Annotated in this window: 36 protein-coding genes and 2 pseudogenes (1 of these 38 running past the window's edge); 26 read left to right on the plus strand and 12 right to left on the minus strand. The window is 45.3% G+C overall.

The genetic code is table 11. The features are described 5' to 3' along the window. A pseudogene (locus QUA71_RS01335) lies at positions 1 to 254 on the minus strand (IS630-like element ISMae26 family transposase); the annotation flags it as partial. Positions 255 to 549: 295 nt separating this feature from the next. Between QUA71_RS01335 and QUA71_RS01340 the strand changes: the two are divergent. Continuing rightward, entirely contained in the window at positions 550 to 2,205 is a 1,656-nt protein-coding gene (locus QUA71_RS01340; RefSeq protein WP_333281268.1) for a tetratricopeptide repeat protein, read from the plus strand. A gap of 146 nt (positions 2,206 to 2,351) precedes the next feature. Here QUA71_RS01340 and QUA71_RS01345 read toward each other — a convergent pair whose 3' ends face one another. Next, entirely contained in the window at positions 2,352 to 3,719 is a 1,368-nt protein-coding gene (locus QUA71_RS01345) for an aldehyde dehydrogenase (RefSeq protein ID WP_333281270.1), read from the minus strand. A gap of 178 nt (positions 3,720 to 3,897) precedes the next feature. Between QUA71_RS01345 and QUA71_RS01350 the strand changes: the two genes are divergently transcribed. The 3 genes and pseudogenes from QUA71_RS01350 to QUA71_RS01360 all read left to right on the plus strand — a co-directional run. Beyond that, positions 3,898 to 4,818: a glycine betaine ABC transporter substrate-binding protein gene (locus QUA71_RS01350; RefSeq protein ID WP_333281273.1), complete on the plus strand. Its 921-nt coding sequence runs from the start codon at positions 3,898 to 3,900 to the stop codon at positions 4,816 to 4,818. Positions 4,819 to 4,909: 91 nt separating this feature from the next. After that, on the plus strand, positions 4,910 to 5,161 hold the full coding sequence (locus QUA71_RS01355; RefSeq protein ID WP_333281276.1) for a hypothetical protein: 252 nt from the start codon (positions 4,910 to 4,912) through the stop codon (positions 5,159 to 5,161). 101 nt (positions 5,162 to 5,262) lie between these two features. Further along, positions 5,263 to 5,514 (plus strand): annotated as a pseudogene (locus tag QUA71_RS01360) (type II toxin-antitoxin system PemK/MazF family toxin); the annotation flags it as partial. A 98-nt stretch (positions 5,515 to 5,612) separates the two neighbouring features. Here the strand turns inward: QUA71_RS01360 and QUA71_RS01365 are convergent. Further along, entirely contained in the window at positions 5,613 to 7,886 is a 2,274-nt protein-coding gene (locus QUA71_RS01365) for a bifunctional (p)ppGpp synthetase/guanosine-3',5'-bis(diphosphate) 3'-pyrophosphohydrolase (RefSeq protein ID WP_333281278.1), read from the minus strand. A 463-nt stretch (positions 7,887 to 8,349) separates the two neighbouring features. Here QUA71_RS01365 and patD point away from each other — a divergent pair, with 463 nt between their 5' ends. The 9 genes from patD (at position 8,350) to QUA71_RS01410 (ending at position 16,489) form a co-directional block, all read left to right on the plus strand. Further along, the gene (gene patD, locus QUA71_RS01370) at positions 8,350 to 8,748 is read left to right on the plus strand and encodes a heterocyst frequency control protein PatD (protein WP_006634045.1); all 399 of its coding nucleotides are present in this window, start codon (positions 8,350 to 8,352) and stop codon (positions 8,746 to 8,748) included. Between the two features lie 45 nt (positions 8,749 to 8,793). Next, positions 8,794 to 9,378 carry a TFIIB-type zinc ribbon-containing protein gene (locus QUA71_RS01375; RefSeq protein ID WP_006634046.1) on the plus strand — a complete coding sequence of 195 codons (585 nt, stop codon included), beginning with the start codon at positions 8,794 to 8,796 and terminating at the stop codon, positions 9,376 to 9,378. A 267-nt stretch (positions 9,379 to 9,645) separates the two neighbouring features. Further along, complete coding sequence (locus QUA71_RS01380) at positions 9,646 to 11,319, plus strand: ABC transporter ATP-binding protein (protein ID WP_333281285.1); 1,674 nt, start codon at positions 9,646 to 9,648, stop codon at positions 11,317 to 11,319. Between the two features lie 138 nt (positions 11,320 to 11,457). Next, positions 11,458 to 12,531: an RNA polymerase sigma factor, RpoD/SigA family gene (locus QUA71_RS01385; RefSeq protein WP_190657729.1), complete on the plus strand. Its 1,074-nt coding sequence runs from the start codon at positions 11,458 to 11,460 to the stop codon at positions 12,529 to 12,531. A 276-nt stretch (positions 12,532 to 12,807) separates the two neighbouring features. Beyond that, positions 12,808 to 13,293, plus strand: a complete 486-nt coding sequence (locus QUA71_RS01390; RefSeq protein WP_333281290.1) for a GNAT family N-acetyltransferase — start codon at positions 12,808 to 12,810, stop codon at positions 13,291 to 13,293. A gap of 215 nt (positions 13,294 to 13,508) precedes the next feature. After that, entirely contained in the window at positions 13,509 to 13,715 is a 207-nt protein-coding gene (locus tag QUA71_RS01395; RefSeq protein WP_006634050.1) for a hypothetical protein, read from the plus strand. A 374-nt stretch (positions 13,716 to 14,089) separates the two neighbouring features. Then, positions 14,090 to 15,085, plus strand: a complete 996-nt coding sequence (locus QUA71_RS01400) for an AEC family transporter (RefSeq protein ID WP_190657735.1) — start codon at positions 14,090 to 14,092, stop codon at positions 15,083 to 15,085. A gap of 74 nt (positions 15,086 to 15,159) precedes the next feature. After that, a complete protein-coding gene (locus tag QUA71_RS01405) occupies positions 15,160 to 15,999 on the plus strand; it encodes a Uma2 family endonuclease (protein ID WP_333281297.1) in 840 nt (279 codons plus the stop codon). 76 nt (positions 16,000 to 16,075) lie between these two features. Further along, the gene (locus tag QUA71_RS01410) at positions 16,076 to 16,489 is read left to right on the plus strand and encodes a nuclear transport factor 2 family protein (RefSeq protein WP_190657739.1); all 414 of its coding nucleotides are present in this window, start codon (positions 16,076 to 16,078) and stop codon (positions 16,487 to 16,489) included. 286 nt (positions 16,490 to 16,775) lie between these two features. On the opposite strand, the gene QUA71_RS01415 is transcribed toward QUA71_RS01410, so the two are convergent. Next, positions 16,776 to 18,308 (minus strand): ATP-binding protein, encoded by a 1,533-nt coding sequence (locus QUA71_RS01415; RefSeq protein WP_333281301.1) that lies wholly within the window; start codon positions 18,306 to 18,308, stop codon positions 16,776 to 16,778. A 43-nt stretch (positions 18,309 to 18,351) separates the two neighbouring features. Further along, the gene (locus QUA71_RS01420) at positions 18,352 to 23,691 is read right to left on the minus strand and encodes an ATP-binding sensor histidine kinase (RefSeq protein ID WP_333281312.1); all 5,340 of its coding nucleotides are present in this window, start codon (positions 23,689 to 23,691) and stop codon (positions 18,352 to 18,354) included. A 420-nt stretch (positions 23,692 to 24,111) separates the two neighbouring features. On the opposite strand from QUA71_RS01420, the gene QUA71_RS01425 reads away from it, so the two are divergent. Next, on the plus strand, positions 24,112 to 24,600 hold the full coding sequence (locus QUA71_RS01425; RefSeq protein WP_333281313.1) for a hypothetical protein: 489 nt from the start codon (positions 24,112 to 24,114) through the stop codon (positions 24,598 to 24,600). 123 nt (positions 24,601 to 24,723) lie between these two features. Here the strand turns inward: QUA71_RS01425 and QUA71_RS01430 are convergent, their stop codons facing one another. From QUA71_RS01430 to QUA71_RS01440, 3 genes are all read right to left on the minus strand, one after another. After that, on the minus strand, positions 24,724 to 25,392 hold the full coding sequence (locus QUA71_RS01430; RefSeq protein WP_333281314.1) for a 2OG-Fe dioxygenase family protein: 669 nt from the start codon (positions 25,390 to 25,392) through the stop codon (positions 24,724 to 24,726). 188 nt (positions 25,393 to 25,580) lie between these two features. Continuing rightward, positions 25,581 to 26,345, minus strand: coding sequence for an aldolase/citrate lyase family protein (locus tag QUA71_RS01435; protein ID WP_333281315.1), 765 nt, complete (start codon positions 26,343 to 26,345; stop codon positions 25,581 to 25,583). 89 nt (positions 26,346 to 26,434) lie between these two features. Beyond that, entirely contained in the window at positions 26,435 to 26,947 is a 513-nt protein-coding gene (locus QUA71_RS01440; RefSeq protein WP_333281316.1) for a hypothetical protein, read from the minus strand. A gap of 161 nt (positions 26,948 to 27,108) precedes the next feature. Here QUA71_RS01440 and QUA71_RS01445 point away from each other — a divergent pair, with 161 nt between their 5' ends. The 11 genes from QUA71_RS01445 to QUA71_RS01495 all read left to right on the plus strand — a co-directional run bounded on the left by QUA71_RS01445 (position 27,109) and on the right by QUA71_RS01495 (position 50,495). Further along, the gene (locus QUA71_RS01445; protein WP_333281319.1) at positions 27,109 to 29,217 is read left to right on the plus strand and encodes an FAD-dependent oxidoreductase; all 2,109 of its coding nucleotides are present in this window, start codon (positions 27,109 to 27,111) and stop codon (positions 29,215 to 29,217) included. A gap of 291 nt (positions 29,218 to 29,508) precedes the next feature. Beyond that, positions 29,509 to 35,325 carry a HAMP domain-containing protein gene (locus QUA71_RS01450; protein ID WP_333281322.1) on the plus strand — a complete coding sequence of 1,939 codons (5,817 nt, stop codon included), beginning with the start codon at positions 29,509 to 29,511 and terminating at the stop codon, positions 35,323 to 35,325. Then, complete coding sequence (locus QUA71_RS01455) at positions 35,325 to 35,522, plus strand: hypothetical protein (RefSeq protein ID WP_333281325.1); 198 nt, start codon at positions 35,325 to 35,327, stop codon at positions 35,520 to 35,522. The genes QUA71_RS01450 and QUA71_RS01455 overlap by 1 nt, the downstream gene beginning before the upstream one ends. Then, the gene (locus QUA71_RS01460; protein WP_333281327.1) at positions 35,506 to 36,333 is read left to right on the plus strand and encodes a protein-glutamate O-methyltransferase CheR; all 828 of its coding nucleotides are present in this window, start codon (positions 35,506 to 35,508) and stop codon (positions 36,331 to 36,333) included. The genes QUA71_RS01455 and QUA71_RS01460 overlap by 17 nt, the downstream gene beginning before the upstream one ends. After that, positions 36,287 to 37,012 carry a chemotaxis protein CheB gene (locus tag QUA71_RS01465; RefSeq protein WP_333281330.1) on the plus strand — a complete coding sequence of 242 codons (726 nt, stop codon included), beginning with the start codon at positions 36,287 to 36,289 and terminating at the stop codon, positions 37,010 to 37,012. Before QUA71_RS01460 ends, QUA71_RS01465 begins: the two co-directional genes overlap by 47 nt. 7 nt (positions 37,013 to 37,019) lie before the next feature. Then, positions 37,020 to 39,086: a response regulator gene (locus QUA71_RS01470; protein ID WP_333281333.1), complete on the plus strand. Its 2,067-nt coding sequence runs from the start codon at positions 37,020 to 37,022 to the stop codon at positions 39,084 to 39,086. A gap of 141 nt (positions 39,087 to 39,227) precedes the next feature. Then, the gene (map, locus tag QUA71_RS01475) at positions 39,228 to 40,055 is read left to right on the plus strand and encodes a type I methionyl aminopeptidase (protein ID WP_333281336.1); all 828 of its coding nucleotides are present in this window, start codon (positions 39,228 to 39,230) and stop codon (positions 40,053 to 40,055) included. Positions 40,056 to 40,260: 205 nt separating this feature from the next. After that, positions 40,261 to 40,953: a response regulator transcription factor gene (locus tag QUA71_RS01480; protein ID WP_190663224.1), complete on the plus strand. Its 693-nt coding sequence runs from the start codon at positions 40,261 to 40,263 to the stop codon at positions 40,951 to 40,953. A gap of 593 nt (positions 40,954 to 41,546) precedes the next feature. Then, positions 41,547 to 41,906: a hypothetical protein gene (locus QUA71_RS01485; protein ID WP_333281340.1), complete on the plus strand. Its 360-nt coding sequence runs from the start codon at positions 41,547 to 41,549 to the stop codon at positions 41,904 to 41,906. Between the two features lie 704 nt (positions 41,907 to 42,610). Continuing rightward, positions 42,611 to 47,815, plus strand: coding sequence for an nSTAND1 domain-containing NTPase (locus QUA71_RS01490; protein WP_333281343.1), 5,205 nt, complete (start codon positions 42,611 to 42,613; stop codon positions 47,813 to 47,815). A 406-nt stretch (positions 47,816 to 48,221) separates the two neighbouring features. After that, positions 48,222 to 50,495, plus strand: coding sequence for an FdhF/YdeP family oxidoreductase (locus QUA71_RS01495; protein ID WP_333281346.1), 2,274 nt, complete (start codon positions 48,222 to 48,224; stop codon positions 50,493 to 50,495). A gap of 29 nt (positions 50,496 to 50,524) precedes the next feature. On the opposite strand, the gene QUA71_RS01500 is transcribed toward QUA71_RS01495, so the two are convergent. The 3 genes from QUA71_RS01500 to QUA71_RS01510 form a co-directional block, all read right to left on the minus strand. Then, positions 50,525 to 52,123 (minus strand): M10 family metallopeptidase C-terminal domain-containing protein, encoded by a 1,599-nt coding sequence (locus QUA71_RS01500; RefSeq protein ID WP_333281349.1) that lies wholly within the window; start codon positions 52,121 to 52,123, stop codon positions 50,525 to 50,527. A gap of 168 nt (positions 52,124 to 52,291) precedes the next feature. Beyond that, a complete protein-coding gene (locus QUA71_RS01505; protein WP_333281352.1) occupies positions 52,292 to 52,516 on the minus strand; it encodes a hypothetical protein in 225 nt (74 codons plus the stop codon). Beyond that, positions 52,498 to 53,457, minus strand: coding sequence for a glycosyltransferase family 2 protein (locus tag QUA71_RS01510; RefSeq protein WP_333281354.1), 960 nt, complete (start codon positions 53,455 to 53,457; stop codon positions 52,498 to 52,500). The genes QUA71_RS01505 and QUA71_RS01510 overlap by 19 nt, the downstream gene beginning before the upstream one ends. A gap of 625 nt (positions 53,458 to 54,082) precedes the next feature. Between QUA71_RS01510 and QUA71_RS01515 the strand changes: the two genes are divergently transcribed. Continuing rightward, positions 54,083 to 56,626 (plus strand): protein kinase domain-containing protein, encoded by a 2,544-nt coding sequence (locus QUA71_RS01515; RefSeq protein WP_333281357.1) that lies wholly within the window; start codon positions 54,083 to 54,085, stop codon positions 56,624 to 56,626. 233 nt (positions 56,627 to 56,859) lie between these two features. Here QUA71_RS01515 and QUA71_RS01520 read toward each other — a convergent pair whose 3' ends face one another. After that, on the minus strand, positions 56,860 to 57,671 hold the 3' portion of the coding sequence (locus QUA71_RS01520) for a hypothetical protein (protein ID WP_333219608.1). Its footprint extends 601 nt past the window's final position; the window shows 812 of its 1,413 coding nt (coding positions 602–1,413); the start codon falls outside the window, past its right edge — the gene reads right to left on this strand; it ends in the stop codon at positions 56,860 to 56,862.

Consider the following 57,671-nt stretch of genomic DNA (forward strand, 5'->3'; position numbering starts at 1 on the left):
TCGTCGAGAGTTGCATCATTATTTGCTTCAATCAATTCCGCTAAAATCAGCAGTTGTTCTGCATTCAGTTTTAATTTGACTCCGCATCGCTCAGTTCGAGGAGCAATATTTTGGGTTTCACGATACTGTTTAATCAGTTTTTGGACGAAACTAAGGGCTACACCAAAACGGTTGGCTATTGCTCTTTGTGACAGCGGTTCATTATGGTACACATCCATAATTTTTTGTCTAAAATCAATCGAATAAGTTTTCATTTTTACTAATGTGTGATACTTTCTACAACCATTGATAGTTGTCAGTCGAGTGAATGCTGTGGGTCGAGCCAATGCTGTGAGCGCTCATTTAATTAGAGCTGCATGACATTTTCGGGTTCTATATTTTTTACTTCGTTCAAGTCAGTTACATGATACCTCATCTTTCTGATAAAGGCTATATATACAGCAGTTGACAGCCGAGTTTATGCGAAAGAAATACGAGGAATTGCCAAAGTTGTTCAAAAGGGTGTACTTATTCGATATTTCTAGCATAAAATTTGAAGATTTTAAAGATATGATCGATTTACGGGCATTTATTGAACCGATAATGTTTGCATTAAATATAGGTGATGAAAGAGAATACTTAAAAGTGGTAAAGGTGATGGTAACTTATGGTTTTCGATTAGGAGCGGGAACAGTTATGGAAGATGCAATTATGCAGCAAAATAAATTATATTTTGAAGGTCAAAATCCAGCAAGTGTTTTATTAAGTATTGGTGGTGTTCATAAAGATTTGGGTAATTGGGATGAAGCGTCAAGATGTTTCCAGCAGGCTTTAGCCATCGCACAAAAAGAAAATAATCAGAGCGGCATTGCTACTTCATTAGGGAGGTTGGGAGAACTCGAGCGAAATGGCGGCAATTGGGATGAAGCAGAGAAACTCTACCGGCAATCTTTGGAAATGATGACAGAATTGGGCGATCGCTCGGGCATGGCATCTTCTTGGGGAGTGTTGGGAGAACTCGAGCGAAATCGCGGTAATTGGGATGAAGCAGAGAAACTCTTCCGGCAATGTTTGGAAATGATGACAAAATTGGGCGATCGCCAAGGGATGGCATCTTCTTGGGGAGTGTTGGGAGATATCGAGCGAAATCGCGGCAATTGGGATGAAGCTGAGAAACTCTTTCGGCAATGTTTGGAAATGATGACAGAATTGGGCGATCGCTCGGGCATGGCATCTTCTTGGGGAGTGTTGGGAGATATCGAGCGAAATCGCGGCAATTGGGATGAAGCTGAGAAACTCTACCGGCAATGTTTGGAAATGATGACAGAATTGGGCGAGCGCTCGGGCATGGCATATTCTTGGGGAGTGTTGGGAGATATCGAGCGAAATCGCGGCAATTGGGATGAAGCTGAGAAACTCTACCGGCAATCTTTGGAAGTTGAAACAGAATTGGGCGATCGCTCAGGCATGGCATCTTCTTGGGCATCGTTGGGACATATCGAGCGAAATCGCGGCAATTGGGATGAAGCTGAGAAACTCTACCGGCAATGTTTGGAAGTTGAAACAGAATTGGGCGATCGCTCAGGCATGGCATCTTCTTGGGGATTGTTGGGATATATAGAGCTATGTCGCGGCAATTGGGATGAAGCTGAGAAACTCTTCCGGCAATGTTTGGAAGTTGAAACAGAATTGGGCGATCGTTCAGGCATGGCATCTTCTTGGGGTGTGTTGGGAAATATCGAGCGAAAGCGCGGCAATTGGGATGAAGCTGAGAAACTCTTCCGGCAATGTTTGGAAATGATGACAGAATTGGGCGCTCGATCGGGCATGGCATATTCTTGGGCATCGTTGGGAGATATCGAGCGAAATCGCGGCAATTGGGATGAAGCTGAGAAACTCTTCCGGCAATCTTTGGCATTAAAAACAGAATTGGGCGATCGCGAAGGGATGGCCAAGTCGATCGCTTGTCTCGGAGAAAATGAGCTCGGTAGAGGCAATCTAGATACAGCAGAACAACTGTTAACAGAAGCTTTAGGAAAAATGCAAATACTGGGCATGACTTGCTATATTGCCGAAACTAACTACTATTTAGCACACCTTGAGCGAAAGCGCGGCAACACAGAAGTTGCTCAACAACATTACGATACAGCACATCAAATTTTTCAACAATTGGGAGCGGCCAAGGATTTGGAGAGAATCGATCGAGAATGGCACAGCACCGATTAGAACAGGGATATGGGATTGAAGGAGGCGATCTTTGCTAACAACAAACACGTCAAGCATTCAGTCCGGCAGGGGTTGAAACCCCTGCCGGACTTCGGAAGAAAGAAACAGCCCTGGGGGGTGAGGGGGAATCTGGTGCTTAGGCAATCTCAACCGATCAGCTTTTTAATCAAATCCAACTTACCTAGATAGGGAGCGTACCGCCATTTTAAGTCAAGTAAAAATGACTTTTGCAGCACGCTTTTTTGATGCGAAAAGGTGTCAAAAGTTGCTTGGCCGTGATAGGTGCCGATGCCGCTGTCGCCAACTCCGCCAAAAGGTAAATAGCTTAGTCCGCCTTGCATAACCGTGTCGTTTATGCAAACTCCGCCGGAAGAAGTTTCCCGCAAAACTCGCTCTTGTTTCTCTTTATCCTTCGAGAACAAATACAAAGCTAGGGGTTTGGGACGGGCGTTGATTTGGGCGATCGCCTCTCCGAAATCATCATACTCCAAAACTGGCAAAATCGGCCCAAAAATCTCATCCTGCATCACAGGCGAATCCCAGGAAACCTTGTCGAGAACCGTCGGTGCAATATATTTATCTTCGGGGTTTGTTTGACCGCCGGCGACAATTTCTCCGTCTTTCATTAACTCTGCCAAACGTCCTAAATGATGCTGATTGATAATTCGGGAATAGTCGGGACTTTTCTGCGGCTCGTCGCCGTAAAATTCGTGAATTGCTGTTTTAATTGCCTGGATCAAATCTGGTTTAACTTTTTTATGAACTAACAGGTAATCGGGAGCGATACAAGTTTGACCCGCATTGATAAATTTGCCCCAGGCAATGCGTTTAGCAGTGTATTCAAGTTGAATATCTGAGTCTACAATGCAAGGACTTTTGCCGCCTAATTCTAATGTGACAGGTGTCAGGTGTTTGGCGGCGGCTTGCATCACTATTTTACCGACTTTTGTGCCTCCGGTAAAGAAGATGTGGTCGAATTTTTCCGCTAATAATTGTTGACTGGTTTCGACTCCTCCTTCGACGGCGGCTACATAAGCGGGATCGAAGGTTTTGGTAATCAAGTCGGCGACAACTGCCGACGTGTGCGAGGCGACTTCTGAAGGTTTGAGGATGGCGCAGTTGCCTGCGGCGATCGCCCCGATCAAGGGTGATATCATAAGCTGAAATGGGTAATTCCAAGGCCCGATGATTAAAACTACGCCCAAAGGTTCTGGGTAAAGGCAGGCCGATGCTGGAAATTGCTCGATCGAAGTACGCACTTTTTTCGGCTTTGCCCACGATTTAACGTTTTTGATGGCATAATTAATGTCTGCGATCGTAGCAAGTTCAAAATAAGCCTCGTACTCCGGCTTGTTTAAATCAGCGTTGACAGCATCCACAATCCGTGATTGATTGGAAGCGATCGCACTCTTGAGGTTTTTGAGTTGTTCGATCCGAAAATCCACATCCTTAGTTTTCCCAGTCGCAAAAAATTGTCGCTGCTGCTGGATAATATCGCTGACTCTGATTACCATATTTATTCCTCCATGTCTATCAATAAATGTTACAACAGGAAAACGGAACTTGGGTAAAGTGCGATCGGTGTTAGAGCCGCGACTTATTGAAGAAGCCCGGGTTCTTGCCTTTACAAATGATTGAGAAATGCTATAAATTAGAAGCTAATAATTGTGGAACTGACAACGGAGTTCGCTTATGAAAATATCTAAGAACGATTTTTTTTTCTATTCCTGCTGGCTGCTTTGCTTGCTTGCAGTAGCAGGATGTACCTCTAAGCCCCAAAAGCAAGTTGTCATCTGCTCGAAAGACTTTACCGAACAAGTCATCCTCGCAGAAATTTTAGCACGCCATATCGAAGCTAAAACAGATATCAAAGTTGAACGAGAACTGAATCTCGGAGGCTCGCTTTGCCATCAATCTCTAATAACAGGTAAAATCGACTTGTATGTCGAATACACGGGCACTGCTTACGCCAACCTGCTCAAACAAAAACCGATTTCTGACCCCAAAAAAGTCATCAATTACCTCAAACAAGAATATCCCAAACAGTTTAAAGCAGAATGGACGCAACCGCTGGGATTTAATAACAGTTTTGCGATTATTGTGCGGGGAGACGATGCCAAAAAACTCAATTTACAAACTCTCTCGCAACTTGGGAAAGCTGCACCTAACCTCCGGGCTGGTTTCGGCCCAGAATTTAACGAGAGAGAAGATGGATTCCCCGGATTGGCTAAAACTTACGGGATTAAGTTTCGAGAAGAACCGAAGGAGTTGCTGTTAGGATTGCTTTATCAAGCACTGCAACAAAAAGAAGTAGATGTGATTGCTGGTAATACAACGGACGGTTTGATTCAAAGTTTAGGTTTAGTAGTTCTCAAAGATGACAAGAACTATTTCCCCCCCTACGAAGCAGTTCCGGTTGTGCGATCGCAAGTTTTGGAAAAATACCCGGAATTGCGTCAAGTGCTCGCAGAATTGGGCGGCAAAATCTCTGAGGAAGATATGCGACGACTCAATTATCAAGTTGATAAGAAACAGCAGGAAGCTGGAGAAGTAGCCCAGGAGTTTTTGCAGCAAAAGCTGGGCGAGTCAAAGCCAGTAAGTCCGCCCAAATAAAGGGTTTCATTGTTCTGCCTGTTTGCTGAACCCTATTGTGGTTAGCTATACTATGAGTTAGACTCATATAAATAAATGAAGGTATAAAGCTATGACAACTGTCAAAACTGCTATCTCATTGCCAGCATCTTTATTTGAACAAGCCGAAACATTAGCTGGCGAAATGCAAATTTCTCATAGTTTTTTGATCGAAATAGCCCTTGAAGAATTTATCCGCCGCCGCGAAAATCAACAACTGTTAGAAAAAATTAATGCTGCTTGCGAAGCACCTCTCTCTGAAGAAGAACAAGTTTTGCTTCGCAAGATGAGTCGCTCTCATCGCAGGCTGGTGGAAGGCGAATGATAATAAATCAAGGTGATATTTTTTGGGTTGAACTTGATGAGCCTTCTGGTTCAGAACCCGGTTATCTCCATCACCATGTAATCATTTAGAACAATTTATTCAATCGTTCCCGCATTAATACGGTTGTTGTTTGTGTGCTTACTTCAAATCTCAGACGGGCTAATTCACCAGGAAATGTCCTGTTAGAAGCAGGAGAAGCTGATTTACCAGAACAGAGTGTTGTTCACGTCTCGCAGATTTTGACGATCAATAAATCTCAGTTAGGTGAGAAAATTGGCACACTCTCGGCCGAGCGAGTTGGTCAAATTCTTGATGGAATTAGGCTGGTAGTTGAACCTCGCGAAGCTGAGTAAAACTTTCCTTAGCCTTTTAAATTTTATGGGGCTGAACCTCTCCTCAGCTAGTTATTAGGTGCGCGGGGCGCACCCTACAATACAGTTAGGCTATCTTCTTAAGTCCCTTCACTCAGCCTCCGCAAATTCAAAATATCGCTCATCTTTTTAATTTGCATACAAGTGCGCTCGAACTGTTGTTTATCCTGGATATCCATGCACAAGTCAATTAATGCCGGCAATCCGGGATATGTTTTGACTTGAGCGCTGCGGACGTTTACTTGGTTGTCCTTCAAATGCGATAAAACATCATTGAGAACTCCCACTCGATCGAGGGCTTCAATTTGAATGTTAACCGGATAAGTATTGGGTCGAGATTCATTGCGGTTGCTGGAATTCCAACTCACAGGAACCAACCGATCCCCAGGCACGCTCTCAACATTTGAACATCCTTGGCGGTGAATCGAAATTCCGCGAGTGCGAGTCACAACTCCAATAATTGATTCCCCAGGAATCGGACAGCAACAGCCGGATAAATGGTAGAGCAATCCCTCTACACCTGCGATCGGCGATTTGCTCGGAGACGAACTCGGTACTGGTTTCGGTGCCGTCGATGCAGGTATTAGCTGGGGCAATTCCTGTCCTCCTGCAGGAGCAGCTTCAATTTTTTGCTGCACTTTTACTAAATCTCGCAGTCGATTTACTACGAGATTTAGAGTCACTTCGCCATAGCCCAAACCGGCGATTAAATCTTCGACGCTGTGGTAGTTGCAGCGCTGAGCCACAGACTGCATGGGTTCAGATTTCAGCAAAGATTCTAAGCCGTTTTTACCTAATTCTTTTTCCAGCAATTCCCTGCCGCGAGCAAGATTTTCATCTCGGTGCGATCGCTTCAACCACTGGCGAATTCGGTTTTTTGCTCCGTTTGTCTTGACAAAATTCAGCCAGTCGGAACTCGGATGACCATTTTTTTGGGTCAAGATTTCTACAATATCGCCGTTCTTTAAAACCTTGTCTAGTGTTACCATTCGCCCGTTGACTCTCGCACCGGTGCAGCGATTGCCAATTTCTGTGTGAATGCGGTAAGCAAAATCTACGGGAGTTGAGCCGCTATTGAGAGCAATCACGTCTCCGTTAGGAGTAAAAACGTAAATATCTTCGTCGAATAAGTTGTCCTTAATGCTTTGTAAATATTCGCGATCGTCTTTGAGGTCGCTTTGCCATTCTAGGAGTTGTCGCAGCCAAGTAAATTTTTCGTCGTCGCCGGTGACTGTTGTGTTAGAACCGCCAGTTTCTTTGTATTTCCAGTGGGCGGCAATGCCGTATTCTGCAATGTGGTGCATTGCTACGGTGCGAATTTGCACTTCGATGGGGCGGCCGCTGGTTCCGATTACTCCGGTGTGCAAAGATTGATAGCGGTTGGCTTTTGGTAAACCGATATAATCTTTAAAGCGGCCGGGAATCGGGCGGAAAGAATCGTGGACGATCGCCAAAGCCCGATAACAGTCATCATTGCTTTCTACTATGATCCGCACCGCAGCAATATCGTACACTTGGTTAAACCCTTTTTGGCGGCGCTGCATCTTCCCATAAATCCCGTACAAATGTTTGGGACGGCCGCTAACTTCGTAGCATTTAATGCCTAAATTGTCAAGCCTTTCTCGCAAACAATCTGTGACTTCTGCGAGTTGAGTTTCTCGATCGGCCCGCTTCTCGGCCACCAATTCCTGAATTTCGCGGTAAGCTTCCGGTTCCAAGTATTTAAACGCTAAATCTTCCAATTCCCACTTAAAGCGCCCGATACCCAAACGGTTCGCCAGGGGAGCAAAAATATCTCGGGTTTCTAGGGCAATACTGCGCTGCTTTTCCTCGGACAAATGCTCCAAAGTCCTCATGTTGTGCAGCCGGTCTGCCAGTTTGACGACAATCACGCGAATATCTTTAGCCATTGCTAGGAACATTCGGCGGAAATTTTCAGCAAGGCGCTCTGTTTTGCTGGAAAAATTAAACTTAGAAAGCTTGGTGACACCTTCAACCAACTGTCGCACTTCCGCGCCGAACCGCTGTTCTATTTCTTCGAGAGTAATATCTGTATCTTCAACAATGTCGTGGAGGAAGCCGGCGGCAATCATGACGTTGTTGCCGCCCATATACCGGAGTATTCCAGCGACCGCTACCGGATGGCAAATGTAAGGTTCTCCTGATTTGCGGTATTGTCCTTGGTGCAAGTCGCGGGCAAATTCAAAGGCCCGACAAATTAAGCTGTCGTCCGTCGAGCAATTCGGGTTAGCGCCCCCATCAGGCTGCGATCGAGTATTCAGGCATTCTTGCAGCCAATCGGGAACTACAGCAGGATCGATCGAATGAGAGGGAGTCAGAGTGTTCGCGTTCATGGGGTACACCTTTAAAACTTAGAAATACAAATGGTTAAAAGCCGGTTTCCGGTTGAATTGCCGAAATTATGTGTTTAGCTATACTAAACTAATTGAATGCCACAATTTGCAATTCAAAAAAATAGTCGATTTTTTTGTTAACTATACCTATGTAATCCCGAGTCGCCCCCCCTCGGAGGTAGGAAAATATAGTGACACCACTGCCGCCGCCGCAGTCTGTCAATCGGGGAAAATCGGGTAAAATAAGCATATTTTGGCGGTAGCAGTTGAGGTTGCGGGGGATCGGCATTTACCGGCAACGCTAAACTAAAAGCAGCAGCCACAAGGGTAGAGTCAGGGCAGAAAATCAAAAAAAGTTCTCACAAAACAGGGAATTGCTCCAAAAACGCACGGCTTCCCTCCATATGAGCAAACTTAAGTAAGTATCTACTTTGATTATAAATACAAATTTGTTTACAAAATCATGATATTGTCCGAAGACCGCCGCCAGTGCTACCAAGAATTACAGCAAGCACTAGAACAACTACAAAGAACTGCTGCACAGGATAATCTGGATGGGGCCGCCCTGGCGATCGAATACAGAAAAGTGCAACAATTTTTCGGAAACCAAATTATGAGAGCCGAAAGCGATGAGTTAGAGGGCTCAGAAACACCCCCAGAGCAGTCCTATTTGACGGAAATTCACAAGCAACTGCGGTTGTTGGGGACAGATGTCACGTTTTTGCAAGCGTCGCGCCAGCCAGCGACAGCAAAGGCGAGGCAAACTGCGGCGATCGCGCGGCTCAACACGCTAATTGGCTACTGTGGTGCGCTGCTACAAAAAAATTCTGGTTCTTCAGGGCCCGCCAAGATACAGAATTAATAATTGAATTAACAGGGAATTAAGAAGGCAAGGAGAAATAAAGCGGTGGAATGTCCAAAATGTAAACATCCCAACTTAGAAGGCGGTACCTTAGCCGGCCGTATGTCGGTGCAGTGGTGTCCCACCTGTTACGGTATCTGGATTCCAGGCAGAGAATACGAAGCTTGGCAGAAAGAGCAGAGTCAGTGGTACAACAAATCCGAGAACCCAGATGCGACAGGGACTCTCGGCATAGAATTCACCCCGTCTGTCTACGACAGCAAAGCAGCGCTGTGTCCCGAAGACGGTCACTATCTGTCACGGGCGAAAGTTCCTTTCAGCAGAGTGCCCTTTTACATAGAGCGCTGTATGTTGTGCGGGGGCATTTGGTGCGATAACGGCGAGTGGGACATTCTCGAAAGTCTGGGATTCCACACCGAGATTGACAAGATGTTTTCTCCGAATTGGCAAGCTAAGGCCCGCGTGCAAGAACTCGCCTCTCGGGAACGTCAAGTGCTTACTGAGAAGCTGGGGCCGGATATCGCCGGATATGTGTTGGAACTCGCGGAAGTTTTAGCAGACCATCCTCACGCAGATTGTGCGGCTACTTACATACTGCGGAGAGCTGAGTTGAAGCGAAAGGAAATTTAGTCAGTTGACTGTTGATGGTTGTCAGTTGTTAGTCGCTAGTTGTTAGTTGTTAGTAATCGGTTGCGCGACCAATGATGTACTCATAAAAGATGGTTAATAGCCCGTTTTATTTGTATTTACCAACAGCCAATCAGTTTATTGCTAATAACTAATAACTTCGCAATGCTTACTAATAATTAACAACAACTAATAGCTACTATATACTGACCATTAAACAACCATTAAATAACTAATAACAACTGACCACTGACTAAGGACTAATGACTAATGACTAATGACTCTTCTCTATTTTCAGTTGACAATCTGCGAGTAGCTTATCCTCAGCGGCGAGGCCAATCCGGTTGGGCCGTTGACGGGGTTTCCCTGACGCTGAAACCGGGGGAAAAGCTCGGATTAGTTGGGGAGTCGGGCTGCGGTAAATCAACTTTGGGAAGGGCGGCGATGCGGTTGCTGCCGGATTCAACGCTGATTGAGGGGCGAGTTAGTTTTGCCGGAGAGTCGGTGTTTGATATGAATGCTTCGCGGCTGAGACGGTTTCGGGGCGAAGCTGTAGCATTGATTTTTCAAGATCCGATGACTCGTCTCGATCCTTTGATGACTGTAGGAGAACATTGCATCGAGACTTTGCAAGCTCACAGACCGAATTTGGACCGTAAGCAAGCTAAGAAACGGGCGATTGAAACTCTGGAAGCTGTGAAAATTCCTGCGTCTCGCTGGTCGCAATTTCCCCACGAATTTAGCGGCGGAATGCGGCAAAGAGTAGCAATTGCTTTGGCTCTTTTGCTCGATCCCAAATTAATTGTGGCGGACGAACCGACTACAAGTTTGGACGTAACTGTAGCTGCCCAGATTTTGCAGGAATTAACCAGACTTTGTGAGGAACGGGGAACGGCTATTTTGTTGATTTCTCACGATTTGGCGATGGTGGCTGAGTATTGCGATCGCATTGCGGTGATGTACGGCGGTAAAGTCGTAGAAACAGGGCCGGTGCAAAACGTTTTTGAAAAGCCGCAGCACGAATATACTCGATCGCTCCTCAAAGCAGCTTTGCACATTCAAGCCGATTCTGACAAAGGGTTCGCATTCGAGGAAATCAGGACTGAACCCGTTACTGCAAATTTAACAAATTCGCCTCTTTTGACCGTAACGAATTTGCAGCAACACTACAGTTTAGAAAGCAATTTATTAGATCAGTTGTTTTCCAGGAATCGCCAGGTAATTAAAGCAGTAGACGGCGTTAGTTTAGAGCTACAACGGGGAGAAACCCTAGGGCTGGTGGGGGAGTCCGGCTGCGGCAAAAGTACCTTGTCACGCACCATTTTGCAGCTAATTACCGCCACTGGCGGCAAAGTGGAATTTCAAGGAATAGATATAACTGCCTTGAACCGCGATGCTGTGAGGAAGCACCGCCGCGAAATGCAAATGATCTTTCAAGACCCCCACGCTTGCCTGAATCCGATGATGACTGTCGGGCAAAGTATTGGTGACCCTTTGTTTATTCACAAATTAGCTAATGCCAGCGAAGCTAAAAAACAAGTAATCCAAATGTTAGAGCGGGTGGGCTTGACTCCTGGGGAGGATTTCTTCCGCCGCTATCCGGGGGAATTGTCGGGAGGACAACAGCAGCGAGTTTCGATCGCCCGGGCTTTAATTACTCGCCCGCAACTGGTAATTTGCGACGAACCTGTGAGTATGCTGGATGCCAGCGTGCAGACTCAAGTTTTAGAGCTGATGTTGGAGTTGAAGCAGGAATTCAATTTGACTTATCTGTTTATTACGCACGATTTGTGGGTGGCGAGATTTTTTTGCGATCGTATTGCGGTAATGAATGCTGGAAAAATTGTTGAAATCGGTAAGACTAGGGATATTTTTACTAATCCGCAGCACCCTTACACTCAGCAATTATTGCAGGCAGCTCCTTTACTGGCTCGAACTCAATAAAAGGTCTAAAAAAGGGGCGAACAGATATCAGCCACTAAAGTCACTCACCGGCTTCTAGATGGATTTCGGAAATTTCCGGTTAAATTCGTTAAAGTTAAGGGATACTTTTCAAATCCTCCCACCGACACCAAGCACCATATGGCAGAATCTGACCTAGGCAGTTTTGCGGTGGCACCCGAAGCCTCATTCGCAATCGCAGAGGATGAGGACACCGAGATCGATCGTCCCACGGTAACTCGCTCGTCAGCATACAACAACTGGTCTGCCGACGATCCCGTGGGAGCTTTGTTCAAGGAAATGGCTCGCTATCCTCTACTGACTGCCACCGAAGAGGTGGAGTTGGCGCGCCGCGTTCAAGAATTGGTAGCCCTGGATGAACTAGAACAGCGTTTGCAGCAGGAGTTAGGCAGAGTGCCGACAAAAGCTGAACTCGCAGCGGCTTTGGGAGTGAGCGAAACTCAACTGCAACAACTTCGCCACCAGTGTCAGTCGGCGAAACGGAAAATGATCAGCTCGAATTTGCGTTTGGTGGTTTCGATTGCCAAACGCTATCTCAATCGGGGCGTGCCTTTTCTCGATTTAATTCAGGAAGGAGCTTTGGGTTTAAACCGGGCAGCCGAAAAGTTCGATCCGGAGAAGGGTTACAAGTTTTCTACTTATGCCTATTGGTGGATTCGCCAAGGAATTACCCGGACAATTGCCAATCAAGGGCGGACGATTCGCTTGCCGGTTCACATTGTCGAACAGTTAAATAAACTCAAAAAAGTTTATCGAGATTTGAGGCGTTCTCTTAAACGCAATCCAACTGAAACTGAACTTGCTAGAGAAATGCAAGTTTCTTGCGAACAGCTTCGCTACCTCCAGCAAGTACGCCGGCAATCTTTGTCTCTCAACCACCGCATCGGCTCAGAAGAAAGTTCGGAACTTTTGGATGTTCTCGAAGATAACGCGACGCAATCTCCCGAAGCTCAGATGAATGAGATGATGATGCGCCAAGATATTTTGGAGGTGTTGGACAGTATTTTGACTGAGCGCGAAAAAGAGATTGTTGCTATGCGTTACGGTTTGCTGACCGGCGAACCTTACACTTTAGAAGAGGTCAGCAGTTTGTTCAATTTGTCCCGCGAACGAGTCCGTCAAATTCAAAATAAGGCAATGCGAAAGCTGCGCCGCCCTCAAGTGACGGAACGATTGAAGGGCTGGTTGAAATAAACTAAAAAACATTGAGTTGGCATTTTGAAAAATCTTAAAATTATTGTGGGGACACTCCCACCCCGCCGTATATAGCAATCTTTGCATCATTTGTGAATTTATTACTCCCTCCCCGCTGGTTCGGGAGGGTGGGGGTGGGGTAAAAAATTTACGACTCCTGCAAGGATTGCTATATATGCTTATTCAATGGGGAAAAACTTAATTAAAAATTACAAATTAAAAATGTCTTGATGTGGTATTTTTAATTCTTGATTGTCGCGTACTACTTACTTATTTATGTCTTCTGAGGTAATTTTGCGTCCAGCTACGCGCGCCGACGTGCCGGTGCTGTTTGATTTGATTAAAGCTTTAGCTGAGTACGAAAAATTATCTCATGCCGTTACTGGCAATGCGGTTGATTTGGAGCATCATTTGTTTGGCGATCGACCTTTTGCTGAAGCGATTTTAGCCGAGTGCGAAGGTCAAGTGGTGGGCTGGGCGCTGTTTTTTTACAATTATTCTACTTTTTTGACTCAGCCGGGAATTTATTTGGAAGATTTGTTTGTGATCCCTGAGTTTCGAGGGCGGGGAATTGGCAAGTCTTTGATAGTTTATTTAGCGCAGTTGGCGGTTGAAAGGGGCTGCGGGCGTTTGGAATGGAGCGTTTTGGATTGGAATGAATTGGCGATCGGATTTTACAAGGGTATTGGTGCTGATGTGATGCCCGACTGGCGGATTTGCCGGGTTGCGGGCGAGTCTTTGGCAACTTTGGCATCGAAGTAATTCAGGGCGGGCTAGAAGCCCACCCCACAAAAAATTCATCTGTTGTGGAACAGGCATCTTGGCTGTGTGTGGAACAGGCATCTTGCCTGTGTGGAACAGGCATCTTGCCTGTTAAGCTAAAATGCCGCACTCCGGTTAATTAATACCGACCTACTTAATTGGCAAAAATATAGGAAAATTTAAGTAACAGTAGATTTTGATGGAGAGAGTCGATCGTGATTATTTGGGTAAACGAGCAAATCGATCCGTCGGGCATTCTTTATTCTTGCATTGCTTGTTGCGATGAGACTCAAGCGAAGGATTGCCACAAATCTTTTGAGCAAAATTTGACGGCGGAGCAAAAACAGCAGGGCTGGGTTGCTACCTTGCGGACTGTTAGTTCTTGGGATGAGGTGCCTGTTAATGCTTTGAAATTGAATTAATGAGTGCAAGTCATCAGCAGCTTTAGTCTCCCCCTGTTTCCGTTCGCTCGAAGCGGCCGGAAAACGGGGGACATCTGTTTGGAAAAGGCAAGATAGCTCGATCGCACATTGGTCAAATTAACAGAAATTTTGTGAATCTGAAGGCAAAAAGCTGCAAGCATTTGGGGCGGCGAGTCTGAGGATTGTGCCCTGCAAGGTGCGGGAATTTGGGGGGAAATTTTCGGGCCTGCTGTGCTGCGAACAGGCTAGGACGAAAAAGCGTGCAAGTACGATCCTCTTCGAGGGCTCCGCTAACGACAATTCGCATTTATTAAACGGACTTTAGCATTACAATTAATACATAAAGGCATTTCAAATTGTCAAGTTAAATTTTTATGCTTGAAACCTTATTTCACGCTTATACCCCTCTAGTTATTTGCACTGGCTTGGGACTGCTGTTGTTTCAGTACATCCCAGTTAATTTTCCCAAGCTGCTGAGCCACTTTCTTTTCTGGATTGGGATACCGCTGCAAATTCTAGTTTTAGCCCGTCAAAGCGATTTTTCGGGTGCTGTGGGATTCACGCCGGCGATCGCCATATTTGTGTTATTTGTGAGTACGAGTTTAGCTTGGTTGACTTGGGTATTATTGCGGATGCTGAGTGCGGCCCACATCAAAAAGCCATCTTTTCAGGGCAAAAATTCTCTGGTTAACTTATTTTTGTTAAATATAAATTCCCTGAAGCGATCGAGCCAAGGCAGTTTTATCCTAGCTGCGATGCTAGGGAATACCGGCTTTGTCGGATTAGCAATCACCCCCTCTATCATCAGCAGCGATAACAACAACTGGGCCGTCTTATACAGCGTTACTAACAACGTGATCGGAACCTACGGTTTCGGTGTATTTATTGCGAGCTATTTCGGGAATTCCGAGCAACCAAATCACTGGTGGACTCAGATCCGGGACGTGCTGACAGTTCCCGCCCTGTGGGCATTTTTAGTTGGTTTTTTCACGAGAAACATCCCCCTGCCCGAGACAGTGGAATCGGGATTGCAGACGGCAGTTTGGGTGGTAATTGTCAGTGCTTTGCTGCTGGTTGGCATCCGGCTGAGATCTATTAAGAAATGGGAAAGTTTTGAACTAGCGTTAATCCCGTCGCTGTTAAAAGTGGTAATTGTGCCGGTGCTGATCGGATTAGGTGCTAGTTATTTCGGATTGAGCGGCGATCCGAGGTTCGTGTTGGTGTTGATGTCGGGAACGCCCACAGCTCTTTCCGTGCTGATTTTAGCAGAAGTCTACGAGCTCGATCGCGATTTGTTAGCTAGCAGCATCGCCCTCACTTCTGTCGGGTTGCTGTTGATGCTTCCGCTGTGGTTAGCTGGGTTTAGTTAATATTAGCTAAAGTTTCAAATCAGATTGCTCTAAAATTTCGCAGTACAATTAACAATAACTGCACGGAAAAGACGATGACTGAGATAATAACTGCTACAGGTCTGCCTCCTGCATTCCCCGACCATACCCAATTGCCAGACGAAGACGGTACATTTGTGAAAAATTTTCAGGAGCATCCCCAGAGCATCATTCTGACAGATTCGATCGGGCCGGTTGTAGAGCGGCTGCATCCAGACGGACAATATGCGATCGGGCAAGATTGCGGTATTTACTGGCGAGAAACTGACCCGCCAGAGCGAGGTGCAGAAGCACCGGATTGGTTTTACGTGCCGAATGTACCGGCAACACTTGACGGTTTTCGCCGTTCTTATGTACTTTGGCGGGAACACATGGCTCCGTTCATTGCTTTAGAATTTGCTAGCGGTAATGGAGAGGAAGAGCGCGATCGTACTCCCTTGACTGTGGCCGCTGATGGTACCACCACTAAACCGGGTAAGTTTTGGGTGTACGAGAGAATTATCCGCATTCCTTACTACGGGATTTATGAAATGAGAACGGGCAATTTAGAGGTCTATCACCTAATAGATTTTGTGTATCAAAGGATGCAGCCAAACGAACGCGGTCACTATCCCATTCCTGTACTAGATGTAGAATTGGGACTCTGGCAGGGAAGCTATCAAAATCAAGAACTTCTTTGGCTGCGGTGGTGGGATTCGCAGGGGAATTTGCTGTTAACTGGCTCCGAACAAGTTGAAATTGAGCGGGCCCTAGTCGAACAAGAACGGGAAAGAGCCGAACAAGAACGGGAAAGAGCTGAACAAGAACGGGAAAGAGCTGAACAAGCAGAGCGAAAAGTTGCCCAGCTAGCGGAGCGACTGCGAGCAATGGGAATCGATCCCCATGCTGAGGATTGATATCAAAGTCCCAAAACTCTCTCTGTAGCGCTAGCACTGCGTACCTTACCTTTTATAATCACAGAAAACCAAGCTTATGGAAACTAAACCACCTCTACCGCCCTTTACGTTGGAAACGGCTAAAGCCAAAGTTCAAGCTGCTGAAGATGCCTGGAATACCCGCGATCCAGAACGAGTAGCCTTAGCTTATACGGAAGATTCTCAGTGGCGAAACCGTGCCGAATTCTTCAGCGGACGGGAAGAAATCAAGGCTTTTTTAAGACGAAAATGGGCAAAGGAATTAGATTACCGTTTAAAGAAAGAACTGTGGAGTTTTACAGACAATCGGATTTCTGTTCGATTTGAGTATGAGTGGCACGATGATTCTGGCTACTGGTATCGCGCCTATGGTAACGAACAGTGGGAATTTGCAGAAAATGGGTTAATGCGAAGACGTGAAGCTAGTATTAATGATGTTCCCATTCAAGAGTCAGAACGGAAGTTTCGATAGGAGTTATCTGTGAGTTGCTTAATGAAACTTAGACATTTTCTCACCTTTTTAGGGGCTGAAAACCTCTCCCTCGCAAAAGAAAGAGGTCTATGGCCTAAAAATGCCTGAAACCATTGTAAATATTAGATTCCTGCCCCTTTGAGGTCAAAGTCTTTCTCTATCTAGGTTTTAAGCCATTTTGGCTTCAGTTTTTGTCTCAGCCCGTTAGCGCAACTTTCGGAATTACTGCTGATTTCTCCCCTGCAACTGAAAACCGCTATATGATGAATTGGGCCCAATCAGTTTCCTAGACCATAGATACCGCGACATTGGTTGCTGTACAGATAGTCGGCATCTCAATAATAAACTGCGTTCCCTGCTCTGGCGTAGAAAAACACTGTATTTGAGCGCAGTGTTTTTCTAGCAGAATTTTTCGGCTGATTGACAATCCCATGCCTGTACCTTTTCCGATTGGCTTAGTAGTAAAAAAGGGAGTGAAAAGTTTTGAACGAACTTTCTCAGTCATGCCAATACCATTATCAGCAATTGTGACCCGAATGTCTGAAGCAGTGCTACTGTTGTCATAGGAATTGCCCGCTACGACTTCAGTACGAATCAAAATCTGCGGGTGAAAAACTTTACCCTCTTCTCTACTTGCCCGCTCTTCCAAAGCATCTATAGCATTCGCTAAAAGGTTCATAAACACCTGATTAAGCTGACCTGCATAACAGGTCACAAGTGGCAATGGACTATAGTCTTTAATCACGTTAATAGCAGGACGATCTGACTTACCCTTGAGGCGATGCTGCAATATCATCAAGGTGCTATTAATACCTTCGTGAATATCTACTGATTTGATTTCGGTTTCATCCAACCGCGAAAAATTGCGTAGAGACTCCACAATCATACGAATGCGTTCGATGCCTAACTGCAAGGAAGAAAGCAACTTTGGCAAATCGTCCATGATAAATGACAACTCTCCATCTTCTATTGCCTGGAGAATTTCTGCTTCGGGTTGCGGGTAATGCCGTTGGTAGAGATTCAATACATAGATGAGTTCTTTAATATAATCTTTCGCATAGGAGATATTGCCGTAAATAAAGTTAACCGGATTGTTAATTTCATGAGCGACACCTGCAACTAATTGACCGAGACTAGACATTTTTTCACTTTGAACTAGCTGGAGTTGTGTTTCTTGCAGTTCTTTGACAAAATGCTCTAAGGCAAGAGCTTTTTGGTGTTCTTTTTCTTCACTGATACGCAGTGCTTTCTCTACTTGTTCGCGCTGCTCTATTTCTGACTGCAATTTATGACCGAGACAAAAACTTCTCAAAGCTGTTAGCACTGTAGTGTATAGCTTTGATGTCGTTAATTCAGTTTTAGTTTTATAGTCATTAATATCGTAATTGGTAATAACGCTTTTTTCGGGGACTTGGCCGGGTTGACCCGTGCGTAAAATAATTCGTACTAACTGATTGCCTAACACTTGGCGGACATATTTCACAAACTCTAAGCCAGCATCATCCGTTTCCATGATTACATCAAGCAGGATGATAGCCACATCCGGATGTTCTTGAATTAACTGTTTAGCTTCCTTAGCGGAATAAGCACTAATAAATTTTAAAGATTTATTTTCATAAACAAACTTTCTTAAGGCAATATCGGTAGCTGTGTGAACTTGAGCTTCATCATCTACAATCAAAATTTTCCAGCTTTCTGTCGGAGTATCTTCTGATACTTCATCGGCAAAAAATAACTCTTCATCTGAGTTAACTTCATCCGCAAATAACACTTTTTCAGATGATGTTTCATTTGAAAAGCCGTAAATACTTTTGTCCATTGCTGCTTACCTTTCTTTGTTACTGATGTTGGGATTTAGGAAACTACGGTTGTGAATCGATTTGTAGGGGTAGCTTAATAATAAATTGGGTGCCTGTTCCAACCTCACTTTTACATTCTATTTCGCCCAGAAGTTTTTGGGTTACTAAATTGTAGACAATATGCAATCCCAACCCGCTACCACCCTGACCGCGTTTTGTAGTAAAGAATGGCTCGAAAATTTTACTTAAATTTTCAGGGGGAATGCCTTGACCATTATCGGAATATTCAAATCTAAGTCGAGAGCCCTCTTGCTGCCAATCAAAAGCCAGCTTTCCACTAGCGCCCGGTTCGTAAGCGTGAATCAGAGAGTTCATCAGCAAATTTGTGATAACTTGGGATAATGCACCAGGATAAGAATCTAGGGCTATTTTGGTGTCTCTTTTAATTTCGATCGAATGTTTGCTATTTCTCAATTTTGGTTTTAATTGGATTAAAATTTCATCGAGATAATCTCTTACCAAGAAAGTTCGCCGTTCTTCGCTGGAGCGATCGACTGCTACTTCTTTAAAGCTCCGAATTAATGCTGCTGCTTGATTGAGATTGGTTAGAAGGGTGTTGCTGCTAGTGGTGGCTATATCCAAAAATTCTTCGAGTTCAGAGCGTTTCATTTTGCCACTGTTATAAGTAGAAGCAAATTCTGTGGTATGTTCTGCTAAAGCTGACGCAACGGTGACGCCAACGCCGATGGGAGTATTAATTTCATGGGCGACGCCTGCAACTAATCCTCCCAGCGATGCCATTTTTTCAGCTTCCACTAGCTTACTTTGAGTAGCTTTTAAGTTATCTAAGGCGTTGGATAATTCTAGGGTGCGATCGCTGACTAATTGCTCTAAGTTTTGATTGAACTCCTGCAAGTTATTGTAGAGTTGGGCATTTTCAATGGAAATGGCTATTTGGGCCGATAACAATTTTAACAGTTCTAGTCTATCTGTAGTGAAAGCTCCTTCTGTGAGGTTATTTTCTAGGTAAAGAATGCCTGTCAGTTTGCCTTGGTGTATCAGAGGGGTGCAGAGAATGGATTTGGGTTGAGTGGCTGCTATGTAAGGATCGCGGGTAAATTGTCCCTCTTGGGTGGCGTTATTTAAAACTACGTTTTCCTGGGTGCGGATGACGTAGTGGGCGATCGCACTTGCCAGTTTTGGCGTTTCCCCAGAAGCTGCTTCTGCATTGAGGGGAAGCGAGCGCAGCACGCTAATTTCATCCTCCTTGACGGAACCTTCAGCCTCTATCGCCCAGTTTCCCGCTTTTTCTAAAATTAAAAATCCTTTTTGGGCGCCTGCATTTTCGATGGCAATTTTCATCAATCTTTCCAGCAATTTACTCAAAACTATTTCACCTGAAATTGCTTGGGAAGCTTTCATTACTGTGGCTAAATCTAGCGTCTCTCCCAAATTAGTGCTAGTGGTAGTAGGCGCATTCGTTGTTCGGTTAGCTTTTGTTTGAGTTGTTGTCTTGGCTGATGTTCTAGCTAGGAATTGGGGGTATTTTTCTTCTAAATCCTCAACTTTAGCTAGAGCGCCCCAGAGTTGGTAGCTATAATGAGCGTTTTGCATATAAGCTTGGGCGATCGTGTCTTTACCCCATGACAGGTAGAATTTGGCAGCAAGTTCGTGAGCAAGTGCTTCCTCGTTGATATACTCGTTTTCTTTGGCAAGGGCAATAGCCTTGTCGTACATCTCAATCGCTTCTATTTTTTCGTCTAAAACCCGATGCCGTTCTGCCTCTACTAGATAGAATTTGTGCAGATAATTCATTGGAGCATGATGCGCCCAGTTCTGCATTTTTTCTTGATTGGCTTGTACTCTGTCGAGAATTTTCTGTTGTTCAGATTCTTGGCTATTGGCATACACCGCTAGCCGTACTAAAGAATCGTAAAAATGGAAGATAGGAACAACGGGCAATCCTACTAATGCCTCTAAATGCTTCTCTGCTATAGCAATATTCTCAGTTGCTTCAAAGTAATTTTCAAACCAATAACCAAGTAAAGTTTTGTTTAAATATAGGTATGCAACTCCCGCTTTGTCGTTTGCTTGCTGGTACAATGGCAACTTCAGATCCTCATCGCAGGCTTCACCCTTTAGAATGCAAGGATTTTCGGTTCTTCCCAGCAGATTTAATATAGCCTGCCAAAAAATTTCTATATAATTAAGCGCTGTTGCTTGCTTGATTTTCTCAATAGCATCTCTGTTGATTGGTATCTCTCTGTCAAGCACAGTTAGTTCTTTGCCGCTATAGTAAGCGAAACACGAATGCTGTAGTAGACTATAGCCTGCATATTCTAAATCTCCTGTCTCCATTCCGCTAGAGAAACCTGACACCAAAGGCTCTAAGGTTTCTCTCAGATGCTCTTTCCAATGTCGGATGAGTGTATTTACAATGAAGACTGTCTTGGCTTTGATTTCTTGAGCATTTAACTTTGACACTAGAGTTAAAGCCAATTGACCAAACTGATAACCTGAATCAATATCTCCCACAATGGCACAAAGAAGAAGACCATAATTGCCATAAGCAAACGGAGAAACGGAAGCATTACCATATTGGACGGATAAATTTATTTGTTTGCACACCGTCAAGGGTACCAGTGTAGGAGCAGCAAGGTATGCAGGAGAAAAGATACTTGATAAAACTCTCATGGCTGCTAGTTTATAGGCATCGGTCATTTGAGGCAGGTTAGCTAAATCCTCAATTTCCAAGCCCTTCAAAATTGCCGCAGTTTCCCCTAGTGCCTGGCCAATATCTGACAGGTTCGGCTGAGAGGGAAACTCCACCCCTAATAGCTTTAAAACTTGTAACCCCGTACTAACAGCTTCTAGCAGCCTGTTCTGCCCCATGTAAGCTTGCATCTGGACTTCATACACTTTCACTTTGTCCAGCAGCGTTTTGGCGCAGTTTTGTACTATCTCCACAAATCTCTGCATTCCTTCAAAATTACCGCTCAAAAAAACTGCCTCTGCAGCTTCCTGATGCAGGGCTAATGTCAGTTCATACTGACTGTTCCAACTATCTTCTCCTAACAGTCTTAAACCTACTTGCAAATATTTAATCGCCGACTCATGGGCTGTAGCTGCTTTGGCTTTTTGACCGGCAATTAAATTGAGTTTAGCAATTTCAGTGCGTTCGGATTCGTCGCTAACCAGTTCAATTGCTAGATTCAAATGATCGACGAGCGCAAATATTTCTTCCGTTCGCGTCTCTGTCGAGGTATTTTGCCACAGCAAGCGACCAATTTGCAAGTGAACTATTTTTTTAGAACTTTCTTCAATCAGAGCATAAGCTGCTTGTTGCACGCGATCGTGCAAAAACTTATAAGTAGTAATGATGAGATGAGACTGAAGAATTTCTTCTTCTGTCGTGCCTAATTCAGAAGTTGCTAAAATTAATCCATCTTGGATGGCTGGCAATAGCTCTTGAAAAGTTTCGGCGGTAGATTTTTCGTTGACTATCGAGAGAGTATTTAAGTCAAAACTATTGCCCACACAAGCGGCTAACCGTAAAACCTGCTGAGTTGCATCTGGCATTTTTCTCAATTTACCGACCATCAATTCAACGACGTTATCGGTAATCCCTACGGCTTCAATTTCTGAAATATTCCAATCCCAGTTTTTTTGGTGAGAATTAAAATTCAGGAGGTTTTCTTCATAGAGAGTTATGAGAAACTGATTGACAAAAAAAGGATTGCCTTGAGTTTTACCGACGACTAACTCAGTTAGGGGGAGGACTGAGCCTCTATCCCTACGCACAGTATCAGCTATCAGGTTAGTAATATGTTCGATATCTAAGGGAGTTAAAGTAATTTGGTTAATAGTCGCTTCTTGCTTTTGCAGCGCCTCCAGAGTCATTATCAGAGGATGCGTCGGGCTCACTTCGTTATCTCGATAAGCACCCATTAGAAATAAGTATTTTGTTTCCTCATCTGCCATCATTACTTGCAGCAGTTTCAAAGTAGCGGAGTCAGCCCATTGCAAATCGTCTAGAAAAATGACTAAGGGATGCTCGACTGAACAAAACACCCGGATAAATTTTTGAAACACTAAATTAAAACGATTTTGCGCTTCCGTAGCGCCTAACTCTTGGACGGGTGGCTGCTTGCCAACAATGAGTTCTACGTCGGGAATGACATCTATAATGATTTGGCCGTTATCACCAAACGCTGCTAAAAGTTTTTCTTTCCAAGTGCTGAGTTGCGTTTCGCTTTCAGTTAAGAGTTGCTTGACTAAGGACTGAAAAGCTTTAACAATAGCTGAGTAAGGAATATTGCGTTGAAATTGGTCGAATTTTCCGGCAATAAAATAACCGCTTGCCTTAGTAATCGGTTTATAAACTTCTTGCACTAAGGCTGATTTGCCAATGCCAGAGTAACCCGACACTAACATAATTTCTGTTGTGCCATTGCTGACGCGCTGGAAGGCTGATAATAAGGTTTCAATTTCTCGTTCTCTCCCATAGAGTTTTTGAGGTATTTGAAACTTATCACTCATATCTTTTTGGGCGAGATCAAAATCTACAATCGTTCCTTTAGCCTGTAGTTGTTCCCGACATTCTTCTAAATCTGCGAGAATCCCCCAAGCACTTTGGTATCTTTTTTCAGCCGTTTTTTCTAACAGTTTTACTACAATATCAGAAACCACTTTAGGAATTTTTGGATGAATTTCATGGGGCGGCACTGCTTGTTTAGCCATATGACAGTGGACTAATTCCATTGCATCGTTGTAATCGCATGGCAGTTGCCCCGTTAGCAGTTCGTAAAAAGTAACTCCTAATGAGTAAAAATCAGTACGGTAGTCGATCGCTCGGTTCATTCTGCCTGTTTGTTCCGGCGATATATAGCTCAGAGTGCCTTCTAAAACATTAGGATTTTTTAGGGTAGGATTCTCACGAGTTAAAACAGTAGAGATGCCAAAATCTATGATTTGGACTAGCCCTGTTGTCGAGTTAATAATAATATTGCTAGGGTTGATATCTTTATGAATAATGTTATGTTGATGAATGTCGCCTAACGCCCTGGTTATTTTAATAGCGGTTGCCAAAAACTCTTCTAAGGTAAGTTTGTGATCAGCCAACCACAGCTTTAATGATTTTCCACCACAATCCTCGAAAATAATAACTAAACTGTTTTGATATCTTTCTAAACTGTAGGTTTTAGGGACACTTTCTAGGTTAAAATTGCGTGTAATTTCGTATTCCTGCTTGTATCTGACTAACGAAGCTGGCATCGGATAATCTTGCTTGATAAATTTGAGAATTACCGGTTGGTTGTCTTGCTTTCTCAGTCCTCGGTAAACTAAAGAATTATTACTTTCATGAATTTGGTTGGTAATGTCGTAGCCCGGTAAGTTAATCATTCTTACAGCCTCTTGCCAGTATTAATACTCTATTATTTTTTTAGGAACTGTTAATTAATTAATTAAGTAGATGTATCCTCTAATACATAATAATATCCGAAAATTTAAGAAAAACTTAAGTTTAAAAATAAAATTTATTTTTTATTAACATTTCTTAAAAATAAGACGGCTAAACATTCCGGTCAGGAGTGATCTCGCTCCACAGTTTCCTGCAAAATCCGGCAAAACAGAGTGAAGGGATCTCGCCCTTGGTCTTCACAGGAGATTTGTACGGCTTGTTATAGTTACTAGATCTATAGCCAGATATGGGGGGACTGGCGGGGGGTAAATTTGACTTTTGCAAGAACTCTAAAGAAGTTTATAGAGCACCTGCGATCGTGTAGAATCTGAAAAAATAATTTTAATGGAGTTTTGTTGCAAATGAAATTTTTGGCGATCGAAACACTAATTGTTAGTTCTATCCTTCTGTCAATCTCATCATTGTCCTCTGCTCAAAGTAATCAACAGGGCTCTACAATTCTCCCCACAGGAGCTTACTACGCTCAAGGAACAATGTTCAATAACTCCCGTAGAGAGATTGCACATCAAAACAATAGAATCTGCATCAAGATCGTCGATGGCCCTGCAAATCCCTACAAAGGAGTCGAATCTATCACAATTAGCAGCGTGTCTTTGGAAAATGGGAAATTCTATATTGATGCAACTGGCACAGAGCTAGTATTAAAAAACAATGGAAAAGCATTCTCTGGCGACATTCGCGGTACATGGGAGTATAGAGGTATCTCGCCCGATCCAAGGAGTCAACCCATACAAGCTAAAAAAATGGCAGAATGTGTAGCTGCTCAAGGACGATATGTGCAGAAGATGGAAGGAATATCCATTTCAGGAATCGATTTTCCCAAGCATTAACCACGATCGAGATGGGTGGGGGCGAAACCAAAAGGTGCTCTGTGAGATGCAGTAATCGGTAATCGAAGTAAGGTGCGGAGTACGCACCCTACTTAATTAGGTTATGCGTCCAAGACTGTATCCTCAATCGCAAAGCAAACTCGGAGAAGTCAGCACAAAGACATCCCTGGTTCCCACCCCTTCAGATTCCGGTTTAATCGGCGTAGTAAAGTGGAAAAACTCGTGGTCGTTAACTAACAGCAATTCCCCTGGCTGCAGAACTTTATTAAAAACAGGCTTCTCTTTTTTAGCCAAGTACAAATGCGTTTCCCCGCCTACAATATTAGTTCTGTCAACCGAGAAAATCCCGATAAAGTCAGTACCGTCTTGGTGAATGCCTTCCGGCGCGGGGTTGCCGAAATTGTGCGGCGAACAAGTCGTCCTGATTTGATGGATGCCGATTTCAGCTTCCGGGTGAATTTTGCAGGAATCGAAAAAAGCAAAAATCATCTGTTTGAAATTATCGAGGGCGATTAGCCGATCGTCCAATTCGGCAAATTCCCGCCTGATATCACCCACTAGCGGATTGTATGTTTTGCTTTGAAACAAATAGCCGTGAGGTAACTTAACTAACTCATCTCCGTTGACTGTAAACCGCGACAATCTTCTAGAACGATACTTACCTTTCACATACGGATCGACAGGCATATCGTCAAAAAATTCCTTGAAACCTTCTAGCTTAATCGAGTTTACTTTTTTGAAAGTAAACATGAAGGCATAATCCAACTGAATGGATTCTAATACGGTTTTCATAGATTTTACTTCCTGAAGCCTTGCTCCCCTCCCTAATTTTGCCTTGAGGAGGTGTATGCTTCTACTCTAGCGCAGGTTTTTTGTATGTGTCGTAAAAGACACTACAAAAATTGCAAAGATATCGTAAAGCTTGCAAGATGAATCCGGGGGCTTGTTCTTTTTTTAATCCAAAATCCAAAATCTAAAATCTAAAATCGATTGACCGCTTTCACCAGCGACTGACAGGCGCGCAGGAAAACGGCAACATCGACCCCAAGTGTGACGTACTGAACGCCAGCATCAATCCACTCCTGGGCGATTTCGGGGTTATCCGCAAAAGTACCCGCGGCTTTGCCTGCTTTGCGGATGGTTTGCACTGCCTCCTGCATCATGTCGATGACTCGGGGATCGCGGACTTGGCCGGGAATGCCGATCGACTGTGACAGATCGTAAGGCCCTAGAAAAATCACGTCCACCTCTGGGACAGTCACTATTTCTTCCAGGTTGTCGATGCCAGCTTTGCCTTCGACATGAATCACAACCAAGGATTCTTCGTTGAGTTTGTCGGTGATATTTGTACCTGCGGCGGTGTAAAGCCCCGCCCGCGTAGCGAAGGAAAGGCCTCGCGTGCCCAGAGGACTGTATTTAGCGCTTTTGACAGCGGTTTCGGCATCGATTTTGCTTTCAATTTGAGGTACTTGAACGCCTGCACTGCCGATGTCGAGAGCTCGTTGAATTTGCGGCCCGTCGTTTTTGCGGACGCGAATAATCGGTGCAATTCCAGTGCAGTCGGCGGCGCGACACAAATCTTCAGCAGCAAGCGGGTTCAGGGGGCCGTGTTCCATATCGATAACGGCGAAATCGAATCCAGCGTGACCGCATATTTCCATGAATGCGGGATAAGCGCAGTTCATAAATAAACCGAGGACTGTTTCCCCTTGTTTAATTTTTTGTTTGAGTTGGTTTTGACGCATAAATTTGGAGTTTTTTTACCGCCGCTGACGACCGATGAACCTAAATTGTTTTTAATAAAACAGCTAAAATATTGCTGTTACAAATTACTTTAGGTTAAGAGAATAGACAAAAACTTTGTAGCTGCTTTTGCTTCTCTTTTAAAAGGAATCAAGCACAAAAGCCAGCCAAAAATAAACATTCCTAAAATGGGTAAAAATATTGCTCCCACGGAGGGCTCGACTAACCAAGCAAATAAAGCAAACATTCCAATACTGCCAGTCGTCCACAGCCAAAGAATCAAAATTCCTATAACTATTTTATGTAAACTCATCCTAATTTTGATGGAACAACCGAACTGTTGAGTATGTATTTCTCCTTGTATAATTGGGAACAATAAATTTCGACCGATCATGATGCGATTGATTGTGAAGGTTTTGCCAGAAATCGTTCCTTCATAGGGTTTCGCAGGTGGCGGCCCAAAGGGTATAATTATTCTAACAACTTTGGGAGGAGTAACAACTTCGTCCAACCTGCGTAAAACCTCCGAAAAAGTTAAACTGGTGGTAATTGTTAAACTCTCAAAAGGAATCAATGACCTAAAAATTTTGACGATTTTGAGCATAAGGTAGAGCCGACTGTTCAATAGTTGTTGCTGGTATTAATGCCTCTTCTCTAAAAAAGTTTTCCCTGACAACACCGCGAAATACCAGTATACTGCAAAATAAACATTTAGATGGCATGAGTGTTTTTCGCGCTATGTCAAAATTAATTCCACAATCTCCGATGAAACTTCGACAGTATCTATTTTTGCTCAAAGGTCGATCGATCCTTAGCCTCACCCTCGGCATCATTTCCGCGATAGGGAGCATTTCGCCAGTATTTGCCGCACCTCCCCGCAATCCCGACACTGCTGAAACTTGCGACATTCTAGTAGCAGGCGGCGGGCTCGCAGGCGCTGCTACCGCTTACGAAGGTTTGCTGGCGGGGCGCACAGTTTGCCTTACTGAAATTACTGACTGGGTAGGCGGTCAAATTTCCTCCCAGGGAACTTCCGCACTCGATGAAAGAGAGACTCAGCGATCGCTCTTATTTTACCCCCGTGGCTACCTCGAATTGCGGGGGCGGATCGAGGAACATTACGGCCGGCTAAATCCCGGAGGCTGTTGGGTTAGCTATTCGTGTTTCATGCCCTACGACGGTCACAAAATTCTATTTAACATCTTGCAGGATGCCGCTAGAAAAGGCAAAGGCACGCTGAAATGGTTTCCCAATACGGTTATTAAAGAACTAGCAATTACTCCTGCTGTGGCCGGCAATGCGGTTGGGGGCCAACAAATTAAAAGTGCGATCGCCATTCAACACAAACCCGCCGCCAACACGCCCCCACTCAACACCGAAACTCTTTCTCAAACTATTGAAGATGCCTATCGCTACGAAAATTCGGCGCGCTTTAATAAAACTATTATTAGGTTTATTCCTAAAGCATCTCAGAACCCCCCTAACCCCAGAAGAGGGGGGAATTCCACCAGTTCCCCCCCTTTACAAGGGGGTGCTGATTGGTACGTTGTAGATGCCACTGAAACAGGGGAATTGATCGGACTTGCGGATGTTCCTTACCGCCTCGGAATTGACCCGCGTTCCCCTCTCGAACCTTCCTCCCCCAGCCCAACCGGCGACGCTTACTGCACTCAAGGTTTTACCTACACCTTTGCGATGCAAGCAACGAAGGAACCGCAGCAGCATCAAGTGCCGTCTTTTTATCAACAATACGCTCCTTACTACAGCTACGAATTGCAGAGATTGGCGAGCTTTCCCTTAGTTTTCACCTACCGCCAAATCAGGAGCATGAGACCGGATGAAAAGCGACCTTCAGACCCGAAGCAATTCCCGATTTATCCGGGGGATATTTCGATGCAAAACTGGACTTGGGGCAATGACTATCGTCCCGGTTCTGCCCAGGATAATTTAATTTATTCTCGCGAGCAGTTGGAAGCAGCAGGTCAACTGCAACCGGGGGGATGGATGGGCGGTTTGCGAACGGAAACTTTGCGAAAAGGAGAGGAAAATGCCAAAGGATTTTTCTACTGGCTGGTAACAGGAACTACTGACTCGCAGCTAGGAGAGGGATTCAAAAAGCCTAATCCAAACAATCGTTTTTTGAGCGGGTTGGATTCGCCGATGGGGACGGTACACGGACTTTCTAAATATCCTTATATGCGGGAGGGCCGGCGCATTATTGGGCGGCCGAGTTTCAATCAGCCTCAAGGTTTTACGGTGTGGGAAGTTGATATGTCTCGCACTGACTTTACGGCTGATTTTTACCGCCAGAATTTGTCGGAGGAAGAGTATCGCAATTTGTGGTTGGCTGTGGGTGGTTTGAATGCGCCGGCTTTGGCTGTGGGAAGTCAATCTGTTGAGGATACAAAATCGCGATCGCGCGCTACGATTTATCCTGATTCTGTGGGTATCGGTCATTATGCGATCGACTTTCACCCCTGCATGACCAACAGTCCGCCGGAAGCACCGGGAAATACCGAACGCGAAGGCACTCGCAAAGCTCAAGGGCAAGCTTATCCGTTCCAAATTCCGCTGCGGGCAATGATTCCTCAGAAAATTGACAATATGTTAGTGGCAGGTAAAAGTATTGCTGTTAGCCACACAGCGGCGGCTGCTTATCGAGTGCATTCTTTTGAATGGTCTGCCGGTGGGGCGGCGGGAGTTACGGCTGCTTTTTCCTTGGAAAAAGGGATTCTACCTTATGAATTAGTGGACGAATTGCCGTCCCGCGAGCCGAATTTGGAAGTGTTGCAGTTGCGGTTGCAACAAAATGCCAATCCGATCGCCTTTCCGGGTACTTCTATTTTCAATAGTTCGTGGCAAAATTGGAAATAATCGCAGTTGGTAATCTGTAGCGCTGGCATCCTGCCCGCCCTACAATAAAATTCACTCTTTGTAGAACAGGGTGGAACAGGCTTTCGGGCTTGTTCCTGACACCCGACAATTAACTGGTTACCAAGAAGAGCCTGCGAACCAGTATAAAATAATCAATAACAAAATAGCTGATAAACAGCAATTTGTCATCCATCTTTCGACAGAAGCAATCAGACACTGCTTTAGTTGGATAATATCAATAATCTCAAAAATATTCCCCCTTCCCCTTCAAACTCGTCAAAGGTAACGGTCATGTCAACTGCACAGATAACCAGCCCCAATTCCAATAATTATGCCAAACAGTTACTTAGAACCTTAGTGGCAGTCAAAAAAGGGGACTTTTCAGTTCGGATGCCCATAGACCAGACCGGTCTAGCGGGGAAAATTGCTGACGAACTTAACGACATTATCGATCTCAATGAGAGAATGGCGGCCGAACTCGAGCGGATCGGCACAGTTGTCGGTAAAGAAGGCAAAATCGCCCAGCGGGCAACCATTGGCAGCGCCGAGGGGTCATGGGCAGCTAGCGTAAACTCTGTCAATACCCTAATTACAGATTTAGTGCAACCAACCTCTGAAACCGCCAGAGTAATTCGGGCCGTAGCAAAAGGAGATTTATCGCAAACTATCGCCTTAGAAATAGAAGACAGACCCCTCAAAGGAGAATTCCTCCAAACAGCGCAAATTGTCAACACAATGGTAGACCAATTGAGCTCCTTTGCGTCGGAAGTAACGCGGGTGGCTAGGGAAGTGGGAACCGAAGGGAAATTAGGGGTGCAAGCAGAAGTTAAAGGAGTTGCTGGAACTTGGAAAGATTTAACGGATTCAGTTAACTCGATGGCGGGGAATTTAACAGCACAAGTGCGTAACATTGCCGAAGTGACAACGGCAGTGGCAAATGGCGACTTGTCGAAGAAAATTACAGTAGATGTAAAAGGTGAAATTCTCGAACTGAAAAACACGATTAACATCATGGTGGATCAGTTGAGTTCCTTCGCATCAGAAGTAACGCGGGTGGCGAGAGAAGTGGGAACGGAAGGTAAATTAGGCGTGCAAGCTGAAGTGCGGGGAGTTGCAGGAACCTGGAAAGATTTAACGGATTCAGTTAACTCGATGGCCGGCAATCTCACCGCACAAGTACGGAACATTGCCGACGTGACGACTGCTGTGGCAAATGGTGACTTATCTAAAAAAATTACTGTAGATGTTAAAGGTGAAATTCTGGAGTTAAAAAACACTATTAACATCATGGTGGATCAGTTAAATTCCTTCGCATCTGAAGTAACGCGGGTGGCGAGAGAAGTAGGTTCCGAAGGCAAACTCGGCGGTCAAGCAGAAGTTAAAGGAGTTGCAGGAACTTGGAAGGATTTAACGGATAGCGTTAACTTCATGGCAGGCAGTTTGACAGCACAAGTGCGGAACATCGCTGAAGTGACAACCGCTGTGGCAAAGGGCGATTTATCTAAGAAAATTACCGTAGATGTTAAAGGGGAAATTCTCGAACTCAAAAATACCGTCAACACGATGGTTGACCAGTTAAATTCCTTCGCATCTGAAGTAACCAGGGTTGCTAGGGAAGTGGGAAATGAAGGAAAATTAGGCGTACAAGCTGAAGTGCAGGAAGTAGCAGGAACCTGGAAAGATTTAACGGATTCAGTTAACTCAATGGCCGGAAACTTAACAGCGCAAGTCCGCAACATTGCTGAGGTGACGACGGCTGTTGCTAACGGTGACTTATCTAAAAAAATTACGGTACAGGTTAAAGGAGAAATTTTAGAACTGAAAAACACCATTAACGTGATGGTGGATCAGCTTAATTCCTTCGCATCTGAAGTAACGCGGGTGGCGAGAGAAGTGGGTTCCGAAGGTAAACTCGGCGGTCAAGCGGATGTCCGAGGCGTAGCAGGAACTTGGAAGGATTTAACGGATTCAGTTAATTTTATGGCGGGTAGTTTGACAGAGCAAGTACGGAATATTGCGGCTGTTACGACTGCTGTGGCAAATGGCGACTTATCTAAGAAAATTACCGTCGATGTTAAAGGTGAAATTCTTGAACTGAAGAACACCGTCAACACGATGGTGGATCAGTTAAATTCCTTTGCTTCGGAAGTAACCAGGGTTGCTAGGGAAGTGGGAACCGAAGGGAAATTAGGGGTGCAAGCAGAAGTTAAAGGAGTTGCTGGAACCTGGAAAGATTTAACGGATTCAGTTAACTCGATGGCGGGGAATTTAACAGCACAAGTGCGTAACATTGCCGAAGTGACAACCGCTGTAGCAAATGGCGACTTGTCGAAGAAAATTACAGTAGATGTAAAAGGTGAAATTCTCGAACTGAAAAACACGATTAACATCATGGTGGATCAGTTGAGTTCCTTCGCATCAGAAGTAACGCGGGTGGCGAGAGAAGTGGGAACGGAAGGTAAATTAGGCGTGCAAGCTTACGTGCGGGGTGTAGGGGGAACTTGGAAAGATTTAACCGATAACGTAAACTTGATGGCGGGGAATTTGACCGCGCAGGTGCGGAATATTGCGGAAGTGACGAAAGCGGTGGCAAATGGCGATTTGTCTAAGAAAATCACCGTAGATGTTAAAGGCGAAATTCTGGAGTTGAAAGACACTATTAACGTGATGGTGGATCAGCTTAATTCCTTCGCTTCTGAGGTGACGCGGGTGGCGCGGGAGGTAGGAACCGAGGGTAAATTGGGCGGTCAAGCTGAGGTGAAAGGAGTTGCGGGAACTTGGAAAGATTTAACCGACAACGTAAACTCGATGGCGGGGAATTTGACAGCGCAAGTGCGGGGTATTGCTAAGGTTGTGACGGCGGTGGCGAATGGCGATTTGAAGCGCAAATTAATGCTGGAAGCTAAGGGAGAAATTGCGACTCTGGCAGATACGATTAACGAGATGATTGATACGCTGGCGACGTTTGCCGATCAAGTTACTACCGTGGCGCGGGAGGTGGGAATTGAAGGGAAATTGGGCGGCCAGGCGAAGGTTCCGGGCGCGGCGGGGACGTGGCGAGATTTGACGGATAATGTGAATGAATTGGCGGCGAATTTGACTACTCAGTTGCGGGCGATCGCCGAAGTGGCAATTGCTGTTACCAGAGGCGATTTAACGAGGTCAATTTCCGTCGCCACGGAAGGAGAAGTTGCGATCGTTAAGGACAACATTAACCAGATGATCGCGAATCTCCGGGAGACTACGCAGAAAAATACTGAGCAAGATTGGCTGAAAACAAACCTTGCTAAGTTCACTCGAATGCTACAAGGTCAGCGGGATTTAGAAACTGTTTCTAAACTAATTCTCTCAGAATTGACGCCGCTGGTGTCTGCTCAGCATGGCGTCTTCTTTATGATGGAAGCTGTCGAACACGATCCGTTTCTCAAACTGTTAAGTACCTACGCATACCGCGAACGGAAGCATCTGGGCAATAGATTTAATTTAGGCGAAGGTTTGGTAGGACAGTGCGCCCTGGAAAAGGAACGCATACTGTTGACAGAAGTGCCAGAAAACTACGTTAAAATTTGCTCGGGACTGGGAGAATCTACGCCGCTCAATGTGGTGGTTTTACCCGTATTATTTGAGGGACAAGTGACGGCAGTAATCGAGTTAGCTTCGTTCCGCCGCTTCAGCGAAATACACTTGACATTCCTCGACCAACTTACAGAAAGTATCGCCATTGTCTTAAATACAATTGCGGCGAGTATGCGGACGGAAGAGTTGCTGAAACAGTCACAGTCTTTGGCAGAAGAGTTACAAACTCAGCAAAAAGAACTAACGGAAACTAACAAGCGTCTCGAACAACAAGCGCAGTCACTCCGCGCATCTGAGGAACTGTTGAAGAGTCAGCAGGAAGAGTTGCAACAAACGAATGAAGAACTAGAAGAACAAGCTGAATTGCTAGCGCTGCAAAATAAGGAAGTTGAGCGGAAAAACCGAGATATCGAACAGGCGAGGGGGTTGTTGGAAGAAAGAGCCGAACAGTTGGCTCTAACTTCTAAGTATAAGTCGGAGTTTCTGGCAAATATGTCTCACGAGTTGCGAACTCCGCTAAATTCGCTGTTGATTCTGGCTCGATTGCTTTCTGACAATACGGAAGGCAATTTGACTCAGAAGCAAGTTGAATACACGCGCACAATTTACTCGGCGGGAAATGATTTGCTGGGGCTGATTAATGACATCTTGGATCTCGCTAAGATTGAATCAGGCACGATGTCGGTGGAAATTGAGCAAGTGTTGTTTACGGACTTGCGAGATCATTTGGATCGGACTTTCCGCCAAATCGCGCAGGATAAGAAGTTGAGTTTTAAAATAGAGCTTGAGGCTGGGTTGCCAAAAGGTCTCTATACTGATGCTAAACGGCTGCAACAAGTTTTGAAGAATCTCCTCTCTAATGCGTTTAAGTTTACAGAGCGAGGTGAGGTGAAATTGCGTGCCGAAGTAGCGCGGGAAGGGTGGAGTTTAGAGATAGAAAGTTTAAGGAGTTCCCCTACTGTTTTGGCTTTCTCAGTTAGCGATACCGGGATTGGGATTTCTGCTGAAAAACACAGGGTTATTTTTGAGGCTTTCCAACAAGCAGATGGTAGCACTAGCCGCAAATACGGGGGCACGGGTTTGGGTTTGTCAATTAGTAGAGAAATCGCTAATTTGCTAGGCGGAGAAATTAAATTGACAAGTAGCCCTGGTGAGGGTAGTAGGTTCACGCTTTATCTGCCACAAACTTACCAAGAATCGCGAATAATAATCACTGATACGGGATCGGGAACGGGCAAGCAAACGCCTCAATTACCCTCTGCTAATTCTCCCGCACTTCCTTTGCCGAATTTCCACTTGCCGATCGCGCCTTACCCCTCACCTTTAATCTCTGATGATCGAGAAAATATTGAGAGTGACGATCGCGTGCTTTTGATTATTGAAGATGATGTAAACTTCGCTCGGATTCTGTTGGATATGGCGCAGGAACAGGGTTTTAAAGGTTTGGTGGCTTTGCGGAGCGATATCGGTTTGGCGATGGCGCGAGAGTTCAAGCCAACTGCGATTATGCTGGATCTAAATTTGCCTGTGATGGATGGCTGGACAGTGCTCGATCGCTTGAAGCACGACCCAACTACGCGCCACATTCCGGTTCACATTGTATCAGTTGAAGAAGGGCGGCAGCGCAGTTTGCAGTTAGGGGCGATCGCCTACTTACAAAAGCCTGTCAGTCGCGAAGCTTTGAGCAAAGCTTTGACTGATATTAAGGGGTTTGTGGAGCGGCCAGTGAAGAATTTGCTAGTCGTGGAAGACGACGAAACGCAGCGTCTGGGCATTGTGGATTTAATCGGCAATCACGATGTTTCTACAACGGCTGTGGGAAGTGGTGCAGAGGCGCTAGCAATTTTGAAATCGGGGCATTTTGACTGCGTTGTACTCGATTTGGGACTACCAGATATGACTGGTTTTGAACTGATCGATCAGATCAAGCAAGAGGCTACTTTGAAAAGTCTGCCGATTATTATTTATACAGGCAAAGAGTTGACAAGATCCGAAGAAACTCAACTCAAGCGCATGGCGGAAACAATCATTGTTAAAGATGTGCGCTCGCCGGAACGTTTGTTAGATGAAACAGCTTTGTTTTTGCACCGAGTCCAAGCAAATTTGCCGGAACCAAAGCGCCAAATGCTAGAGCAACTGTATCAAACAGATTCGACGCTCGCGGGCAAAACAGTCTTGATTGTTGACGACGATATGCGGAATATTTTCGCCCTCACGAGTATGCTGGAGCGCCATAAAATGAAGATTGAGTATGCTGAGAATGGGAGAGAGGGCATTGCTAAATTGCAAAATACGCCTGACATAAATATTGTGTTGATGGACGTGATGATGCCAGAGATGGACGGTTACGAAACAATGGAAGCAATTCGTAATATGCCTCAATTTGCTTCGTTGCCCATGATTGCTCTTACTGCGAAAGCTATGAAGGGCGATCGGGAAAAATGTATCGAAGCTGGTGCGTCTGACTACATTACCAAACCTGTTGATACGGAACAGTTGCTCTCGCTGCTGCGTGTCTGGCTTTATCGCTAATGGAAGTCAGTTGTCAGTTGGCAGTTGACTGTTGGCAGTTGTTAGTTATTAGTTGTCAACAGTCAACAGTCAGCAGTCAACAGTCAACAGTCAACAGTCAGCAGTCAACAGTCAACAGTCAACAGTCAACAGTCAACAGTCAACAGTCAACAATGCCCCCTAACCAATTAGTAATTAAAAATGCCCGAAAGCCATGAACTTGAAACAATCGAAATTCAACTCCTACTAGAGGGAATGTTTCGCTATTACGGATTTGATTTTCGCAATTATGCTCTTGCCTCTCTCAAGCGCCGTATTTGGAACACTATTCGCTCGGAACGGCTCACCACTGTCTCGGCACTTCAGGAAAAGGTACTTCACAATCCTGCTTACCTAGACCGTTTACTGCTGGACATTTCTGTCAATGTAACGGCGATGTTTCGCGATCCCAGCTTTTACATTAGTTTCAGAAATAAAGTGGTGCCGCTACTGCGTACTTATCCTTTTATTCGGATTTGGCACGCTGGATGTTCAACGGGAGAAGAAGTCTATTCTATGGCAATCTTGCTGCAAGAAGAAGGACTGTATGACCGTTGTCGGATTTACGCTACGGACATGAATGAATTAGTTTTGAAAACAGCCAAAACAGGGATATACCCGCTGAAACAAATGAAAGAATATACGCAACTCTACCACCAAGCGGGGGGCAATAAAGCGTTTTCTGAGTATTACACTGCTGCCTATGAAAATGCGATTTTTCGGTCTTCACTGAAAGATAATATTGTCTTTGCTCACCACAACCTAGCAACGGATAATTCTTTTAATGAGTTTAATGTTATTTTATGCCGTAATGTGATGATTTATTTTAACTCACACCTCCAAGAGCGGGTACACAAGCTTTTTTATGAGAGCCTAACAATGTTTGGAGTTTTGGGACTAGGACATCAGGAGTCTCTGACTTTTACACCTTATGAAAAATACTATGAACCAATTGAAAGTAGTGAGAAAATCTACCGAAGAGTTAAATAAAAAAAATTTTGAAATAGTGGTTGTTGGCACGTCTTTGGGAGGGCTAGAGGCTCTGACTGTGCTGCTGGCAAATTTGCCACAAAGCTTTCCTTTGCCTGTAGTTATTGTCCAACACCGCCATAAGAGTTCTCAGAATAGGCTGACTTATTTTTTACAAAAGCAAAGCTCTCTCCAAATCACAGAGGCGCAAGACAAAGAGGAGATCGTACCTGGACGGGTTTACTTGGCTCCTGCTGACTATCACTTGCTAATAGAATCGCCCTCTGACGAGGAGTTTAGCCTGTATGAAAACGACTTTACAGAAGGGGGGAGCGTGGCAGTGGAGCCAATCCACAATTCAAAATCCCCAATCCCCAATCGCGGAACTCCTAAATTTGCACTATCAACTGAGGCTCCTGTCTGCTACGCGCGGCCCTCAATCGATGTGCTGTTTGAGTCTGCTGCGGATGCCTTTGGGGAGAAAGTTATCGGCATAATTTTAACGGGAGCTAATTCGGATGGCACTAAAGGGCTGGCAAAAATTAAAGCTGAGGGAGGATTGACATTTGTGGAGGAACCGGCTTCAGCTCTATGCCCGGCCATGCCAGCGTCGGCGATCGCAAATGTTGAAGTAGACTGGATTTTACCCCTCTCTAAAATCGCTCCCTGTTTAGTCAATTTGCTAAGAATTAAAGATTAAAAAAATTATGACTCTGCAGCCCCCCGATCGAGTAAATGTCCTTTTAGTTGACGATCGCCCAGAAAATTTGATAGCTCTAGAAGCTATTCTCAACAGCCCGTCTTATCATTTAGTACAAGCTAATTCGGGCGCGGAGGCTCTGAGATGTCTGCTTAATGAAGATTTTGCGGTAATTTTGCTTGATGTGCAGATGCCGGGAATGGATGGATTTGAGACAGCAACATTGATTCGCTCTAGAGATCGATCGCGAGCGACTCCGATTATTTTTATCACAGCATTCAGCAGTAATGACACCCACGTGTTTAAAGGTTATTCTCTGGGTGCGGTGGATTACCTGTTCAAACCTTTAGAACCGGAAATATTGACCTCCAAGGTGCAGGTATTTGTGGAATTGTTCCAAAAAACAGTCGAGGTGAAGCAGCAAGCAACACAGTTAGCTGCGGTTAATAGTGAACTAAGGAAAAGTGAAGAGCGGTTTCGCACTTTGTGTGCTTGTTCACCACTGGGAATTTACTTAGCTGACGTTGAAGGCCGCTGTACTTACATCAACCCGCGTTGTCAAGCGATTTGCGGGTTAACTTTGGAGGAAAGTTTGGCAGAGGTTTGGCAGCGGGAAGTTCATCCAGAAGATCGCGATCGCGTAGTAGCAGATTGGTTAGCTTGGATTAAAGAAAGCCAGGAATATTCTAACGAGTTTCGATTAGCTGGTAGCGAAACTGTGCGGTGGATTCACGTGCAGTCGTCGCCAATGTTTTCGGATTTTGGACAACTGATCGGTCACGTGGGCACGGTTAGAGATGTCACAGACCGCAAGCAAGCAGAGGAAGAACGCGGCAGACTAATCCGCGAACAAGTGGCGCGGCAAGAAGCGGAGAGAGCTAACCAGATGAAGGATGAATTTCTAGCTATTCTTTCTCACGAACTCCGTACTCCTTTAAATGCAATTCTCGGCTGGTCTAGGCTGCTTCGCTGCAAAACATTTGACCAAGAAACTATTGATAAAGCCCTAGAAACAATTGAGCGCAATGCTAAATCTCAAGCTCAACTCATCGAAGATATTTTAGATGTTTCGCGGATTCTGCGGGGAAAAATAAATTTAAATATGCATCCGATTCGGTTGGAATCTGTGATCAAGTTGGCAATAGATTCATTGCAGCCGCTGACTGAGGAAAAATCAATAGTCCTAGAATTAACGTGCAGTCCAAATGTAGGTGAAGTGACCGGCGATTTCGATCGCTTGCAGCAAATTGTGTGGAATTTGCTGTCAAATGCGATTAAGTTTACTCCGCAAGAGGGTAAAGTAGAAGTGCGGTTAGAGTCAGTTGGAGATGAGGCTCAAATTCAGATAATTGATAGCGGCATTGGTATCGCTCCTGATTTTTTGCCTTATGTTTTCGATCGCTTCCGCCAAGCTGATAGCAGCACAACTAGGTCTTACGGGGGTTTGGGACTGGGATTGGCGATCGTCCGTCACTTGGTGGAACTGCACGGCGGTAAGGTGGATGCAGAAAATAATCCGGGCGAGGGTGCGAAATTTACGGTGGTTCTACCTATTGCTCAGAGGAAGACCCGAGGTGCAGAGGATGATTGGTCGCAGCTCAATGAGGCGACAGAGACTCTCCCCACTCTGGCTAATTTGCAATTGCTGGTGGTGGATGATGACGATGACACGCGGGAGTTTTTGATTGCTTTACTCGAGGACGAAGGAGCTATGGTGCGATCGGCGGCATCGGTGGCCGGGGCTCTAGATGCACTGGAGAGTTATTGGCCGGATCTGCTGCTGAGCGACATTGGAATGCCGGAAGCAGACGGTTATGAGTTGATCGCCCGGGTGAGAGAAATGGAAAGGCTCAGGGGTGGAAAGATGCCTGCGATCGCCCTGACGGCCTACGCCAGAGAGGAAGAGCGCCAGCAAGCGCTGGAAGCTGGTTTCCAGATGCACTTATCTAAACCAGTTGAGCTAACTAAGTTAATTGCCGCAATTGCTAACCTCACAGGAAGGCTCGGAAATCCCGAGCAGACGGACTCGGCGGTTTCAACCGCTTTGTTGACCCCCCAATCCCGTGCCGATTAGTGAGAAAAATATTAAGCTAGCTTAAAGGACAAGCGATCGACAGTTCGGAACAAGACATTCGTTTTTCCACAAAAAACTGGATATTTGCCGTTTTTTTGCTTCAACCTGCCGTCAAAGTACAAAATTACCCGCCATCAATACATGAATATTTTTAGCAGTCTGCTTTCTGGTCCAACTCCAGCACCCCAAGTCAAAAAACAGCGTCGAGGCATTGAAATTAAGTCGGAACGCGAAATCGAAATTATGCGACAGGCAGGGAAAATCGTTGCAACGGTACTCAAAGAAATTTCCCTAATGGTAAAACCGGGAATGACTACGGCTGATTTGGATGCTTATGCCGAAAAACGCATCCGCGAAATGGGTGCAACTCCCAGTTTTAAAGGCTATCACGGTTTCACGGGATCGATTTGCTCTAGCATTAATAACGAAGTTGTTCACGGCATCCCCAGCGCCAAAAAAGTAATTCGGGCAGGAGATGTTCTCAAGGTAGATACTGGGGCATATTATCAAGGTTTTCACGGCGATTCTTGCATTACGATCGCAGTTGTGGAAGTGACTCCCGAATCGGCAAAATTAATCCGAGTCGCAGAAGAAGCTCTCTACAAAGGCATCGAACAAGTGAAGGCGGGAGCCTATTTGCTCGATCTGGCTGGTGCGATCGAAGATCATGTCAAAAGCAACGGTTTTAGCGTCGTTGAGGAGTTTACCGGCCACGGTGTCGGGCGAAATTTGCACGAGGAACCCTCGGTTTTCAATTTCCGCACGCGGGAAATGCCGAACGTGAAATTGCGAGCGGGCATGACATTGGCGATCGAACCAATTCTGAATGCCGGTTCTAAGTACACTCGGACGCTTTCTGACAAGTGGACTGCTGTAACCGTTGACAATGCTATGTCGGCTCAGTTTGAGCATACTGTGTTGGTGACAGAAACTGGTTATGAAATTTTGACCGATCGTTCAAAAGTTTAAGTGGAAGGGTTCAACAATAATTTTGAGTTTTGAGTTTCGAGTTTTGAATTAAAGATTTAATCAGTTTTTAATCGTTAGATCAAAACCTAACTCAAAGCTCTTGAGTTGAACAACAATTTTTTTAGTTCCTTCGATGGATGGAGTGACAACAAGACTTAAATGCGGCTAAATTAAAAAATAGTGGTAAAGCGTAAGGGTAACAACTATGTCAGCACGATTATTATTGGTTGATGATGAACCGGGCTTGCGGGAAGCAGTACAAGCTTATTTGGAAGATAGCGATTTCGCGGTTGAGGTGGCCAGTAATGCTCGGGATGGGTGGGAACTCTTGCAGCAGACTAATCCGGATTTGGTGATTTCAGACATTATGATGCCCCAGGTGGACGGTTATCAGTTTCTCAAGCAAGTGCGGGAAGATCCTCGCTATAAGGCTTTGCCGGTGGTGTTTTTGACGGCTAAGGGGATGACGAGCGATCGCATTCAAGGCTATCAAGCAGGCTGCGATGCTTATCTTTCTAAACCCTTCGATCCCGACGAGTTAGTAGCAATAGTAACCAATTTGCTGGCCCGCCGCGCGGCTGCTAAGGAGACGAGCGAAAATGCTGAAAGTCCAGATATTGCTGCTTTGACAAGCCAAATGGCGAGAATTGAGTCTTTGCTGAGTGGGCGGAGTTCGATCGCCCAAAGTCCTTCGCCGATTAAAATTGATTTGACTCCGCGAGAACAAAGTGTTTTGGATTTGGTTGCTCAAGGTTTGATGAATAAGGAAATTGCCCGCCGCTTGGAAACTAGCGTCCGCAATGTGGAAAAGTACGTCAGCCGTTTGTTTAGCAAGACGGGTACTAACAGCCGTACTGAGTTGGTTCGCTTCGCTCTCGAACACGGCTTAACGAAATAGGAGCCCTCTCGACTTGGCTGGAGGCTCTGCCTCGCCGAGCTGCGTTACCAGGCTCTTCCTGGTAACGAGAATTATGAAAAAACTTAGAAATGTTAAGATATAAGTATTGACAGATATCCGGTGGCTGTGGTATATCACATCAGCTTGCTGGTGGCAGCGCGGGAGTGCGAAAACTGGTGTGCGATCGAACTTCTCACCCACTTTGCTTTGAGTCTGAGATGAACATTGGCAAAGCCTGGGGAATTACTTAACGGGAAAACCTGACTGTTTAAGAGTTTTCACGTAGTAAATAGAAATGCAAACAGTTGACCGGATATGCTCCGTTAAGCAAACTTGCCGCGAAGAGTCAGATAAGGTTATATCCTGTGGAAAAACAAGTCACTATTAATTAATGACTCTGCTCAAAAACGGATACTTGCGAACCGCAGGAGTGGTAAGTAGCCCACAATTTTAGACACTAGTTCAAGCTCTCAGATTCATCTGTGGACTAAATCTAAAATCTAAAATCTAAAATCGACTCACAGCGCTCTAAAGTAGCGGCGGATGTTGAATGTGTAGCAGCACCAAAGTTTGGTTTATATCAGGAGGATACCATGAGGAAAATCACGGCGCGACAAACAATAAGTGCCATAGTAGCACTGCCGCTCGTACTAATAGCCAATACAACTCAAGCTTTGGCCACTGATACCGGTCAGAAAATAGATCCAATTAAGAAAGTTTCGGATTTTGGCGATGAGCTAGATGTTGATATTGGGCCCCCAACAACAATCAGCATTGAAGAAAGCGAGGATTGGGATGAACCTGATTTTACAGCTACTTTAGATATGGAGATTAGTAAATTTATGACAAACAATCTTCAAGCTGTAATTGATGAGCCGCCGCCGGTAGTTTATCTCAGTGCGGCGAGGGGCCAGTCAACCCGGGCCTGCCGGATTTCGGGGATCTGCGAATAACTGAATCGGAGTTGGGCGATCGAATCTTTTGCTGGGTACAATTGGAGCGATCGTAAAGATTTCAGTAAAATTAGGTTGATTTTGCTGGGAATATGCGAATAACAGAGTATGTATTTTTTCGGGTATGCTTTAATTTGAGCCGCTACAACAATAAGTATGCAGGCAGAAATAAACTTAACTAATTGATGGTTCCGTGTGAAATAAAATCGCCAAAACGGGCAGAAATAAACTTAACTATGTGATTATTTGCGGTAATTTGCAAACGTAAAAACGGGTAAAAGTAAACTTAGAGCAACCGCCCAAACGGTTAGGACGTTCTTAATTGCACTTTCCCCTGCGGTCGATTCCTTCCATCCGTGACATCCGTGACATCGGTTAAATAATCTGTTGCCGAACTTCCATCCGTGATACCAATTTTTTATGAGGCTGCATAGAATCCGATCCCCCCTAGCCCCCCTTAATAAGGGGGGGACAAGATTCCGATCAAAGTCCCCCTTCTTAAGGGGGATTTAGGGGGATCGAGATATGTGCAACTTCACATTAAATTGGTATGACATCCGTTACATCCGTTACATCCGTTAAATAATCCGTTGCCGAACTTCCATCCGTTACATCCGTTACATCCGTTAAATAATCCGTTGCCGAACTTCCTTTTTTCGGCAGTTGACAGTACCTATTCTGAGAAACTTTTTCAAATATTAATTATGATTAATTCGCACTGCCAGCAAGACACCGCAGCACAGCAAAACAAAAGTTCGCTGCAAACTCTCTCCCGGGCTCTGAGAATGTCTCAGGGGCAATTTTCGCTGATTTTGGCCCGGTGCAATTACAGTGCGATGAGAGAGGAAACTGTACGGCAATTGCGGGAGGAGTCTGGTATCGAGATTCGAGAAATTGTCCTCCCGCCATCTGTTAAAACTCTTTACACGACGATAGAAACCAAACTTTCCTGCAGCCACCCGGCAGCTTTAATGGTGTTTGGATTGGAATCGGTAAGTGCGATCGATCGACTGCTGACTTCTACCAACTACGTGAGGGAAGAATTTCGGAATAATTTTCCCTTCCCGGTGGTGCTGTGGGTGACCGACAAAATATTAAAAAAACTGATTCGGTTAGTAACAGATATCGAGACTTGGACGACCACTGTTGAATTTGTGATCGGCCCCGACGACTTGGTGGATTTCCTGGGCAAAAGTGCCGATCGCATTTTTTCCAATATTTTAGAAAGTGGCAATTGGCGTTTAACTAATTCTGCCATTCTCGGAGCCAATTCTTTGAGTGAACTAGAGTCGGCTAGCCAAGACTTGCAAACTTGCAACATCAGGTTAGAACCAGCTATTGAAGCGAGTTTGCAATTTATTCGCGGTCGGCACGAATATGCTTGTCACCGCATCCCTGCGGCTATTGAATTGTATCAAAAAAGTCTCAGTTTTTGGAAGCATCAAGTAGCGTTTATTGGGTCTAAAACACAATTTAGCGATTTGTTATTTACCGTTCACCCAGCACCGGTGTTAGAGGGAATTCTGCTATTCCACATCGGTCTTTGCTACCGCTTCCAAGCAGAAAAACACCGCAGCGGCAACCGTCCTTACTGGACGGAAGCTAAGAATTATTTTCAGGAATGTATTAATGTTTTAGAACGGGCAGGACGGTCGGATGCCGTTGGTATATTCATCAATCAACTTGGCGAAGTATTGCAGCATTTAGAAGATTGGGATGCACTCTGGAATTTAGCTATCAAAGCTCGGAGGTTACATGAAAATATGGAAAATTCAGCAGTTAATTTGGCTCAAGATTACGGCTTTTTGGCTAGAGTAGCCTTAGAGCAGAAGAACTGGCAAGGGGCGAAAGAATGGGCTTTAGTGGCTCTAGACGTTCTCAACTCAAATTTAGAAGCGACGGGACAGGGAACCCCTGTAAAGTCGCAGCATCTAGGCTTGTATCTGTTAATTTTAGCAGAGGCCCAGAGTCAGTTGGGCGAGATGCAGGAGGCGATCGCGCATTTAGAGCTTGCTCGCTCGGAAACCGAAGCGTGCTACAACCCGCAACTGTATTTGCGGGTTTTAGAAATGCTGCGATCGCTCTATTTTCAGCGGGGAGAATATCTCAAAGCCTTTCAAATAAAGCAAGATTATCGAGCGGTGGAACACACGTATCGGTTCCGAGCTTTTATTGGAGCCGGAAAGTTGCAGCCGCACAGAGAAGCGATTAATTCCGTCGCCGAAACTGTTGCAGATACGCCTACTATTGCTGACGAAATTACAGCTTCCGGCAGAGAGCAAGACCTCAACCGCTTGATATATAGAATGAACAATACCCCCGACAAACTGACAGTAATTTACGGTCAGTCTGGAGTTGGCAAAAGTTCAATAGTCACGGGAGGATTAGTACCAGCTCTCAAACAAAAAAAAATAGAAATGCGGACTGTGTTGCCGATAGTGCTGCAAGTTTACAACAACTGGCCGCGGGAATTGACCAGACAGTTATCTGCTGGGAAAGCTGAAATATTCGATCCGGAAATTTCCGAAGCAGTATCAGAAACTGCTCCGGTAGATTTTCCAGTAGAAGCAGGCGCAGTCGAGGGAAATCTTATTTCAGGATTTCACAGTGGCTCGACTGGGAATAATGAGGATCAAAGGGAGCAGTCACAGCCAGTAGAATTAATCATAGAACAACAGGCGATCGAATACGAAAATATTCTCAAGGAGCTGCAAAGAAATTCCGAACATTTAGTGACTGTGCTGATATTTGACCAATTTGAAGAATTTTTTTTCGTGTGGAAAGAGCCAGCGGAAAGGCAGATATTTTTTAATTTTTTGCGGGGATGCTTGAAAATTAAATATTTAAAAGTCGTTCTGTGTTTGCGGGAAGATTACCTGCACTATTTGCTAGAATTTTCCCGACCCAAAAACCCGACAGGATTGGTTAATAATGATATTTTAGAGGACATTCTCAGCAAAAATATTCTGTTTTATTTAGGAAATTTTTCGCTGGTCGATGCGCGATCGGTAATTCGCACTTTAACTGAACGAGCGCAGTTTTACTTAGAACCGGATCTGATCGAAGAATTAGTCAAAGATTTAGCTGGAGAACTGGGAGAAGTCCGCCCGATCGAACTACAACTTGTCGGCGCTCAACTGCAACAAGAGGACATTAGAACTTTAACTCAATATCAGGAACTCGGCAACAATCCGCAACAAAAATTAGTCGAAAGGTTTCTTGAAGAGGTCATCAAAGATTGCGGCCCGGAAAATGAAGTTGCAGCGCGCCGAGTTTTGTATTTTCTAACAGATGAAGACGAGATACGTCCCCTCAAAACCCGCGCCGAATTAGCCTCAAATTTAGCGACATTTGCCGAAGCTGACAAATTAGATTTAGTCTTAGAACTGTTAGTAAACTCGGGTTTAGTTTTTCGATGGACGGAACTGCCTGCTGAGCTTTATCAGCTCGTTCACGATTATTTAGTTAGCTTCATTCGCCAGCAGCAAGAATTAGATAAAAAGGCAGAATTTGAGGAACTGCGAAAGCAAAACCAAATTAACCGAGATGAAATTGAACAAATTCGCAAAGACAGAGAGCGAGACGCTTTGCTGTCGGAAGCTAGAGACAAACAGCGCCAAGCCCGAGACAAACAGCACGAAGCGGAAGCTCAACTTTACCACACTCGGAGATGGCAATTGCGGGCGGCGGTTCTAGGAGTGCTGGTACTCGGAGGTGTTTCGGCGATGGCCTTCGAGCAAGCGAAACTAGCAGAAAGCGCGCGGCAAGAAGCAGAAAAAAGTCGGACTGATGCCCTAAATTCGGCGTCGGAAGCTTTAGTGCTTTCTAATGAAAAAAATCAATTAGGAGTGTTGGGAAATAGTATCAAAATCGGCCGTGATTCTCAGAAAAGTACAGCGCTGCCTGTGGACACTAAAAATCAAATTGCTGAAAGACTCAGACAAGCAGTTTCCGGGGTGCAAGAACGCAACCGTTTCGAGCAGCACAGCAAGTTTGTTTTGGATGTGAGTGTCAGCCCCGACGGCAATTCAGTTGCTTCGGCAAGTGCTGACAAAACTGTTAAATTGTGGAGCAAAGAAGGTAAGTTATTAAAAACTTTCAATCACCCAGATAGCGTGACGAGTGTTAGTTTTAGTCCCGATGGGAAAACGATCGCTACTGGTTGTGCCGATCGCACAATTAGAATTTGGCAAGTAGATAACGACAAAAGTGCCATAGGCATTTTATCCGGCCACCGCGATATCGTCACCAGCGTCAGTTTCAGTCCCGACGGCAAAACCCTAGCTTCCGCCAGTCACGACAACACCGTCAAAATCTGGAACCTTGCGAACAAAAAATTGCTGCAAACCTTAACCGGACACAAAGACTGGGTGCTGGGCGTCAGTTTCAGCCCCGACGGCCAAACAATAGCCTCAGCAAGTGTTGACAAAACTGTCAAACTTTGGAACCGAGAAAGTAAAACCCAGAAATTTACAATTAATCCCAAAACATTAACCAAACATTCTGACATTGTGTACAGCATTAAGTTCAGTCCAAACAGCCGAGAACTCGTCTCAGCAAGTGCCGACACCACAGCTAAAATTTGGAACCGAAACGGTGAGGAAATCAGAACTCTCAAAGGACACAACGATGAAGTTGTCAGTGCGAGTTTCAGTCGCGACGGCAAAAAAATTGTCACCGGCAGTGCAGACGATACGGTGAAAGTTTGGAGTCGCAGCGGCACTTTGCTCAATACTTTTCGAGGACATCAAGACGACGTAAGGGCCGTAAGTTTCAGCGGGGACGGCACTATTGCTTCCGCAAGTAAAGACAAAATAGTGAAAATTTGGAAACCGGACAGCACTCCGCTGAATAAGATTTTATCGGGACACGAAGACTGGGTTTACAAAGTCAGTTTTAGCGCTGATAGCAAAACAATTGCTTCTGCTAGCGGGGACAAAACCGTGAGACTTTGGCGGGCTGACGGCAGTTTATTACAAACCTTAGAAGGTCACAAGGATTCTGTTACCTGGGTGAGTATTTCCCCTGATGATAAAACTGTTGCTTCGGCGAGCGATGACAAAACAGTGAAAGTCTGGAGTTTAAACGGCAAACTGTTAGATACTCTCAGCCACAGCGGCATTGTCAGAAGCGTGAGTTTTAGTCCAGACGGAAAGATAATTGCCGCCGCCAATGCCGATCGCAAATTGTACCTCTGGCGCTGGAACGGTTCTAAAGCAACTTTGTTTGCAAAACTCGATCACAGCAATCCAGTAATTAGCGTTAGCTTCAGTCCCGACGGCAAAACTATTGCTACTGCTACCGCTGCTGAGGACAAGGCAAGCGGGAAGAAAAAGGCTTTTGAAATTACCGGAGAAAAGAGAGTTTACCTGTGGCAATTTAACGGTTCGTCGGCGAAAGCTTTGAAAACTCTCGACCACCAAGACAGCGTTAAAAATGTTAGTTTCAGTCCCGACGGCAAGACTATTGCTGCTGCTTGCGCTGACAAAAAAGTTTACTTGTGGGGGTTTGATGGAAAGGTGGCGAATTTAACTGAAAAACTCGACCACAGCGATACCGTAGAAAGCGTGAGTTTTAGTCCAGACGGCAAGTTGATTGCGGCGGCGAGTGGGGGAAATACTGTTAAGCTATGGGATTTTGACGGCAAGAAGGCGCTGCTATCTAAGACTTTGGAATCGAGCGATCGCGTGTTGAGCGTTACTTTTAGTTCTGACAGCAAAACTCTGGGTTTTGCTAGTAGGGATAGGACTGTAATTCTGTTGCCTGTGGAGAATTTGGAACTAAATAATATCATTGCTCGCAGTTGCGAGTGGTTGGGAGATTATTTGCAGAATGACCCGAATGTTGCTGAGGGCGATCGACTGCTGTGTCTTGGGTTTGGGAAGCAGGCATTAAATAAGAGGAAGTAAACCGTAAGCTAGGACGGGCTAGAAGCCCATCCCACAAAAATTATTTTTTCTTGTGGGGTGGGCTTCTAGCCAGCCCGAAAATTTAATTAAAAGGACTTTTGCAAGATAAGACGGCGGTTGAAACCGCCGGGTATTCTTAAAACATCTATCGGTTGAGTAGTTTTTTCTGTTGTAAATTTGCGGTAAAATTAAAGTAATAAATTTAACTCCTCTGGCGGTTGCCCCGCCGAGTCAATAGAAGTAAGTCGGTCTGTGGCAGAATTGTATTGTACAGTGCGCTCAAAAAAATCGCTTTGAAAAACAACAAAATTGTTGCCTTCAAAATTTTAATTTCATTCTGCCGAATGCCTTGTGATCCGGCTGCCTTTCTTCAACTAATCCGCAATTCAAACAAAAGGTAAACCACATGGATGTCAACTCCCAAAATGTCCAACCAATCCCGCCATTCAGCGAGACAAACGAGGAAACACCAGAGATAGGTGGCGGTTTGCCCATAATAGAATATTGGGCAAAACATACATTGTCCCCGGAAGGCCCGAAACTTTGGAAAACTTTGCTGCACAAAAGTGCCTGTTTGTCTTGTTCTTGGGGTACTGGCGGGCAGAAAGGAGGTTTTACAAATGAAGAGGGCGAAAAACTTCAGCGGTGCATGAAAAGCGTCGAAGCAATCTCCGCTGAAATCAAGCCGGCTATCTCAACTCAATTTTTTGAAAAGAAGAGTATTGCACAACTTCAGCAATTAACTTCAATGGAAGCCGATAGGTTGGGAAGGCTGAGTTTTCCGATGATTTTGCGGGCTGGTTCATCTCATTACGATCGCATTTCTTGGGAAGAAGTTTATCAAATTGCCGAAGCTGCTTTTCGCAAAACCCCCGAAAGAGTGGCATCTTACAGTTCCGGTCGCTCTTCCAACGAAGCGGCTTTTCTGCTGCAATTGATGATGAGAGCGATGGGTTCCAATAACTTAGCAGATTGTTCCGATCTCTGCCACGCTCCCTCGACAATCGGGTTAAGCGAAATGTTTGCCACCCGCACCTCGTTAGTGAGTCTAGAAAACTTGAAGGAAGCAGATTGCGTCGTGCTCGCGGGCAGCAATTCTTCCTACAACCATCCCCGCTTGATGAACGAGTTAATTAAAATTCGCGACAAAGGCGGTAAAATAATTGTAATCAATCCGGTGATGGAAATCGGGTTAGTCAAGTTTGGTTCTCCCGCATTTCCCGTCAAGTCGCTCATCCCCGGTTCCGATATTTCCTCCTTATACTTGCAACCAATTCCCGGCAGCGATACGGCGCTATTTGTCGGCCTTCAAAAGTCTATAATCGAACAAGGACTCCTGGACAAAAAATACTTACAAGCGTATACAGAAGGCTGGGAAGCAGTAGTCCAGCACGCCCGCGAAACCGATTGGGAAACTATTACTAAAACCTGCGGAGTTTCCCAAGCAGAAATTGAGGCTGCCGCCAAAATTATCGGCACGTCCCAGCGAGTTGTATTCGGTTGGGCGATGGGAATTACCCAACACGATAACGGTGTAGATAACGTTTTCAGCATTGCCAATACTGCCTTAATGACAGGAAATGTCGGCAAAGAAGGGGCGGGATTAATGCCCGTCAGAGGACACTCAAACGTCCAAGGATTCGGCTCTATGGGCGTCACTGTGAAGCTGAAAAAAGAAATTCAACAAGCTTTAGAAAAGTTATTGAATCGTCCCCTCAGTCCTGTTAAGGGCTACGACACTCGATCGCTCATTGAAGCAGCAGAAGCAGGCAAAGTCGATACCCTGATCTGTCTGGGCGGTAACTTGTATGGGGCGAATCCAGATTCAACTCAGGCCAAACAGGCTTTAGCCAATGTTGAAACCGTTATCTACCTCGCAACCAAACCGAACTTAGGGCATTTTCACGGATTGGCAAAGCACAATACAATTGTGATTCCCGTGCTGAATCGCTTTGAAAATCCCCACAAAACAACGGTGGAAGCCGGGAATAATTTTGTGCGTTTAAATGATGAGGGTGAAACTCATCTCAAGAATTCGGATTTGATTCCTGAAGTAAATTTTTTAACAGAATTAGCCAGCCGAATTCACGGCAGTTATCCCGTAGATTGGCGCCAACTTCAAGACACCAAATACGTTCGTCAATTGATTGCTGAAACTATTCCGGGCTATGAAAAAATAGCAACAATTGATGAAACAAAAGAGGAATTTACCATCGGCGGTCGCATTTTTACTGAACCTAAATTCCCTACAGAGTCTGGGAAAGCGAAGATGTTTGTCACGCCTTTACCTAAGCTGAAATTACCGGAAGCGAAAGAGTTTGGAGTATCGGAATCAACACAGGGTATTGTTGTGGCATTGATGACGGGACGCAGCTATTCTCAGCACAATACTGTCGTCTACAAAATTGAGGACAAGTATCGGGGAATGCCGCACCGCAACTGCATTTTGATGAATCGCGCGGATGCAGAAAGCGCGGGTTTGCAAGAACATCAGCGCGTGACGGTGCAGGGAAATGTGGGGAAAATGGAAAATGTCGAGGTGATTTACGGGGCGGTTCGTGAGGGTGCAGCTTTGATGTTTTATCCTGAAGTTAATGTGATTTTTCACCCGGAAATTGAAAGGCGATCGGGCACGCCGGCTTACAAGCGCGTACCTGCTTTTGTTTATGCAGAAAGGTAAAAACCGAATACTACAGATACCTGCTTTCTTCAAGAATTTGGGGATGTAAACAACGTACTTGAAGCACTTAAAAAATCAGATTGCCCGATCGAACTCAGGACAATTCCCGGCAGCAAAGCCAAGACTTGTCCGGTGCTGCCGATCCGAATTTCAGTACCATCACCTGAAGGTACGATCGACAGTTGCTCGAATCTCAAACCATCAACTAACACTAACAAATCCACACCATCAGCAAAATCAACAATCGTATCCGTACCCCCACCCAGCTCCAACACAATGCCATCGATACCGACACCGGTGATAATAGTATCGTTTCCCCGACCGCCCCGCAGCAAATCCGCCCCGCCCCCGCCAGTTAACACATCCATGCCTTTGTCGCCGTAAATATAGTCACCGCCTTCGCCGCCGTCCAAACTATCGCTTTGCCGCCCCCCACTAATCGTGTCGGTTCCCGCACTGCCTAGAATACTGTTAGCTAATTCATTTCCAAGTACCTGGTCATTCCCGGGCGAACCTACCAGATTTTCGATATCCGCGCCAAAAGCAATGTACGTGCCAAAGGTTTCAGTTGTATAAAGCCGAGCGGGGACACCGGGCGACAACTGCGAAAGTTGTAAATAGTAGCTCAGATCTCCCAAAGCGCTCTTTGCTGTTAGCGGCTTACCCTGATTCATGTCGAAACTATAGACGTTGTTGGCCGGCAGTGCCGAAAAGTCCAAAGTATCACTGCCGCCGCCGTCCCAGATAGTTTGAACCGTATTGAAATTAGTGCTGTCGAATTTGTAAACATCATCGCCATCGTTAAAGTCGTCGCGCGCGCCGTAGAGATACTGCAAGGCCCGGATGTCATAGGCCATCAAACTCCGGGGTTCTTCGGCGTTGGGGTCGCTAGCTCTGGCATCTAGGGGATTGTAGGACATGATCGTATTTCTCGTATGATCCTTGTCAAACGGAAGATGCGGAGGCTCTCCGGGGTTGTATATTTGATCGCTGCTGAAGCTGTAGTTGCCGGGGTGCTTCAAACCCATCGCGTGACCGATTTCGTGAATTAAAATATAGTAGCCCAAACTGCCGCGGCCTGCGGAAAAAGCTCTTTCGGGATCGTTTTCATAGAGCTTTTGGAGGTGGATGGCGCCGCCGCCCAAAACACCAGGGTGATAAGCGTAGGCAGAGCCCTCAGCACCAACCCCATCGGAAAACATAATTCTGATGTTGCTTTGGGCCGAGTCTGGAACTTCTACAAAGTTGAGCGGCAAGACTGTGGCATAATTGTCCCGCAAGATTTGGCGGACATTCTGTTTGATCCGATCGTTAACTTCCTCAATATTGGTTTCGTCTCTATATGCAAAATAACTGTCCGAGCTCTCAGCAGTCACAAAACTGTAGGTGATGGTGCCGCCGGGAGCGACGTTCCATTTGGCTGGCTGTCGGGGGTTTGCTCTACTTATTCCGAGCAGAGCATCGATATCGTTAGAGTTGCTGAAGGCGGAAGCTTGAGCGGCCGAGCGTTCGGCGCTGGAATCTGAGGTTTGAGCGCGGCTGCGGCAGATCGGGCAGCTATGTTTTGAAGCACCTTGCAACAAATCTGAATTGTTATTAGTTAAATCACTCAGAGTGTAAACAGACATGAGGTTCCTTCCAATTCGAGGCAAGAGGATGTTGATTAATATTATTAAATAAACAGATATGAAAGTCAATTCATAAAATTTATGACTTTGACTTCATAAAAATCATATTTATCAAGAAATATTACCAACAAACGATCGGTGGTCACGAATGATTTGAGCTTGCTGCTATTAACTCTTAATTTGCAAAGCTCTACCCCGCCAAGTCCATCCCCAACCAGTTTCAGTTTTAATCGCAGAACCGATCGCAATCGCCGCCACTAACGCACCTCCGAAACCTCCCAACCACCAGTATTTCGTCGGACATTCAGAAATTTCGGCACCCAAGCGGCGCAAAGTGTAATGCTGCCAAATTACGATTACGGATAAACAGATAGTTAACCAGGTAATTGGCAATTGGTAATTGGTAATTGGTAATTGGTAATTGTCAGAATTTCTGTGAAGTCGCCGTTTGCCAGCAAAATAGCTAATGCCAACCACGGCATCGGATAAAGAAAAAACATAATTGCGGCCATGTAAACCATCATGCCCCAACTGCGGTTAGCGCCGAGATACAGATTCTTTGTCCAGCCTTCCCACAATGCGTTCCAAGACCGATACATCCGCACGGATGCCAAATTTGACCCGGAATAAAGTCCCAGCTTTAAACCCGCACGTTTGATGCGTCTAGCTAGTTCCACATCTTCCACAATTTCGCCGGCAACTGCTTCGTGACCGCCGATTTTTTCGTAGCCCGATCGCCTAAATAACATGAACGGGCCGCCGGCAAAAGCACTGTCTGTTTTCGAGGGATCGTTAACGGCGGTAAAGTCGAAGCAAACTGCTAAGTGATTGAACATTATCGGCTGCACCAACCACTCGGCAAAACACTCGCAAACCAGCGCTGGCATACAGGTGAACAAGTCTATTTTCTCAGTTTCTGCTGTTGTAATAGCGGTTTCGATCACCCCTGGTTTGAGTCGCACGTCGGCATCGATAAATAATAAGAAGTCTCCGGTTGCTACCTGAACAGCTTGGGCGCAGGCCCAGTTTTTGCCAGCCCAATATTGGTTGGTTGGTCGCGGCTGACCTGCTAATATTTTAAGCCGGGGGTCGTTGAGATGCTGTTGCAGGGATTGCGCGATCGCTAGTGTGTCGTCTGTCGATCGATCGTCTACAATCAAAACCTCTAGGTTCTCCACAGACAGCGGTGTACTCTCCAAAATGGCGATCGCGCAATCCCGAATATTCTCTGCCTCGTTGTATGCTGGTACGATTACCGAAACTTTAGGGAACTGCGCGGCGGACTCCGGTGACAGCTTAGCCAAACTTCTGTCGGTTCGAGGCGCATTTTCCACTGATCGGCGCAAGTTCTTAGTGTAAGCTCTACTTACAATCAGAGAAAAAATTAGCAGGGTTAACAATATCAAAGCGAACAGACCTCAAATTTTCCGTACACGATTTGTCTCCCTAAATATTAAAAAATATTAAAACAAAAAGCTAGTCGATCGCCCGAAAAGTTATTTTGACCGCCTCTTTTGCTATAATTTGTGAGCATCTTTCGGCTCGCTCGCAGCGAGGGGTAAGACCCCTCACCCAGACAGCGACCGAAAAGCCGAGGATAGATATCAGTTGTCAGAGGATATTGGAATGGGCGAATTTTTGACAGTCGATGTGTTGGCGAACGGGATAGCCGTACTTGGTGCTTTCGGTTTTTTCTTTTTAGGATATCAAGCTTTGCAGATGTTGAAAAAATAAAGTATGGAAGAAGGAAGAAAGAAGAAGGAAGAAGGAAGAAGGATTAGCTCCTTGTTCCCCCCAAACCCCTAAAAAAAGGTGAGTAGGGGGTGGGAGAAGAGCATTCTTTCGCTCCCCTCAAACCCCTGAAAAAGGAGGATTTAGGGAGCGAAACTCAAAGACAAGTGACTCAACAGTGCAACTGTTTCTTGCGAAAATCAACCAAAAAAAGGCTGCGTTATTATCATGGTGAGCCAACTTTTAGATGGACGCTATCAAATCATTGAAGTCATAGAAACAGGAGAATTTGGACAAACCTATCTGGCAAAAGATATTCGCCGTCCGGGAGAACCGCAGTGCTTTGTCAAGCACCTGCGTCCCGGTACCACCGAACCGAAATTAATTAATACTACGCGCCGTCTTTTTCAAAAAGAAGCAGAAGTTCTAGAAAGGCTCGGTCAACACGACCAAATTCCTCAGCTATTCGCTTATTTTGAAGAAAATGAAGAATTTTTCTTAGTTGAATCCTTTGTTGCCGGTCACTCGCTATCAACCGAGATTGTACCGGGCAAGCCTCTGAGCGAAGAAAAAATGATTTCTTTGCTGAAGGAACTGTTAGAAATTTTAGTGTTTGTACACGGACAGGGAGTAATTCACCGAGATATTAAACCGGCAAATTTAATCCGTCGCTATTCAGATAACAAGTTAGTTTTAATCGACTTTGGCTCGGTGAAAGAAATTCACATCGCTCAAAGACAAGCACCGGTAACTGTGCGGATTGGCACGCTGGAATATATGCCGATCGAACAATTTCAATACAACCCGCAACTCAACAGCGATATCTACGCTTTGGGAATGATTGGCATCCAAGCAATGACGGGTTTGCCGGCTTACGATTTGCCGAAACTGCGGGATTTGAAAAATTCTAATAAAGGCGAAATTGTTTGGCGGCATTTAGCCACGTGTTCCCAAGCGCTGGCCGATGTTTTGGATAATATGGTGCGCTACGATTTTCGCGAGAGATACCAGTCGGCGGCGGAAGCTTTAGCCGATTTGAGGAAAATTGGCGATCGCTCGCGGGCGCGGATTCCCAAGCTGACAATATATCGCGAAGAAGTCGATCGGCGCAGCAGCAGCCGGGGTGATATTACAGTCGTCGGTCGTAGAATATTAGATGAACTGCGCGTCAGTTTGGAATTGCTGCCAGAAGAAGCAGAGGCGATCGAAGATGAGGTATTGAACCCTTACCGGAAATACAGGCAAAAAGGCGAACGCTACGAACAATCACTGCAAGAAGCAATGCAGCAAGAATATCCCTTTTCTCAGGAAACTCGCGACGAATTAAAACGCTTGCAGCAAGTTTTAGGGCTTACCGACGAAGATGCCGCGAAAATCGAAGAATTAGTCATTCCTAAATCTTTATTTGCTAAATTGTACAAGGCGATCTCCACAGTTTTGGAGGGACACCGCAACCCCAGTGGACCACCAGCCAGCAGCGCCCCTCAACTCGAATTGCAGGCAAGTCCGGCGGTATCCTCGCAGGTAAATCTGAACGGAAAAACCGATTTCTCGTTAGCGCAGCCCGCCCCTACGGGGGCTACGCCAACGGAGAGGATCGCCAGCCCAGCAGCACTTGTCCCCAAAGAAACTCGCAAATTCAATCCTTATCTCGCCGGGGCAACAATTGCGGCTATCTTAGCTGCGATCGGCGGACTTTATGGATATCTCAAGTGGCAAGAATGGGAGCAGCGAGCCCAGAAAGAATCCCAACAGCTCAATCAAATTGCCGCTCTCTATAAAGCCAGCAATTATGAAGACTGCATCAGCCAAATACCAACAATTGCCAACACTTCCAGCAGCTATGCGTCCGCTCAGGAGTTACAGGAACAGTGCCAAGCAGGTCTGCGGTGGAAGAACGCCAAAGTCAAAAATTTCGCTCAGCATTCAGATGCAGTTGGGTCTGTTGCTTTCAGTCCAGACGGCTTAATGTTAGCCAGCGGTTCTAAAGACAAAACCATCCAAATTTGGGATTTAGCTACAGGCAAGTCGATCCGCACTTTTCCAGGAGATTCCTCCACTATTTGGTCGGTTGCTTTTGACTCAAACGGTACGAAACTGGCGACTGGAACCGGTTTTTGGCGAGTCATGCTGTGGGATTTGAAAACAGGGCAAGTGATTCGCAGTCTCGACCACACTGCTTCTGTGTGGTCTGTCGCTCTCAGCCCGGACGGACAGCTTGTTGCTAGCGGTAGCGGAGACAAAACCACGAAGATTTCGGATGCAGCAACTGGCAGTTTGATTCAGAATTTTCCAGACCATACAGATTTTGTTTATTCTGTTGCTTTCACTCCCGATGGAAAAAGTTTGGTTAGCGCTTCTAAGGATAAAAAAATTACAGTTGTTGATGTAGCAACGGGGAGCTTGCTCAAAACTATTGAGGGACACGGCGACGCGGTGAGGTCGGTGGCTGTTAGCCCGGACGGCCAGACAATTGTTAGCGGTTCCTACGATGAAAGTATTAAAATCTGGAATATCGAAACAGGAGATTTAATTCGCTCTATCCAGGGACATTCTGACGATATTGTCTCGGTTGCTATCAGTCCGGACGGGAAGTTTATTGCGAGCGGGAGCAAGGATAAAACTATTAAAGTTTGGGATTTTGCTACCGGAGAATTGCTGAATACTTTGACGGGACATTCCGATGAGGTTTATGTGGTGACTTTTAGTCCTGATGGCAAAACTATTGCTAGCGGTTCTAAAGACAATACTATTAAGTTGTGGCTGAGGTAATCAGAAAGAAGGAAGAAGGAAAAAGGAAGAAGGAAGAAGGAAAAAGGAAGAAGGAAGAAGGAAGAAGAAAGAAGGAAGAAGAAAGAAGGAAAAATAGTCCTTGACGCACAGACTATACTTGTAGGGTGCGAAGTGCGTACCTTACTACTACAGATAGTGTAACAATTGAAAACTTGTGTCCAGGACTGAAGAAGTCAGTCAACAGTCAACAGTATCCATTAGTCACTGGTCATTTAATTCCTAAGATTAAGCTCGTTTTTTAAGGTTTGGGGAAAGTGCCAATAAGGCGTTTCTAATTCGTCCTCAGTTGGATAATTTTCAGTTGATTTCTCTCGGATTTGAAAAAAGTGGTAGAGGTTCGCCACAGTTAAATCGGATATTTCTTGCCAATTCGAGGCAGCTAAAGCTTGATAGCCCGTAGCGATCGCCTGCTGGCTGATATAAAATTCGTATCTCCGGCGGATTTCCGGCGACACAGCGAACGTTAGCTGGTCGCGCAAGGATAGAAAGTGAGACTTTTGCTTTAAACTTTCATAAAGTGAAGGTTCCGCAGCTAATACCGCGAATGTAGTGTACACGCTGCTTTTTAAACTCTCGCCGGTGAGTTTATCTAAACTAGCTAACTGGTGCTGCTCTTTTGGAGACAAAGTTTGCATCCAATCAACCTCATTTTGCCAAAATTCTATTACACTTAAATCATGACCGAGAATCCTAGTAACTTCAGGAAATAAAAAATCTAGTTCGGGTTCGGATTGACATCCTTTAACAACAGTTAGAAGATTTTGACAAATTTTTGATTGGAGTTCCAGCAGGCGATCGCTCACCATCTTGTAGGCCCGCTGCAACTGAAACGTGACCCCGATCGCCTGCTCGATCGCCCAAACACATTCCATTTGCCTGAGCTGTCCAGCAGAAGACAGCCCCTCCAACAAACTAGGATTATCATAAATTTTTAAAGCCTCAAACAGCATATCTCGCCCGCTATTAATTTCGGAATTCCGAAGTTTAATATCTGGCACAGTCAGGGCTGACTGACAGCGTTTGA

The sequence above is a fragment of the Microcoleus sp. MON1_C5 genome (genome assembly GCF_036701875.1).
Lineage (GTDB): Bacteria > Cyanobacteriota > Cyanobacteriia > Cyanobacteriales > Microcoleaceae > Microcoleus.

Bases quoted from the DNA above. Each gene is read 5' to 3' on its own strand.
- QUA71_RS01340 (WP_333281268.1), top strand. From the start codon at position 550: ATGATCGATTTACGGGCATTTATTGAACCGATAATGTTTGCATTAAAT.
- QUA71_RS01345 (WP_333281270.1), bottom strand. From the start codon at position 3,719: ATGGTAATCAGAGTCAGCGATATTATCCAGCAGCAGCGACAATTTTTT.
- QUA71_RS01350 (WP_333281273.1), top strand. From the start codon at position 3,898: ATGAAAATATCTAAGAACGATTTTTTTTTCTATTCCTGCTGGCTGCTT.
- QUA71_RS01355 (WP_333281276.1), top strand. From the start codon at position 4,910: ATGACAACTGTCAAAACTGCTATCTCATTGCCAGCATCTTTATTTGAA.
- QUA71_RS01365 (WP_333281278.1), bottom strand. From the start codon at position 7,886: ATGAACGCGAACACTCTGACTCCCTCTCATTCGATCGATCCTGCTGTA.
- patD (WP_006634045.1), top strand. From the start codon at position 8,350: ATGATATTGTCCGAAGACCGCCGCCAGTGCTACCAAGAATTACAGCAA.
- QUA71_RS01380 (WP_333281285.1), top strand. From the start codon at position 9,646: ATGACTAATGACTCTTCTCTATTTTCAGTTGACAATCTGCGAGTAGCT.
- QUA71_RS01385 (WP_190657729.1), top strand. From the start codon at position 11,458: ATGGCAGAATCTGACCTAGGCAGTTTTGCGGTGGCACCCGAAGCCTCA.
- QUA71_RS01390 (WP_333281290.1), top strand. From the start codon at position 12,808: ATGTCTTCTGAGGTAATTTTGCGTCCAGCTACGCGCGCCGACGTGCCG.
- QUA71_RS01400 (WP_190657735.1), top strand. From the start codon at position 14,090: ATGCTTGAAACCTTATTTCACGCTTATACCCCTCTAGTTATTTGCACT.
- QUA71_RS01405 (WP_333281297.1), top strand. From the start codon at position 15,160: ATGACTGAGATAATAACTGCTACAGGTCTGCCTCCTGCATTCCCCGAC.
- QUA71_RS01410 (WP_190657739.1), top strand. From the start codon at position 16,076: ATGGAAACTAAACCACCTCTACCGCCCTTTACGTTGGAAACGGCTAAA.
- QUA71_RS01415 (WP_333281301.1), bottom strand. From the start codon at position 18,308: ATGGACAAAAGTATTTACGGCTTTTCAAATGAAACATCATCTGAAAAA.
- QUA71_RS01420 (WP_333281312.1), bottom strand. From the start codon at position 23,691: ATGATTAACTTACCGGGCTACGACATTACCAACCAAATTCATGAAAGT.
- QUA71_RS01425 (WP_333281313.1), top strand. From the start codon at position 24,112: ATGAAATTTTTGGCGATCGAAACACTAATTGTTAGTTCTATCCTTCTG.
- QUA71_RS01430 (WP_333281314.1), bottom strand. From the start codon at position 25,392: ATGAAAACCGTATTAGAATCCATTCAGTTGGATTATGCCTTCATGTTT.
- QUA71_RS01435 (WP_333281315.1), bottom strand. From the start codon at position 26,345: ATGCGTCAAAACCAACTCAAACAAAAAATTAAACAAGGGGAAACAGTC.
- QUA71_RS01440 (WP_333281316.1), bottom strand. From the start codon at position 26,947: ATGCTCAAAATCGTCAAAATTTTTAGGTCATTGATTCCTTTTGAGAGT.
- QUA71_RS01445 (WP_333281319.1), top strand. From the start codon at position 27,109: ATGAAACTTCGACAGTATCTATTTTTGCTCAAAGGTCGATCGATCCTT.
- QUA71_RS01450 (WP_333281322.1), top strand. From the start codon at position 29,509: ATGTCAACTGCACAGATAACCAGCCCCAATTCCAATAATTATGCCAAA.
- QUA71_RS01455 (WP_333281325.1), top strand. From the start codon at position 35,325: ATGGAAGTCAGTTGTCAGTTGGCAGTTGACTGTTGGCAGTTGTTAGTT.
- QUA71_RS01460 (WP_333281327.1), top strand. From the start codon at position 35,506: ATGCCCGAAAGCCATGAACTTGAAACAATCGAAATTCAACTCCTACTA.
- QUA71_RS01465 (WP_333281330.1), top strand. From the start codon at position 36,287: ATGAACCAATTGAAAGTAGTGAGAAAATCTACCGAAGAGTTAAATAAA.
- QUA71_RS01470 (WP_333281333.1), top strand. From the start codon at position 37,020: ATGACTCTGCAGCCCCCCGATCGAGTAAATGTCCTTTTAGTTGACGAT.
- map (WP_333281336.1), top strand. From the start codon at position 39,228: ATGAATATTTTTAGCAGTCTGCTTTCTGGTCCAACTCCAGCACCCCAA.
- QUA71_RS01480 (WP_190663224.1), top strand. From the start codon at position 40,261: ATGTCAGCACGATTATTATTGGTTGATGATGAACCGGGCTTGCGGGAA.
- QUA71_RS01485 (WP_333281340.1), top strand. From the start codon at position 41,547: ATGAGGAAAATCACGGCGCGACAAACAATAAGTGCCATAGTAGCACTG.
- QUA71_RS01490 (WP_333281343.1), top strand. From the start codon at position 42,611: ATGATTAATTCGCACTGCCAGCAAGACACCGCAGCACAGCAAAACAAA.
- QUA71_RS01495 (WP_333281346.1), top strand. From the start codon at position 48,222: ATGGATGTCAACTCCCAAAATGTCCAACCAATCCCGCCATTCAGCGAG.
- QUA71_RS01500 (WP_333281349.1), bottom strand. From the start codon at position 52,123: ATGTCTGTTTACACTCTGAGTGATTTAACTAATAACAATTCAGATTTG.
- QUA71_RS01515 (WP_333281357.1), top strand. From the start codon at position 54,083: ATGGTGAGCCAACTTTTAGATGGACGCTATCAAATCATTGAAGTCATA.